The organism is Marinobacter sp. G11 (assembly GCF_021282325.1).
GTDB classification, from domain to species: Bacteria; Pseudomonadota; Gammaproteobacteria; order Pseudomonadales; family Oleiphilaceae; genus Marinobacter; species Marinobacter vinifirmus.
In genome coordinates this window covers 1-57,671 of sequence record NZ_JAJSPB010000002.1, presented here as the reverse complement: position 1 = coordinate 57,671, position 57,671 = coordinate 1, and the positions used below count along the sequence as shown (strand labels likewise).

General features: G+C 58.0%; 48 protein-coding genes and 2 pseudogenes (1 of these 50 running past the window's edge). 24 read left to right on the top strand and 26 right to left on the bottom strand.

Annotation, left to right across the window (positions count from 1 at the left end):
• Positions 1-13 carry the 3' end of an alpha-glucan family phosphorylase gene (glgP, locus tag LWH94_RS01605; RefSeq protein WP_232900976.1) on the top strand. Its footprint begins 2,492 nt before the window's first position, so the window shows 13 of its 2,505 coding nt (coding positions 2,493-2,505); its start codon lies beyond the left edge, outside the window; its stop codon occupies positions 11-13.
• A gap of 2 nt (positions 14-15) precedes the next feature.
• Here the strand turns inward: glgP and LWH94_RS01600 are convergent, their stop codons facing one another.
• Positions 16-1,434 (bottom strand): TrkH family potassium uptake protein, encoded by a 1,419-nt coding sequence (locus tag LWH94_RS01600; RefSeq protein WP_094623981.1) that lies wholly within the window; start codon positions 1,432-1,434, stop codon positions 16-18.
• A gap of 256 nt (positions 1,435-1,690) precedes the next feature.
• Between LWH94_RS01600 and LWH94_RS01595 the strand changes: the two genes are divergently transcribed.
• Complete coding sequence (locus tag LWH94_RS01595) at positions 1,691-2,230, top strand: porin family protein (RefSeq protein WP_094623980.1); 540 nt, start codon at positions 1,691-1,693, stop codon at positions 2,228-2,230.
• 57 nt (positions 2,231-2,287) lie between these two features.
• On the opposite strand, the gene nhaD is transcribed toward LWH94_RS01595, so the two are convergent.
• On the bottom strand, positions 2,288-3,541 hold the full coding sequence (nhaD, locus tag LWH94_RS01590) for a sodium:proton antiporter NhaD (protein ID WP_058340942.1): 1,254 nt from the start codon (positions 3,539-3,541) through the stop codon (positions 2,288-2,290).
• 220 nt (positions 3,542-3,761) lie between these two features.
• Positions 3,762-4,136: a hypothetical protein gene (locus LWH94_RS01585; protein WP_232900975.1), complete on the bottom strand. Its 375-nt coding sequence runs from the start codon at positions 4,134-4,136 to the stop codon at positions 3,762-3,764.
• 200 nt (positions 4,137-4,336) lie between these two features.
• On the opposite strand from LWH94_RS01585, the gene LWH94_RS01580 reads away from it, so the two are divergent.
• On the top strand, positions 4,337-5,605 hold the full coding sequence (locus LWH94_RS01580) for a tyrosine-type recombinase/integrase (RefSeq protein WP_232900973.1): 1,269 nt from the start codon (positions 4,337-4,339) through the stop codon (positions 5,603-5,605).
• A 12-nt stretch (positions 5,606-5,617) separates the two neighbouring features.
• Here the strand turns inward: LWH94_RS01580 and LWH94_RS01575 are convergent, their stop codons facing one another.
• Entirely contained in the window at positions 5,618-7,066 is a 1,449-nt protein-coding gene (locus tag LWH94_RS01575) for a malate:quinone oxidoreductase (RefSeq protein ID WP_232900971.1), read from the bottom strand.
• A 64-nt stretch (positions 7,067-7,130) separates the two neighbouring features.
• Positions 7,131-7,703 (bottom strand): hypothetical protein, encoded by a 573-nt coding sequence (locus LWH94_RS01570; RefSeq protein WP_094625131.1) that lies wholly within the window; start codon positions 7,701-7,703, stop codon positions 7,131-7,133.
• 123 nt (positions 7,704-7,826) lie between these two features.
• On the opposite strand from LWH94_RS01570, the gene LWH94_RS01565 reads away from it, so the two are divergent.
• The 9 genes from LWH94_RS01565 (at position 7,827) to LWH94_RS01525 (ending at position 17,320) form a co-directional block, all read left to right on the top strand.
• On the top strand, positions 7,827-8,882 hold the full coding sequence (locus tag LWH94_RS01565; protein WP_232900969.1) for an NAD(P)-dependent alcohol dehydrogenase: 1,056 nt from the start codon (positions 7,827-7,829) through the stop codon (positions 8,880-8,882).
• Positions 8,883-9,013: 131 nt separating this feature from the next.
• Positions 9,014-9,982, top strand: coding sequence for a beta-ketoacyl-ACP synthase III (locus tag LWH94_RS01560; RefSeq protein WP_094625129.1), 969 nt, complete (start codon positions 9,014-9,016; stop codon positions 9,980-9,982).
• Between the two features lie 109 nt (positions 9,983-10,091).
• Positions 10,092-11,093, top strand: a complete 1,002-nt coding sequence (gene cysP / locus LWH94_RS01555) for a thiosulfate ABC transporter substrate-binding protein CysP (RefSeq protein WP_199457500.1) — start codon at positions 10,092-10,094, stop codon at positions 11,091-11,093.
• A gap of 9 nt (positions 11,094-11,102) precedes the next feature.
• Complete coding sequence (gene cysT / locus LWH94_RS01550) at positions 11,103-11,975, top strand: sulfate ABC transporter permease subunit CysT (protein ID WP_232900967.1); 873 nt, start codon at positions 11,103-11,105, stop codon at positions 11,973-11,975.
• Entirely contained in the window at positions 11,976-12,833 is an 858-nt protein-coding gene (cysW, locus tag LWH94_RS01545) for a sulfate ABC transporter permease subunit CysW (protein WP_232900966.1), read from the top strand. It begins immediately after the preceding gene.
• Position 12,834: 1 nt separating this feature from the next.
• Positions 12,835-13,956, top strand: a complete 1,122-nt coding sequence (locus tag LWH94_RS01540) for a sulfate/molybdate ABC transporter ATP-binding protein (protein ID WP_232900964.1) — start codon at positions 12,835-12,837, stop codon at positions 13,954-13,956.
• A 100-nt stretch (positions 13,957-14,056) separates the two neighbouring features.
• A complete protein-coding gene (locus LWH94_RS01535; protein WP_232900962.1) occupies positions 14,057-15,553 on the top strand; it encodes a flavin-containing monooxygenase in 1,497 nt (498 codons plus the stop codon).
• An 87-nt stretch (positions 15,554-15,640) separates the two neighbouring features.
• The gene (locus LWH94_RS01530) at positions 15,641-16,315 is read left to right on the top strand and encodes a FadR/GntR family transcriptional regulator (RefSeq protein WP_232900961.1); all 675 of its coding nucleotides are present in this window, start codon (positions 15,641-15,643) and stop codon (positions 16,313-16,315) included.
• Positions 16,316-16,318: 3 nt separating this feature from the next.
• Complete coding sequence (locus LWH94_RS01525) at positions 16,319-17,320, top strand: bile acid:sodium symporter family protein (RefSeq protein ID WP_232900959.1); 1,002 nt, start codon at positions 16,319-16,321, stop codon at positions 17,318-17,320.
• Here LWH94_RS01525 and LWH94_RS01520 read toward each other — a convergent pair.
• The gene (locus LWH94_RS01520) at positions 17,294-17,959 is read right to left on the bottom strand and encodes a J domain-containing protein (protein ID WP_232900956.1); all 666 of its coding nucleotides are present in this window, start codon (positions 17,957-17,959) and stop codon (positions 17,294-17,296) included. The genes LWH94_RS01525 and LWH94_RS01520 overlap by 27 nt on opposite strands.
• A gap of 219 nt (positions 17,960-18,178) precedes the next feature.
• Between LWH94_RS01520 and LWH94_RS01515 the strand changes: the two genes are divergently transcribed.
• Genes LWH94_RS01515 through LWH94_RS01505 form a run of 3 tightly spaced genes read left to right on the top strand, consistent with a single transcriptional unit; the run spans position 18,179 to position 22,815 of the window.
• Entirely contained in the window at positions 18,179-20,302 is a 2,124-nt protein-coding gene (locus tag LWH94_RS01515; RefSeq protein ID WP_232900954.1) for a TonB-dependent receptor plug domain-containing protein, read from the top strand.
• Positions 20,303-20,320: 18 nt separating this feature from the next.
• Positions 20,321-21,304, top strand: coding sequence for an ABC transporter substrate-binding protein (locus tag LWH94_RS01510; protein ID WP_232900953.1), 984 nt, complete (start codon positions 20,321-20,323; stop codon positions 21,302-21,304).
• The gene (locus LWH94_RS01505; protein WP_232900951.1) at positions 21,301-22,815 is read left to right on the top strand and encodes a sensor histidine kinase; all 1,515 of its coding nucleotides are present in this window, start codon (positions 21,301-21,303) and stop codon (positions 22,813-22,815) included. The genes LWH94_RS01510 and LWH94_RS01505 overlap by 4 nt, the downstream gene beginning before the upstream one ends.
• Here LWH94_RS01505 and gorA read toward each other — a convergent pair.
• Genes gorA through gspE form a run of 10 tightly spaced genes read right to left on the bottom strand, consistent with a single transcriptional unit; the run spans position 22,812 to position 31,960 of the window.
• Entirely contained in the window at positions 22,812-24,173 is a 1,362-nt protein-coding gene (gorA, locus tag LWH94_RS01500; protein ID WP_199457491.1) for a glutathione-disulfide reductase, read from the bottom strand. The genes LWH94_RS01505 and gorA overlap by 4 nt on opposite strands.
• A 56-nt stretch (positions 24,174-24,229) precedes the next feature.
• Positions 24,230-24,763 carry a type II secretion system protein GspM gene (gspM, locus tag LWH94_RS01495; RefSeq protein ID WP_232900949.1) on the bottom strand — a complete coding sequence of 178 codons (534 nt, stop codon included), beginning with the start codon at positions 24,761-24,763 and terminating at the stop codon, positions 24,230-24,232.
• 4 nt (positions 24,764-24,767) lie between these two features.
• A complete protein-coding gene (gene gspL / locus LWH94_RS01490) occupies positions 24,768-26,075 on the bottom strand; it encodes a type II secretion system protein GspL (RefSeq protein ID WP_232900948.1) in 1,308 nt (435 codons plus the stop codon).
• Positions 26,076-26,077: 2 nt separating this feature from the next.
• The gene (gene gspK / locus LWH94_RS01485) at positions 26,078-27,067 is read right to left on the bottom strand and encodes a type II secretion system minor pseudopilin GspK (RefSeq protein WP_022988993.1); all 990 of its coding nucleotides are present in this window, start codon (positions 27,065-27,067) and stop codon (positions 26,078-26,080) included.
• A complete protein-coding gene (gene gspJ, locus LWH94_RS01480) occupies positions 27,067-27,822 on the bottom strand; it encodes a type II secretion system minor pseudopilin GspJ (RefSeq protein WP_232900946.1) in 756 nt (251 codons plus the stop codon). The genes gspK and gspJ overlap by 1 nt, the downstream gene beginning before the upstream one ends.
• Positions 27,819-28,196: a type II secretion system minor pseudopilin GspI gene (gene gspI, locus LWH94_RS01475; RefSeq protein WP_058340963.1), complete on the bottom strand. Its 378-nt coding sequence runs from the start codon at positions 28,194-28,196 to the stop codon at positions 27,819-27,821. The genes gspJ and gspI overlap by 4 nt, the downstream gene beginning before the upstream one ends.
• Entirely contained in the window at positions 28,190-28,720 is a 531-nt protein-coding gene (gspH, locus tag LWH94_RS01470; protein ID WP_094625113.1) for a type II secretion system minor pseudopilin GspH, read from the bottom strand. The genes gspI and gspH overlap by 7 nt, the downstream gene beginning before the upstream one ends.
• Before the next feature lie 6 nt (positions 28,721-28,726).
• Complete coding sequence (gene gspG / locus LWH94_RS01465) at positions 28,727-29,179, bottom strand: type II secretion system major pseudopilin GspG (RefSeq protein ID WP_058340998.1); 453 nt, start codon at positions 29,177-29,179, stop codon at positions 28,727-28,729.
• A 57-nt stretch (positions 29,180-29,236) separates the two neighbouring features.
• Complete coding sequence (gene gspF / locus LWH94_RS01460) at positions 29,237-30,448, bottom strand: type II secretion system inner membrane protein GspF (RefSeq protein ID WP_022988988.1); 1,212 nt, start codon at positions 30,446-30,448, stop codon at positions 29,237-29,239.
• Positions 30,449-30,451: 3 nt separating this feature from the next.
• Positions 30,452-31,960, bottom strand: coding sequence for a type II secretion system ATPase GspE (gene gspE / locus LWH94_RS01455; RefSeq protein ID WP_269802451.1), 1,509 nt, complete (start codon positions 31,958-31,960; stop codon positions 30,452-30,454).
• Positions 31,961-32,160: 200 nt separating this feature from the next.
• Between gspE and LWH94_RS01450 the strand changes: the two genes are divergently transcribed.
• Both LWH94_RS01450 and LWH94_RS01445 read left to right on the top strand, forming a co-directional pair.
• A complete protein-coding gene (locus LWH94_RS01450) occupies positions 32,161-32,814 on the top strand; it encodes a type II secretion system protein N (RefSeq protein WP_232900945.1) in 654 nt (217 codons plus the stop codon).
• An 8-nt stretch (positions 32,815-32,822) separates the two neighbouring features.
• Positions 32,823-33,494, top strand: a complete 672-nt coding sequence (locus tag LWH94_RS01445; RefSeq protein WP_058340967.1) for a transglutaminase-like cysteine peptidase — start codon at positions 32,823-32,825, stop codon at positions 33,492-33,494.
• On the opposite strand, the gene LWH94_RS01440 is transcribed toward LWH94_RS01445, so the two are convergent.
• From LWH94_RS01440 to LWH94_RS01425, 4 genes are all read right to left on the bottom strand, one after another.
• Positions 33,484-34,875, bottom strand: a complete 1,392-nt coding sequence (locus tag LWH94_RS01440; protein WP_232900943.1) for an efflux transporter outer membrane subunit — start codon at positions 34,873-34,875, stop codon at positions 33,484-33,486. The two genes, LWH94_RS01445 and LWH94_RS01440, sit on opposite strands and share 11 nt — an antisense overlap.
• A gap of 4 nt (positions 34,876-34,879) precedes the next feature.
• Complete coding sequence (locus LWH94_RS01435) at positions 34,880-36,820, bottom strand: MacB family efflux pump subunit (RefSeq protein ID WP_232900941.1); 1,941 nt, start codon at positions 36,818-36,820, stop codon at positions 34,880-34,882.
• Positions 36,817-37,962: an efflux RND transporter periplasmic adaptor subunit gene (locus LWH94_RS01430; RefSeq protein ID WP_232900939.1), complete on the bottom strand. Its 1,146-nt coding sequence runs from the start codon at positions 37,960-37,962 to the stop codon at positions 36,817-36,819. Before LWH94_RS01430 ends, LWH94_RS01435 begins: the two co-directional genes overlap by 4 nt.
• Positions 37,963-38,050: 88 nt before the next feature.
• Positions 38,051-40,402 (bottom strand): sensor domain-containing phosphodiesterase, encoded by a 2,352-nt coding sequence (locus LWH94_RS01425; RefSeq protein ID WP_232900938.1) that lies wholly within the window; start codon positions 40,400-40,402, stop codon positions 38,051-38,053.
• Between the two features lie 325 nt (positions 40,403-40,727).
• Between LWH94_RS01425 and LWH94_RS01420 the strand changes: the two genes are divergently transcribed.
• From LWH94_RS01420 to LWH94_RS01410, 5 genes and pseudogenes are all read left to right on the top strand, one after another.
• A complete protein-coding gene (locus tag LWH94_RS01420; RefSeq protein WP_022988980.1) occupies positions 40,728-40,934 on the top strand; it encodes a cold-shock protein in 207 nt (68 codons plus the stop codon).
• Between the two features lie 126 nt (positions 40,935-41,060).
• Positions 41,061-43,376: pseudogene (locus LWH94_RS01415) on the top strand (sensor domain-containing diguanylate cyclase); the annotation flags it as partial.
• 95 nt (positions 43,377-43,471) lie between these two features.
• Positions 43,472-43,717, top strand: a pseudogene (locus tag LWH94_RS19565) (CZB domain-containing protein); the annotation flags it as partial.
• Between the two features lie 51 nt (positions 43,718-43,768).
• The gene (locus LWH94_RS19370) at positions 43,769-43,894 is read left to right on the top strand and encodes a hypothetical protein (protein ID WP_269802450.1); all 126 of its coding nucleotides are present in this window, start codon (positions 43,769-43,771) and stop codon (positions 43,892-43,894) included.
• A gap of 143 nt (positions 43,895-44,037) precedes the next feature.
• Positions 44,038-44,784, top strand: coding sequence for a DUF3581 family protein (locus LWH94_RS01410; protein ID WP_232900934.1), 747 nt, complete (start codon positions 44,038-44,040; stop codon positions 44,782-44,784).
• Here the strand turns inward: LWH94_RS01410 and LWH94_RS01405 are convergent.
• Entirely contained in the window at positions 44,766-45,620 is an 855-nt protein-coding gene (locus tag LWH94_RS01405) for a putative RNA methyltransferase (protein ID WP_232900933.1), read from the bottom strand. The genes LWH94_RS01410 and LWH94_RS01405 overlap by 19 nt on opposite strands.
• A gap of 222 nt (positions 45,621-45,842) precedes the next feature.
• Here LWH94_RS01405 and LWH94_RS01400 point away from each other — a divergent pair, with 222 nt between their 5' ends.
• Complete coding sequence (locus tag LWH94_RS01400; protein WP_232900932.1) at positions 45,843-47,828, top strand: sensor domain-containing diguanylate cyclase; 1,986 nt, start codon at positions 45,843-45,845, stop codon at positions 47,826-47,828.
• Here the strand turns inward: LWH94_RS01400 and fdhF are convergent.
• The 3 genes from fdhF to LWH94_RS01385 form a co-directional block, all read right to left on the bottom strand.
• A complete protein-coding gene (gene fdhF / locus LWH94_RS01395; protein WP_232900930.1) occupies positions 47,770-50,685 on the bottom strand; it encodes a formate dehydrogenase subunit alpha in 2,916 nt (971 codons plus the stop codon). The two genes, LWH94_RS01400 and fdhF, sit on opposite strands and share 59 nt — an antisense overlap.
• 11 nt (positions 50,686-50,696) lie before the next feature.
• Positions 50,697-52,412 (bottom strand): NADH-ubiquinone oxidoreductase-F iron-sulfur binding region domain-containing protein, encoded by a 1,716-nt coding sequence (locus tag LWH94_RS01390; protein WP_232900928.1) that lies wholly within the window; start codon positions 52,410-52,412, stop codon positions 50,697-50,699.
• Positions 52,413-52,660: 248 nt separating this feature from the next.
• Entirely contained in the window at positions 52,661-53,275 is a 615-nt protein-coding gene (locus tag LWH94_RS01385; protein ID WP_058340978.1) for a TetR/AcrR family transcriptional regulator, read from the bottom strand.
• A 263-nt stretch (positions 53,276-53,538) separates the two neighbouring features.
• On the opposite strand from LWH94_RS01385, the gene LWH94_RS01380 reads away from it, so the two are divergent.
• A complete protein-coding gene (locus tag LWH94_RS01380; RefSeq protein ID WP_232900927.1) occupies positions 53,539-54,396 on the top strand; it encodes an alpha/beta hydrolase family protein in 858 nt (285 codons plus the stop codon).
• Positions 54,397-54,550: 154 nt separating this feature from the next.
• Here LWH94_RS01380 and LWH94_RS01375 read toward each other — a convergent pair whose 3' ends face one another.
• The gene (locus tag LWH94_RS01375) at positions 54,551-55,642 is read right to left on the bottom strand and encodes an ADP-ribosylglycohydrolase family protein (protein ID WP_232900925.1); all 1,092 of its coding nucleotides are present in this window, start codon (positions 55,640-55,642) and stop codon (positions 54,551-54,553) included.
• A gap of 314 nt (positions 55,643-55,956) precedes the next feature.
• Positions 55,957-57,225 (bottom strand): C-terminal helicase domain-containing protein, encoded by a 1,269-nt coding sequence (locus tag LWH94_RS01370; protein ID WP_232900923.1) that lies wholly within the window; start codon positions 57,223-57,225, stop codon positions 55,957-55,959.
• Positions 57,226-57,671 lie beyond the last annotated feature (446 nt).

The following is a 57,671-nucleotide window of genomic DNA, read 5'->3' as shown; positions in this document are numbered from 1 at the left end:
TTGGTACCGCTAGAATCAGCCGCGCCAGAATCCCGGTGACAACACAATCACCACACTGAGAATCTCCAGGCGGCCCATCAGCATACCCACCGAAAGAATCCACTTGGCGGCATCCGGCAACGGGCCGAAGTTACCGGCAGGGCCGATAATGTCGCCCAGTCCAGGCCCAACGTTGGTGAGCGATGTCAGCGCGCCCGACAGCGAAGTGACAAAGTCCAGCTGCAGGGATGCCAGCAGCACCGTAATAATCAGCAGGCACAGCAGGAATATAAAGGTATAGGCAATCATCGAGGAGATAATCTCATCGCTGACCGCCCGGCCGTTGTAATTCCGGGTAAACACCGCGCGGGGGTGCAACAGGCGCATCAGCTGCTCCCGTAGGATGATCAGAGACAGCTGGAAGCGGAAAATCTTCATACCGCCGGCGGTGGAACCGGAACAACCGCCGACAAACATCAGGAAGAAAAAGGCGACGAACGCCAGCGGGCCCCAGGCCGAATAGTCTTCCGAGGCGTAACCGGAGGTACTCACCACCGAGGTAACGTTGAACAGCGTGGAAACATAGTTATGGAAGGGGTCGAATGCTACCGGCGATACCCACCACCGGTGCAGCGTGAGCAACAGCGGCACTACCAGCAGAATCGCCAGGAACAGGCGTACCTGCTGATCCTTGAACAGCACAAAGTGCTGGCCGTGCATTTCCCGCACAAACAGGAAGAACGGCAAGCTGCCGAGCATCATAAAGAAGGTTGCTTCCATAAGGATCAAGTCGTTGAACTTGCCCATGGACATGTCGGAGGTGGAGAAGCCACCGGTAGCGATACTGGTCAAACCGTGGTTGAACGCATCAAACAGGCTCATACCGGATAACCAATAGGTCGTTACTGCGATGACCGTGAACACCAAATAAACGAACAGAAGGCCACGGCTGAGGGTTTTCATCCGGGGCAGGGCCTTGTCAGTCCACTCCGAGGATTCGGTCGCAAACAGGCGCATACCGCCCACCCGCAGGAACGGCAGAACGGCAACGAACATACCGATAATCCCGATGCCACCGAGCCATTGCAGAATGGAACGCCAGAGCAGCAGGTCCCGGTCAAAGTTGTCCAGCCCGCTGAACACGGTAGCGCCTGTGGTGGTAATGCCGGAGGTACCTTCAAACACCGCGTCGGCAGCAGAAATACCGTTATCGCTCAGATAAAAAGGCAGGGACGAGAGCAGGGCGATAATAAACCAGCTGGATACGGTCAGAACAAACATGTATCGGGGCTTGAGCTCCCGATTATTGTTGCGGGTAAGCAGGATGCCCAGAATACCCAGCACACAGACGATCGCAGCAGACTCTGCAAACGCCATGGCATTAGGCGCGCCGGAGGGAGTTCCGGCCAGGAGAAACACCGGTAACGTCATGAAAGCACTCAAAAGTACAAACATCACGCTGACAATAAAAATAACAGGATTTAGATTTCTCAAGGTGCGCCCGTACCAGCTGACAGTGAGAGGCCGTCAGGATACCCGCGGTGCCCTGTATCCGCAAGGTAACAGCCCGCGTGGCGCAGGATTACCGGCAAATTAAAACACTGTAAATTCCGGGTAAATGCGGAACCTTACTATGGCCAGTGCCGTTGAGTTGGTGCAAGTTGATAACAGGAGTGCAACACAGCTCCGTTTTTCACCAAGGAGAAACGCTATGACTATCAAAAAGAATGTTCTGATTGCGTCTGTGGCTACGGCCGGCATTGCCATGGCTGGCGCCGCATCGGCCCAGGATATGTACAAATCTGGCGTTGGAGGTTTGTATGCGGGTGCGAATTACACGTTTATGAACGCGGATTTTGACGGAATTGGTGATGCCGACGCGGGCACACTGTCCGGCAAGGTTGGTGTGATGGCCACCGAATACTTTGGCTTGGAAGCACGTGCGGGCTTCGGTGTAGATGACGATACCGTTCGGGGCGTTGACGTTAAACTGGATAACTTCTTCGGCGGCTACGCCACCTTCAACATGGTGAATGAGAGCCCGATTACGCCTTACGGGGTGCTGGGTTTCACCCGTATCGAAGCTGAGGCGGGTAATGCCAAGGATGACGACTCCGACTTTTCTTATGGTGCTGGCGTAAACTTCGCCTTCGCCCCGAACCTGTCCGCGAACCTGGAGTACATGCGTTACTACGATGATAACGACGTAACCGTGGATGGCCTGGGCATCGGCATGCAAGTCAATTTCTAACCCCGCGCCCAACGCACAAAGCCCGCCGGAAGCCTCTTCCCGCGGGCTTTTTCATGCTCAGCCGTTTATAAAGGATCCGAGTAACAACACCCCGCCATAGCCCAGCGTATAGGCAGCCAGCAAGTGCAGGGCGTAGCGCATGTAGGTGCCAAAGGTGAGTCCCTGAATCTTGCTCATGGCCACAATGCCGGCGGCAGAGCCGATCACCAGCAAAGAACCGCCCACGCCCACGGCGTAGGTAAGCCCCATCCATTCCGCAGGGCTCATATCAATCCCGGATTTCAGCAGTGCAGCGGTCAGCGGAACGTTGTCGATAATGGCCGAGAAAATGCCCATCAGATAGTTGGCGTAGACCGGCGGCAGTACGTCATAGATGGCAACCAGCGAATCCAGCGCGTGGATTTCCTTGAGCATACCCACCAGCAACAGAATACCGAGGAAAAACAACAGGGTTTCGAACTCGATCACGCGGATGTATTCGAGGATCGGGTCCAGGTCTTCGTCGCTGCTCATGAACCGGGACACCAGGAACATGATAGAAAGACCGAACAGAAAGGTAAGAACCGGCGGGATGCCAAACAGGGCATTTCCGCTGATGGTGCCGATAATGGTCGCCAGGAACAGAATCGCGATGATCACATCAACCTTTCGCACTTCATTGGAGCTGGCTTGCAGCGTCACCGTTCCGGACAGCCCGCCGGAGAGGAACACCGCCAGGATAAACACCGTGATCGAAGCCGGGATGGCCAGCGTCAGCAATGTCAGAATTTCCACCTTGTCGGCCAGGAAGATCATCAGTGTGGTTACGTCGCCGGTAATCAGCGAGACACCACCGGAGTTCACCGCAAACACAACCAGAACAATAAATTGCAGGCGTTTCTTGAGTTCAAGGTTCAGGGACAGGATCAGTGAGCAGGAAACGAGGGTAGCGGTGATGTTGTCCGCCAGGGACGAGAACACAAAACAGAACAGCCCGGTGAGAAACAGCAACCGGCGTTCCGTCACTTTGCGTGGCATGATCAGGTAGATCATGTTCTCGATCATGCCTTTCTTGTTCAGGTAAGCCACGAAGGTCATCGCCGCCACCAGGAACAACCAGAGCCCGGCAATCTCGGCAATACTTTCAGACAGCCCGGCTGAGACCGCGGCAGTTTCATCCTGGCTGCCACTGAAAAGAAACAGCAACACCCAACTCAGGGTGCCAAAAAACAGGGTCGTCTTTGCCTTATTAACGTGGATGACTTCTTCGAAAATCACGCCAAGAAGCGCAAGTACCGCAACCGCAATCAGAACAGCATCAAGAACAGGCATATTAGGATCCTGAACCGCAGAAAAGGAATAGCTGCCCGTGAATGAGCCGCCGGGAAAGTCGTTGGCGATTCTAAACCTGTATGGCGCTTATCACAAAGTCTCCCAGTCAGATATCGTATTTAACATAATATACATTATGCGCAGTACGGTATGGGGGTATCTGTTCAGACAGGTAAGCCCTTCATGTCGTCAGAATGGCAAACACAGGCCCCGCCGTAGTTCACAGAAATGCCTCTAAAGCCTCAATCAAGCCCTGGTGGGGATTCTGCACACGCAGCCGGCCGCTTTCCAACTCTGTGGTAACGGTAAAGCGCAGGACAACCTGGCCGGCCATCACAATCTGCACGGGCTGGCCCAGGTTTGCCCTGGTCATTTCGTGGAGCTCAGTTCGGCCTTGGTCGTCGAGAACAATCCATAGAAGCCCGTCTTCCGAGATTGACGCTTTCTCTACCCGTTCGACGGGCACAGAAAACTCGACGACCGCAGGTTGTTCATCCCATAGCGTCTCTGCACCTGAAATACCTGGAAACGCAAACAGGCACACCGAGAACGCAGCGGCGGTTACCAATCCCGATAAGCCGTTTTTTGTATCCATAACTTGCTGAAACTCCATTTTCGTCGCATCAACTGAAGCAGAGAGATTGCTGAGGCGCCGAAACGCTTGAGAGTTACTGCATGAAGAGTTGGCGATAACTCACTGAATTGTATAAACTCTCAATATGTCCAATATTTAGGAGTATTGGACATTTCAGGCTTCCCGACCGTACAACACAATTCGCAAACAAGGCTGCCCAGATGAACGCCAGGCCAGGATTTCCCGGTTTTCCGCTGTTTGATACCGCTGATCTTATCCACGAACAGGCTGAGCTTGCGCTGTATCCGGATCTGCTTGCAGCGCTGAATGCGGTGCCCATCAACCCGGACAAAGCCCGTCAGGACTTCTACACCGCCCGCCGTTTCCTCGAAAAATACAGCGATGTTTCCGGCACATACAACCGTTTTCGAAGCGAAATCCAGCGTTTTCTCAACTACACCTGGCTGATTGCCCGCCGTCACCTTGCCCAGGCAGACAGCGACCTGATCACAGGCTACTTTGCCTTTTTGAAAACCCCTCCGGCGCCCTGGATATCCCGGGGGATCTATCCTGCGTTTACTTCACAGGCGGACCTGCGCCGTTCCAATCCGGACTGGCGGCCCATGGCGCTGCGGTCGAAAGCGGTACAGGCGCCCTACTCTGTTACCCAGGCCAGCCTGAACGCCAGCCGCACGGCACTGCAGACCTTCTTCAAATACCTGGTGGCCCACGATTATCTGCCCAAAAATCCGATGATTGATGTCCGCAAGCGCGACCGGAACGCCAAACCCAGCCTCAACCAGGACCGGGACGCCGAAGTGCGGCGTCTGACAGACTGGCAATGGTCGTTCCTGCTGGAAACCCTCACCGAACTGGCGGACAGCAACCCGAAATTCGAGCGTAACCTGTTTGTGATCGTGACCATGAAAAGCCTGTTTCTGCGGGTCAGCGAACTGGCACCGCGGCCGGTGGACCCGAACCAGGTGCGTACCCCCTGCTTTGGTGATTTCCGCCGAACCATTGTCGATGGCGAACCCTACTGGGTGTATTCGGTGTTCGGTAAAGGCGACAAAACCCGGCAAGTTACCCTGCCAGACGCCTACCTGGATTACCTGAAGCGCTGGCGAGGCCATCTGGGGCTTCCCTCTCCGTTGCCGGTGCCGGGAGAATCCACGCCCATTCTGCCGTCAGCCAAGGGCGATGCCATCGGCAAGCGCCAGGTGCAACGGATCTACGAGCAAGCCATGGTCGCCACCGCGGACCGTATGGAACGTGAAGGGTTCATGGACGAAGCCAGGCAAATGCTGGCCATTCGCTCCGAAACCCATTACCTGCGGCACACCGGTGCCAGCCAGGCCATCGAGGCCGGCGCGGATATCCGCCACATCAGTGAAGAGCTCGGCCATGCCAACGCCACCTTCACTGAATCTGTCTACGTAAATTCGGAACAGGCCCGCCGGCGAACGGAAGGCCGTCGCCGGCGGGTATAAATGCTGGATCCGTTAAACGATGCCTAGCGAATGGTTTACCCCGTCACGAATTTCGCGGTAGCGCTCGGCATCGTTGGCGAGGATTTCCAGGTTATCTTCCGGAAAGATTGCTTTTAGCTTGCTCCTGGCTTCCTCTGTGTTTAACCGCGCGGGCATCAGCTGTTCCAGTGCGCGCAACATCACTTCCGGCGAAACCGAGGCTCCGGGCGATGCGCCCAGCAAGGTGCCATAGGTCTTGTCGCTGGACACGATAATCTCCGTGCCCATCTGCAGGTCGCCATCTTTAATGATCTGTACCCGCTGCCCGGCTTCCACGGCTTGCCAGTTGAACTTGTTACCAAGCCCGGGGGCAAACTTCTCCAGCGAATCCAGCATGCTCTGCTCGCCTTTGAAGGTTTCGGAGACCAGGTATTTCACCAGCGGGAAGTTCTCTATGGCCACGCTCAACAGGCCCGGAATGTCGTGCAGGCGCATGGAACGAAGGTAATCAACAAAGCCCCGTCCTTTCTCAAGAACCGGCTTAAACGAGGCAAACGGCCCGAATAACAGGTAATGCTGGCCATTGGCCACCCGCAGATCCAGGTGCGGAACAGACATCGGGGGTGCGCCCACTTCTGCCCGGCCATAGGTTTTGGCGCGGTATTGGTCCGCCTGCTCCGGCGTAACCGGCGCCTGCAGGAAACGGCCACCCACCGGGAAGCCGGCAAAGCGCCTGGCAAACGGAAGATGGCTCCGTTTCAGGAGCGGGAAGGCGCCACCGCCGGCGCCAACAAACAGTACGTCAGCTTTATATTGGGTGGACGTACCGTTGCGCTCGGTTTCCAGCACCCAGCTGCCGGCGGGGCTGCGGTGTGCCCGCTTTACGTGTACACCGTACTCAATGGCCACGCCCAAATCCCGGTCAGCGTACGCAGCCATTTGTTCTGTCAGAGAGCCGAAGTTCACATCCGTGCCGGTTTCAATCACCGTGGCAGCCATCTTTTCATGGCGCGGCCGGCCTTCCATGGTGAAAGGGATCCAGCTTTTTATCTCATCAAAATCATCGGAATACCGCATACTTTCGAAGAAATGATGGCCAGACATTTCCTTGTGCCGAAGCGCCAGCTCTTCAATGAAGGATTCCGAGACCAGGGTGCAGTGCTTGGTCTGGTTGATGAACGTAGAGGGGTCTTTAATGGCACCCTTTTCGACCAGGTAGGCCCAGAATTGCTTGGCCACGTTGAACTGGGCGTGGATTTTCAGGGCTTTCTCAACAGAAATAACCTCGCCATCCACCGGGGTGTAGTTGAGCTCGCAGTTGGCTTCGTGGCCGGTACCAGCGTTGTTGAACACCCAGGAGTTCCCTGCCCCCGGGCCATCCAGCCGTTCCAGTATGGTGATATCCAGCTCGGGTGCCAGTTCCTTTGCCAGTGTGGCAAGGGTGACACCCATAATGCCTGCGCCGATAACAATTACCTTCATAGCCTGTGCCCGCCCGAGTCGGTTGTAGGAGTTTGTTCATCAAAGCCTTTTGGCCAGTGTACTCCTACTGCTGCATGTGCTCTACATCCTCACGGGCATCACGCAAAAAGGACTCCACGGTTTCTCCGGGCAGAAGCAATTGCTGTTCTATCATCGAATCCCGCCAGTCAGACTCTGCAAAGATGCAGCGGTATTCGTTCGGGAACTCTACATAAAGGCGTTTGAAATACTCCCTTGCCCGCACCTTGTTCGGCTCTTTGCGGCGGGATTCCAGTACAGCCATGTTGTACAGCGCCCCGGCCCTGACCTGGTCCGGCTGGCTATCGTCTTTGTAAATCCGTTCAAGGCGGCTGAGCACTTCATTCACACCGGTCAGCCGGTATTCCCTGAGGATCTCTGTGGCGGATTCCATCACCCGGTCTTCGCCGTGCCGGCAGGGTGAGTTGGCATGGTCCTGCACATATTGATCGATGGCCCGCTCTACTTCATGGCGGTGTTTGTGGTCCTGCTTCTGTTCATACACAAAGCCGGTACCCACGCCGGTGGCGATGGTGCCGGGCATACAGCCGGCTACCAGCCCGGCCAAGGCCAGGGACCCGGCAACGCCGAACGCCCTGAGAGATTTCATCTGTGTCATCTGGTCATCCCTGATGGTCTGGAATACGTAGGTTACAATCGACGAATGTCGGGTAACATACGATAACGGTCATATCGTACCGGTACCGTGACCCCTGTATTAAAACCGAAAAGGACTAATCGAATGGCAAATACCAAAGCATACGCCGCCACTGCGCCGGATTCCGGCCTGGCCCCCTACGCCATTGACCGCCGGGAGCTGCGTGCCGACGACGTAGCCATCGAAATCGACTACTGCGGTGTCTGCCACAGCGATCTCCACACCGTCGAGAACGATTGGGGCGGCTCGAAGTACCCGGTTATTCCCGGGCACGAGATTGTGGGCCGGGTAACCGCCGTGGGGCCGGATGTAAAAGCCTATAAAGAGGGTGACCTGGTGGGCGTGGGCTGCATGGTAGACAGCTGCCGTACCTGTTCCGCCTGCGAATCCGGGCTGGAGCAATATTGCGATGAAGGCTCTACCATGACCTATGGCAGCCTGGACCGGCACGATGGCACCGTTACCCACGGCGGCTACTCGGAACGAATCGTGGTCAGCGAACGCTTTGTGGTTCGCGTGCCAGAGAAACTCGACCCGGCTGCCGCGGCACCGATTCTGTGTGCGGGCATCACCACCTACTCGCCCCTGAAGTACTTCAATGTCGGCAAGGGCCACAAGGTCGGTGTTCTGGGCATGGGCGGCCTTGGCCACATGGGTGTGAAATTCGCCAAGGCGCTGGGCGCGGAAGTGACTATCTTCACCCGCTCCGAGGCCAAGGTAGCGGAAGCGAAGAAACAGGGCGCAGACCATGTGATCATCTCTACCGATGAGGCGCAGATGAAGGCAGCGGCCAACTCCTTCGACTTCCTGCTCGACACCATTCCGGTGGCCCACGACCTGAACCCCTACCTGAAATGCCTGAAGCACGATGGCACCCATATTCTGGTGGGCCTGCTGACGCCGGTTGAGCCAGCGCTGCAAGCCGGGCTGCTGGTTACCAAGCGCCGGGTGATTGCCGGTTCCCTGATCGGTGGCATGCCGGAAACCCAGGAGGTGCTGGATTTCTGTGCCGAGCACGACATTACCTGCGACATCGAGATGCTGGACATCCGCAACATCAATGAAGCCTACGAGCGCATGAAAAAAGGCGACGTGAAGTACCGTTTCGTGATTGATATGAAGACGCTCAAACAGAGCTGATCAGCCCGCCGAAAGCGCCCGGGCGGGAAATATTCTGCCCGGGCGGTCTTTGACAATCCGCTAATAACCAATCCGGTTGCAAAGGGTTAGCATGGGTCTATTGTTATCGACTCTGACCCTGGACAAGCCGAATGACCTTTGCACGCATTGCCGGAACCGGCTCCTATCTGCCGGACAACATTGTGACCAACAAGGACCTGGAACAGCGGGTAGATACCTCTGACCAGTGGATCCGTGAACGCACCGGCATCGAACAACGCCACATCGCCCTGCCCGGCCAGACCACCGTAGACCTTGCCGAACAAGCTGCCCTGAGGGCCATTGAAGCCGCGGGCATCGATGCCAAAGACATCGACCTGATTGTGTTTGCCACCACCACGCCCGATAAAGTCTTCCCCAGCTGTGCCTGTATTCTGCAGGCCCGCCTCGGAATCGAGGGCTGCCCCGCGTTCGATATCCAGGCCGTGTGCAGCGGCTTTGTGTACGCCCTGGCCACTGCAGAAAAGTTCATCCGCACCGGCTCCAGCAAGAAGGCGCTGGTGATCGGAGCCGAGGTATTCTCCCGCATTCTCAACTGGGACGACCGGGGCACCTGCGTACTGTTCGGCGATGGCGCCGGCGCGGTTATTCTGGAGGCCAGTGAAGAAACCGGCATTCTGTCTACACACCTGCACGCCGATGGCCGCTATGAAGAGCTGCTGCACGTGCCCTGCGGTGTCGCCAACGACTTCGATGCGGTCAAGGCCGGCAAGGCTTTTGTGGAGATGAAGGGTAACGAAGTGTTCAAGGTGGCGGTAAACACCCTGGGCCGGATCGTCGATGAAACCCTGGAAGCCAACCAGATGGAAAAATCCGACATCGACTGGCTGGTGCCGCACCAGGCCAACCTGAGGATTATTTCCGCCACCGCCCGCAAGCTCGGCATGTCGATGGACCAGGTTGTGGTCACCGTTAACCGCCATGGCAACACCTCGGCCGCCTCTGTGCCCCTGGCGCTGGACGAAGCCGTTCGGGATGGCCGCATTCAACGTGGCCAGGTGGTGTTGCTGGAAGCGTTTGGCGGGGGCTTTACCTGGGGTTCCGCCCTGTTAAGGTACTGATCTATATTCCCTGAAGTGCTTTGATTATTTATTTTTAGTATTTTTAGTTCTTAGCAACCTTTGCTAGATTGCTCCTCAGATTCACTGATTCCAATCTGAGGAGCTTTCCATGAAACACCTGCTAAAAGGATTTGCACTGGGCGCTGCCCTGCTCTCCGCCCAACCAGCCCTTGCCGCTGACCGGGAGCTACTCAATACCTCTTACGATATTGCGCGCGAGCTGTTCGCCGCCTACAACGTGGAATTCAAGAAGCACTGGCAGGAAAAGACCGGTGAAACCCTTGAAGTTAACCAGTCCCACGCCGGTTCTTCCAAGCAGGCCCAGGCCATCATTCAGGGCCTGAAAGCCGATGTAGCTACCTTCAATCAGGTAACAGACATCGACATCCTGCACGAACGCGGCAACCTGATCCCCGAAAACTGGGCCGAGCGCCTGCCCAACAACAGCTCCCCTTACTATTCCACCATGGCGTTCCTGGTTCGCAAGGACAACCCGAAGAACATCCAGAACTGGGATGACCTGGTTCGCGAAGACGTTGCCCTGGTGATGCCGAACCCGAAAACCTCCGGTAACGGCCGTTACACCTACCTGGCCGCGCTGGGTTATGCCCAGGACACCTTCGGCGACGATCAGGACAAGGTTGACCAGTTCCTGGCAGATTTCCTTGGCCAGGTACGGGTATTCGACAGCGGCGGCCGCGGAGCCACCACCACCTTCGTTGAGCGTGGCATTGGCGATGCCCTGCTGACCTTTGAATCCGAAGTACTCAACCTGGCCGACCGTCTGGGCGATGAGTACGAAGTGGTCACCCCCAACGTGAGCTTCCTGGCCGAGTTCCCGGTCACCTGGATTGATGACTACGTAAGGCAGAACGGCACCGAAGAACTGGCGAAGGAATACCTGACCCATCTGTATTCTGAAGAATCCCAGCGCCTGCTGGCCGGCTTTAACTACCGGGTTCACAATGAGGTTGTGAAAGCCGAGAACGCCGACCGCTTCAAGGAGCTCAAGCTCAAGTCCATCGATGAAATCGCCGGTGGCTGGGAAAACGCCATGAAGGTTCACTTCACCAGTGGCGGCAAACTCGACCAGCTGCAGCGTCGGCGGTAAGAGGCGAGCATGTCGGTATCCGCTCAAGCAGGCGCCGCCCCCGTGCGGCGCTTTGCCGGTCGAAGCAAACGGGTGTTACCGGGGTTTGGTCTGAGCCTCGGTATTTCCCTGTTCTTTGTCAGCCTCGTGTTGCTGCTGCCCCTGACCGGGCTGGTCGTGGAAACCTCCGGCATGACCTGGGATCAGTTCGTATTCACCATCACCGATCCCCGGGTGATCGAATCCTACAAGGTGACTCTCTGGACTGCGCTGGCAGCCTCGTTGTTCAACGGCCTGTTCGGGTTGCTCCTGGCCTGGGTGCTGGTGCGCTATGAATTCCCCGGCAAGCGGCTGATCGATGCGGTTGTCGACCTGCCCTTCGCCCTGCCCACGGCGGTTGCCGGCATCACCCTGGCTACCCTGTTCGCCCAGAACGGCTGGTATGGCCAGGTGCTGGCAAAAGCCGGTATTGAGGTTGCCTTTACCCCGCTGGGTATCGTGGTTGCCATGGCCTTCACCAGCATTCCGTTTGTGGTGCGCACCGTTCAACCGGTTCTGGAAGAGCTGTCTCCGGCGGATGAAGAGGCCGCTGTCAGCCTTGGTGCCTCGGATTCCCGGGTTTTCCGGAAAGTGATTTTCCCGTCCCTGTGGCCAGCCCTGGTGACCGGCATTGCCTTGTCCTTCACCCGCAGCCTTGGTGAGTTCGGCGCCATTATCTTTATTGCCGGCAACACCCCCTATGTCAGCGAAGTGACCAGCCTGATGATCTTCGTGCGCCTGCAGGAATACGACTACGCCGCCGCCAGTGCCATTGCCGCTATGGTCTTGTTGGTCTCCCTGGTGCTGCTGTTCGCCATCAATCTGTGGCAAGGCCGGTATCTGCGCCGGCTGGAGGGTCGATAGATGTCGACGGAACAGCACAGAGTCGGTGACCAGCCCTGGGTTCGCCGCAGCCTGATCGGCCTGGCGGTGAGCCTGACCGTGATCCTGCTGGTCATTCCGGAGGTGGTGATCTTTACCGAAGCGCTGAGTGCCGGCTGGAGCACCTTCAGCGATAACATTCTGGACGAATACAGCCTGCACGCCATCGGGCTGACGCTGCTGGTGGCCCTGCTGACGGTGCCGCTGAACCTGGTGTTCGGTACGGCACTGGCCTGGGCCGTTACCCGGTTCCGCTTTCCCGGCCGCAAACTGCTGATCACCCTGATTGATATTCCGTTTGCCGTGTCTCCGGTGGTGGCCGGTTTGCTTTACCTGCTGCTGTATGGACGCAATGGCTGGCTGGGTGGCTGGCTGAGCAGCCACGATGTTCAGCTGATGTTTGCCTGGCCCGGCATTGTCATGGTTACGGTGTTTGTAACCTGCCCCTTCGTGGCCCGGGAACTGATTCCTCTGATGCAGCAACAAGGCAGTGAAGAGGAAGAAGCCGGCGTGGTTCTGGGCGCATCCGGCTGGCGGATTTTCCGCAAGATCACCCTGCCCAACATCAAATGGGCACTGATTTACGGCGTGGTGCTCACCAACGCCCGGGCCGTGGGCGAGTTCGGTGCGGTGTCTGTGGTGTCCGGCAATGTTCGCGGACAAACCAATACCTTACCGCTGCATGTTGAACTGCTTTATCAGGATTACAACGTGGCCGGCGCGTTTGCCGCGGCCTCGCTGCTGGCGGCTATCGCCATACTGACACTGATCGCCAAGGCCATTGTGGAATGGCGACAGTCCCGACTTGAACACCCGGCGCCGAAAACAGGAGGTGCATGATATGAGCATCACAATCGACCGCATCAAGAAATCTTTCGGCAAGTTCCAGGCCCTGAACGATGTCTCTCTGGATATACCGGAAGGCAAGCTGACCGCCCTGCTCGGGCCATCCGGTTCCGGCAAGACCACCTTGCTGCGGATTATTGCCGGGCTGGAATCGTCGGATTCCGGCCGGGTGCTGTTTGGTGGCGACGATGTCAGTAACCTGCACGTTCGGGACAGAAACATCGGTTTCGTTTTCCAGCACTACGCCCTGTTCAAGCACCTTACGGTCGCCCAGAACATCGCCTTCGGCCTGGAATCCCTGCCCCGCAGGAGCCGGCCCTCGAAGCAGGAAATCAACGAACGGGTAGCGAAACTGCTGGAAATGATTCAGCTGCCACAGCTGGCAGACCGCTATCCGGCCCAGTTGTCCGGTGGCCAGAAGCAGCGTGTCGCGCTGGCGCGGGCCCTAGCTACCAAGCCACGCATCCTGCTGCTGGACGAACCGTTCGGCGCACTGGACGCCAAGGTGCGTAAGGATCTACGCCGCTGGCTGCGTGCCTTGCACGATGAATTCCACTTCACCAGTATCTTTGTAACCCACGATCAGGAAGAAGCACTGGAACTGTCTGACCAGGTGGTCGTAATGAGCCAGGGCAAGGTTGAGCAGGTGAATAGCCCGACTGGTCTGTATGCCCGCCCGGAAAGCCGCTTTGTGTTCGACTTCCTGGGCCATGTAAACGTGCTGTCCGGTGTGGTGAAGGGCCAGAGCCTGGTGCAGGGCAACGCGCGGGTAGCCCTGCCCGGTGTGATGAATAACCAGGAAGCCCAGTTGTACCTTCGCCCCCACGAAGTGCAGCTGGCCAAGGCTCCGGCCGCCCACGCCCGCCTGCCGCTGCGGATCGAAGCCATCAGCCTGATTGGTTCGGAGGTGCGCATCGAGCTGGCTCCTGAAGGCTGGGAAAGCAATGAAATCTGGGAAGTGGGTATGAGCCATGGCGAGTTTGCCCGCCATAACCCCACCCGGGGCGAATTATGGTACGCCATCCCTGCGGTGGGTCACCTGTTTGCCGGAGACAGCGCCCAGCCGGAAACCGTAGACTGGCACAGCACGGCCCACGCCAGCGCTGCCAATATGTGAGCGTTCCGGCCATCGGATCTGATTGAAGCAGTCTTTTGGTTCCGGCGTTAGCCGGTTATAGTCGTGTCATATAAAAACAAACGTCCAGGAAGCAGTATCCATGACACGACGCCGGAAACAGCAGCACAAATCCCCTTCGGTTATTATCATTGGCACCGGTTTTGGTGGCATTGGCATGGCCATCCAGCTGCAGAAAGCGGGTATCCGCGACATCACGATGCTGGAAAAAGCGGGGGCCGTGGGCGGAACCTGGCGGGACAACACCTACCCTGGCGCTGCCTGCGACGTGCAATCGCACCTGTATTCCTACTCGTTCGAGCCTAAACACGACTGGACCCGGAAATTCGGCACCCAGCCCGAGATTCTGGATTACATCGAATCCTGCGTTCGCAAACACAACCTCGAGCCCCTGATCCGCTTTAATCAGACGGTGGAATCCGCCGAGTTTGATGAACAGACCAACCAATGGCAGATAACCACCGGCGCCGGCGACACTTTCCGGTCCGATGTACTGATTACCGCAACCGGTCAGCTTAACCGCCCTGCCATGCCGGATATTCCAGGCCTGGAGGATTTCGGCGGTGAGAGTTTCCATTCCGCCCGCTGGAATCACGACATCAACCTGGAGGGCAAACGGGTTGCAGTCATTGGCACCGGCGCCAGTGCCATCCAGTTTGTGCCGGAAATCACCGCGAAGGCGGCCCATCTGGACCTTTACCAGCGCTCTGCCGCGTGGGTGCTGCCCAAACCGGACAAAACCTTCACCCCGCTGGAACAAACACTGTTCGCCAAGTTGCCTCTGTGGGACCGGCTGTATCGCGGGATGATCTACCTGAAGAACGAAGTGCGCGCCCTGGCGTTCACCCGGTTCTCGGGATTACTCGAGTTCTTTGCCAATCGCGCCCGCAACGAAGCGCGCCGCTGGGTAACTGACCCGGATAAACTCGCCGAATTGATTCCGGAATACCGGATTGGCTGCAAGCGCATCCTGATTTCCAACGACTGGTACCGGGCCGTAAACGAGCCCCACGTGAACCTGATCACCGGTGGCATCACCCGGTTTGACGAAACGGGCGTGGTGTCAGAAACCGGTGAACACCGGCCTGCGGATGTGATCATTTTCGGCACCGGCTTCCGGGCCACCGAATTCCTTTCGCCCATCCACATCACCGGTCGCAACGGCGTGTCCCTGAACGAGGCCTGGGCCAATGGCAGCAAGGCATTCAAAGGCATCACCGTAAGCGGATTTCCGAACCTGTTCATGTTGTATGGCCCCAATACTAACCTGGCCCATAACTCTATTCTGTACATGCTGGAATCCCAGTTCCGCTACGTGCTGAGCGCGCTCAGGGCGCTGTCCCGTTATCCGGGGCAGGCAATGGATGTGCGGGAAGACCGCCAGAGCCGTTACAGCCAGGTGGTCCAAAGAGGGCTGGATGGCAGCGTGTGGGAGGCCGGCTGTACCTCCTGGTATCTGGATGAGCACGGTCGCAACACTGTGAACTGGCCAGGCTTTACCTTCAGTTACCGCTTTGCCACGCGGTTTGTCGATACAGCTGACTATCAGTTCCTGAAACCCCGTTCCGAAAACACCTGACTCCCGTTCAAGCCGATGCCCTGCACGGCTTGAACTTATCGTAAATTCATAGGATGATTGGTTCATCATATTGAGGGATGATCCACAATGCTCAAACCGATCCGAAAAGGCTCTCTGGTGGAAACGGCCATTGAAAGCCTTCGTCAGAATATTGAAAGCGGTGAATGGCCAGTAGGTACTCGCTTACCTGTAGAAGCAGAGCTTTCGGAGGCTCTGGGTATCAGCCGTAACACCATCCGGGAAGCGGTCCGGGTACTTGTTCACGTTGGCATGCTGGAAACCCGCCAGGGCGACGGTACCTACGTAAGGGCCAATCGGGATGCCGGAGAGACGCTCCGGCGCATTGCCCGCAGCAAACTGGCGGAGCAGATAGAGGTTCGGATCATGCTGGAAACCGAAGCGGCCAGGCTCGCCGCCGGGCGGAGAACCGAGCAGGACCTGAAGGCCATGACCAGCGCCCTGGACGCACGGGCTGCCGCCGGAGAGCGGGTTCCCGAGCGCATACAGCACGACGAGCACTTTCACCACGCGCTGGTACGGGCGTCCGGCAATTCGGCACTGATCGAGCTCTACGACTACTTTTCCCACGCCGTCAGTCAGACTATTGAGCAGACAGAAACCGACTCGGAGCTTCCGGAACCCACCCAGGAAGACCATGAGCTGCTGCTGGCGGCTATCCGCCGAAAAGATGCAGCCAAGGCCGAGGCGCTGTCCCGCGCCCTGCTCACCCCAAGCCTGAAAGCCCTGACCGGGGAGGATTAAGCCGTGAAGTTCCGGATAGACACCTTCACATTGTTGTTGCTGGGCGCCATTGTCCTGGCGTCTTTCCTGCCGGTAACGGGAAGTGCGGCCGATGCCCTGGCCACCACTGGCACCATTGCGGTTGCGCTGCTGTTCTTTTTTCACGGTGCGGCACTGTCACGGCAACAGATTATTGATGGCGCCACCCACTGGCGGCTGCACATCCTGATCACTTCCCTCACCTTCGTGTTCTTTCCGCTGGCAGTACTTCCGGTCAACGCACTTAGCGGCATAGCACCGGACTGGATGCCGAAAGACCTGGGGCTGGGATTCCTCTATCTGGGGGTACTGCCTTCAGCGGTGTCCTCTTCCATTGCCTACACCGCTATGGCCCGGGGCAATGTGCCGGCAGCCATCTGCAGTGCGGCCGCCTCCAATGTGTTCGGCATGATGCTGACACCGTTTCTGTTGCTGTTGCTGGTTTCCACGTCTGGCACCGGCGAATTTGCGGTGCTTGAAGCACTCAAGGACATTATCCTTCAGTTGCTGTTGCCGTTTGCGGGGGGGCACGCCCTGCGGCCCTGGCTGGGCGGGTTCCTGGGCAGGAACGAGAAGCTGATGGCACGCTACGATCAGTGCGTTATCTGGATTATCGTCTATTCCGCCTTCTCCCACTCTGTGGTCAGCGGGCTCTGGCAGAACCTGCCGGTTCAGGCCATTGTGCTGGCGATTGTCCTCTGCTTCGGGTTGCTGGCGCTGTTTATGCTGATTGCACGACTGATGGTGAGAAAACTGGGCTTCAGCCTGGAAGACGAAGCCGCGGTGGTGTTCTGTGGCTCCAAGAAGAGCCTGGCGTCAGGACTGCCGATGGCCAAGGTGCTGTTCTCCGGCCACCCCGGGTTTGGCATGATCGTGCTGCCCATTATGTGCTACAACCAGATCCAGGTGATTGTAGGGGCCATCCTGGCCCAGAGGTACCGGGTAAAGATCGAGCAGGCCTCAGCCGCCGCCCATACCACCGAATAATGCGGCCAGAATAGCCAGCCCGACAATCCAGCCGATCACCGCCGGCCAGAAATTCATCATCTGCGGCGGCTGTTCGGCCTGGTTGTCAAAACCCTGGTCATCGGCCATTCCGGATTCCGGATAGTTTCTCTCATCCGGTTCCGGATTGGCATCCTGCACGCTGAACCATTCAAACCAGTCCCCCAGAAAGCGGGCAACCGGTGCCGGGAAGCTGCCGTTTTCGGCCATGGGCCGCACCTGGTGCTCCAGCTGGCTGGCAATCTCGCGCCGTAACGGCATCTGATCTGCTGGCGGTTCACACAGTATCGCCTTCCAGATATTGACATCCTGCTGTCGGTAGTTGTCGTTCAGCAGTGCACGAACCTGGATAATCACCTCACGGACGATCTGGGCGTCGTTACCATCCATTGGGGCTGTCGGTTCCCGGGTGTCCGCGGCAGCAACCCGAGGCTCAGGCCGTGGTTCAGGTTCAGACGGTGCCTTTGCCGCCGAGGGGGCATGGCCCGTTGCTTCCTGGTAGGCCTGCCTGAGGGCTTCGGCTTCGTGGTCAGAGGCGAACTTCATCTGTTGTTCGTATGCCTGCCGTATCCGCTCCCAGTTATCGGTTGGCTCGATACCCAGAATGTCCCAACAATTCATAAATTCGCAACTCCGGTCATGGAAGATTTGTAATGTTTCTCGAGACAAATCGCCCGATCTACCCTACGATTAGGCAATAAACGCAACTAATCTGCCTGCTCGGTAAATTATAGAACGACACCCATGCCCATTACGAATTACCTGGCAGCAACCCTGCCCCGAAAACCGGCTCCCGCGGCCCGATTCACGTGTGGATTTTTAGCTGTCACGATTGCGGCTTTGAGCGCACCGTGCGCCCTGGCCCAAATCGAGAACGGCTTTTCAAATGGGTTCTATGCCGGGTTCAATGAAGACATCCCGGAAGTTCTCACCACTACCCGGTTACGCCAGCCCAAAACCCGGGTGCCCGGCAGCACCACCGTGATCGATGGCGACCTGATTCGCAACCTGGGCATTGTTAACCTGTACGAAGTGTTCCGCCTGGTGCCCGGCATGGTGGTCAATTTTGTTGGCAGCCACACACCGGTAACCACCTACCACGGTACCGTTCACTACGAGCAGCGCCGCATGCAGGTTCTGGTGGATGGCCGCACCGCTCACCGGGCTACCCTGTCGGATATGGACTGGGAAACCATGCCGGTGCCGCTGGAGATGATTGAGCGTATCGAAGTGGCCAGGGGTCCAAACTCGGCCGCCTACGGCATTAATGCGTTTCTCGGTACCATCAATATCATTACCCGGGACCCGGCTGACACCGGTGGCGCCGAGTTCAAGGTTACCCGGGGCTCGCGGGGGCACCTGAGAACCTTCGGGTCTGTCGGTCATACGGGGTCTGACTATGACTGGCGCCTGACTTACGAAAAGCGCAAGTTTGACGGCTTCGACTATCAGATCGAAGGGGGCGAAAAGGAACCGTTTGACGACGGCCACGACATCAACTCGTTTACCTACGACTCCCGCCTGCAATTGAACAGCCAGGCAAACCTGGAGCTTCGCGGTGGTGTGGTCGATGGCACCAATTACCAGGATCGCTTCAAAAGCGGCGATCTGGAGCCGCTGGAAAACCCGGATATCGAGGTCAGGGATTTCTACCTGCAAACCCGGTTTAACTATGCCACGTCAGACCGGCACTTTTTCCACATCCAGGCCGCTGTCGAGAACTTTGATCGCCGGCAGGCCTACGCCGTTTCCTTCCCCGACAATACTGCCCAGTGCCTGCGCGACGGAACTCCGCTTTACCAATATACATACTTCGACAATGGAGATGACCGTGAACGACTGTGCTTTACCAGCAGCGGCGGAGAAATGGCCTTTACTACGGTAAACGCCAACTCCGAAGACACCCGCCTGGAATTTGAGCTTCAGGACACCCTGCTGTTCAGCGACAACCTGAAGCTTGTTTCTGGCGCTGGCTTCCGCAAAGACACCTATCGCTCGGAAACCTATTTCAACGGCCGTGGCAACAGCTATCAGTCCCGCTACTTCGGCAACCTGGAATACACGCCAATCTCCTTTATGACCCTGAACGCCGGCGGCAACTGGGAACACACCAGCACCACCGACGAAGGCTATTTCTCACCTCGCGTTGCCGCCAACTTCACGTTGAGCAACCGCCATGCGCTGCGACTGGTCTATTCCGAAGCCGTGCGTACACCGGATGAATTCGAACAGAACCCCGACTGGGGTTACACACTGTCGAATGTGCGGCCGGCGATCTATTCAGACCTCGAGGGTTTTCGGGTGGATACCTATGCAGCTGCGGAAGACCTGGATGTTTTAACTCTTGGCAAAGACTTGCAGGAAGAACGCATAACCTCCCGTGAAATAAGTTATTTTGGCCAGTTCCCGATGGATTCCGCATTGTTTTCACTTGAGGTCCGCGGCTTCAAGGACGAGCTCAGGGATATGATCAGCGGAGTCATTCAGCTCAAAGAATGGACCATCGACAACAACGTGGCGGTCGACCAGAAAGGTTTCGAGGTCGAGGCATCGCTGGACTTCCCGGGCACCACCCTCCGGGCCAGCTACGGCTACCTGGACCAGGACACATGGTACTCGGGCACTCCGATTATCGGGGCGGACGGCAATGTCGACACCGATACCCAGGACAAGGCAGCAGCCCTGCTCACCCGCATGTCTGTGCGCCATTCAGGCAGCCTTGCCGCCATCCAGAATTTGCCACTGGGGTTCCGGTTTGCCTCGGCGTTTTACTGGGCAGACGAGTTCAATACCCAGTTTGAACGCATAGACACCCGGGTCAGCAAGAGCTTTTTCGGCCCGCGATACAGCGCCGAACTGGCTTTCACCGTGCAGCACTACCTGAATAGGGATCCGGAGCTGAGCTCGGACAATAATATCGAAGACCATAACCAGTTCTTTGTCGAAGCCGGCCTCCGGTTCTGATGGAAACAGAACGCACCCATGATGCATGTCGACACCAGCCAGGAAGGTATGACAATAACCGTGCATAAAACTTTACGACATTCGCTTGGCATGGCCTTATGGCTGTTGCTCTGTTCCTTGTGGACGGCTTCGGTTGTCCAGGCGGCCACCGTTACCCAACCGGTGGCCTATATTGAAGGCTCAGGCAATGCCGCGCTGGACCGGCACATGACCAACCTGGTCAGCAAGGAACTGGATGGCCGGGTTGACCTGGTGCCCCTTGAAGCAAAGCATTTGCCCGTAGCCTCGGGCAGACCGGTTATAGCCATAGGGCCCGCAGCCTTTTCGGGGCTCCTGGATAAGGAAATCACGGCACCGATTATCGCCTTACTGGTGGAAAAGCGGGCGATATCGAATTACCTGGACAAGACCGGGGAGCAGCTGACCGCGGTGTTCTACGACGTCCCGCTACTGCGCCAGGCGCTGACAGGCAAGGCTATCCTCCCCCAGGCTACCCGCGTCAGCGTGCTGGCCACGCTTGATTCAGCAGACATGTATGAGCCTTTGATCGAACAGTTGCCGGCATACGGGCTGGAAGGCCGAATGTTTATCGTCAGCAGCGACGACCAGCTGATTCCAAGCCTTAACCGCGCCCTGACCTACGGTGACTTTGTACTGGCGGGGCTGGATGACAAGATCTACAACCCCCGGAACATCAAACATATCCTGCTGACCGCCTACCGCCGTAACCGAATCCTGATCGGCCCCAGCCAGGCCTACGTCAAGGCCGGCGCCCTGGCCTCCAGCTACGCACCTTTTACAACCATGGCAAAACAGACCGCGGATTATTTGCTGGCATTCTTTGAAACCGGAAAGCTGCCGGCACCCGCCTATCCGGATGAATATCGCGTAGAGGTCAACCAGCAGGTCGCACGCTCTCTGAACATTCCCCTGCCCGACCGGGAATGGATTGCACAGGCGGTTGACCGCTTCATCCAGGAACAGCAGGAGGCCGGAGAATGAGTCGCCCGGAGCATAAGTCCGGCATGTCGCTGTCCCGCCGGTTATTGATCGGAGTGTTGCCCGCTGCCGTGATGTTTGTGGTGCTGATGGCGTTCTTTACCTCCGCCCGGCTGGAAGATTCGCGCCGTGACCTGGCTGAAAGCAGCCAGCTGTTCGCGGACAGCCTGGCACCGGCCCTGGAATACGCCGTGGTTTCCGGTAACCGCGGGGCCCTGGAACAGGTTCTGCGGCAGTCGCTCAGGCGCAGCAAGGCGGAATGGCTCCGGGTAACGGATGTGGTTGGCGAAGAAATCGGATTTGTTGGCAATAGCACCGAATCTGGTGATCGCACCGCGGGCTCACCAATGATCTATTCCGCAGAGATACTGCAGGAACCGGTCGAGCTTTCCTCAGGCGCGGACTGGCTGGCGGGCCAGTGGAACTTCAGCACCGGCTCACTGCGTGTGGGCACCCTTGAGGTGGCTGTCAGCCCCCGGATCCTGGAAGAAAGACAGCAGGAAGTGCTGTGGTCGTCGTTGTCGGTGGGCATTGCCATGCTGTTATTCACCATGCTGTTGGTGAATCATTTCCTCAGCGCTATTTTCCGTGCCATCAGCCAGTTATCCGGCCGGGTAAACCTGTTGATGCAGGGGGATTACGAAGAACAGCCCATTGAAACTCACGGCGGAGGCCGCGAAATTGCCAGTATCCAGCAGCAGCTGAACCAACTGGCCCTGCATCTGGGACAGGCCCGGGAATCCCGGGAAAAGACCCTCGCCCTCTCGGAAACGGCCAGGGAAAAGGCTGAATATGCCAGCCAGGCCAAGTCCGAGTTCCTGGCCGGCATGAGCCAGGAACTGCGAACACCCCTGAAAGGTGTGCTGGGTATGATTGACCTGGTGCACGAGGAACCGTTGAGCAAACAGCAGATGGATTATCTGGAAACTGCCCGCAAGTCTACCCAGGATTTGATGACGGTTATTTCCGACATGCTGGACTTCGCGCAGATGGAAAACGGTCACTTTGAACTGGCGCACCAGGAGTTCGACCTGCGCAACCTGATCAGTAACTGTGCGGCTTCGTACCGCCTTGCGGCCGAGCAACAAGGGCTGATGCTGGAGCTGCACTTTCAGGGAAGCTGGCCGGAAAAGGCCCTGGTTCTTGGGGATTCTGCCCGGGTTCGGCAGGTTCTGGCGGGCTTGCTGGGGAACTCACTCAAATACACCACAGACGGCTATATCAGCGTCAGGGCGAGCTGGTCATCCGCTGATGGCAAGCAAGCGGTGCTCAACTGCACAGTCAGTGATTCCGGCTCGAATAATGCGGGCCAGAGGCTCGACAACCTGTTGCCGCACTATGAACAGTCGCTGGCAGGAACCGCAACCCGCATGCAGGTCAGCAGCGGGCTGGGTTTATCCATGGTGCAGCGGCTGGTAGAGCTGATGGGAGGCCACGTCCAGGTCGATACCGACCTTGGACAGGGAGCCTATTTCCGCTTTGACCTGCCCTTCCAGCTATCCGGTGAGGATTAAGCCACCGGCTCCCGCATGGTGACAAACTCCTCCGCCGAGGTGGGGTGAATGCCGATGGTGGAATCGAACTGGGCCTTGGTGGCTCCGGCCTTGATGGCCACCGCCAGGCCCTGGGTGATTTCACCGGCATCCGGGCCGACCATGTGGGCGCCCAGCACCTTATCAGTCTCTTTATCGACCACGAGCTTCATCAGGCAGCGCTCTTCACGGCCACTCAGGGTGTATTTCATAGGCCGGAATTCTGACCGGAAAACACTCACCTGATGGCCGGCTTCCCTCGCCTCTTCTTCAGTCAGGCCCACGGTACCGATATTCGGCTGGCAGAACACTGCCGTCGGGATAGCGCTGTAATCCATGTCGCCCTGACCATCGCCAAACAAACGGCGTGACAGCACCATGGCCTGCGCCAGGGCGACCGGGGTCAGCTGCGGCGTTCCGATCACATCACCCAGTGCATACACGGACGGTACAGCAGTCTGGAAGTGGTCATCGACCTTCACATGGCCCGACGCCGTCAGCTCCACACCGAGATCGGTCAGACCCAGCCCGTCCACCAGCGCACGACGGCCCGTTGCCGCCATAACCAATCCGGTTTCAAGGGTGTCGCCATTACTGAGGTTGACCTGGTAGTGGTCGTCTCTGGATTCCACCGAGTTGATGGTTACGCCAAAGCGCAGATCCACGCCTTTCTTGCGCATTTCCGTTTCGGTAAAGCGGCGAACGTCGCCATCGAAACCGCGCAGGAACAGGTCACCCCGGTACAGCAAGGTGGTTTCCACACCCAGCCCCGCCAGAATGCCGGCGAATTCAACGGCAATATAGCCGCCACCCCAGATCACCGCGTGACGTGGCAACTGAGGCAGGTAGAACATGTCATTGGAGGTGAGCAGGCATTCCTTGCCGGGGATATCCGGCACTACCGGCCAGCTACCGGTGGCTACGGTAATGTGTTTTGCGCTGTAGGTCTTGTCACCGACGGCAACGGTGTTGGGGCCCTGAAGGCTGGCCGTGCCGTTGATAATTTCAACACCGGCGTTTTCCAGCAGCCGGCCATAGATGCCGTTCAGGCGCTCGATTTCGGCATTCTTGTTGGCCACCAGCGTGGGCCAGTCGAAGCTTACGTCGTCTGTGGGGATGTTCCAGCCATAGCCGGCGGCGTCTTCCAGCTCTTCCCTGACGTGCGCCCCGTAAACAAACAGTTTTTTCGGAACACAACCAATATTCACACAGGTACCGCCCAGGTGGCGGGATTCCACAACCGCTACCCGCGCGCCCCGTTGGGCAGACATTCTTGCCAGCCGCACTCCACCAGAGCCGGCGCCAATTACTATCAGGTCAAAATCGTGGCTGTCAGACACTGCATCTCCCGTTCTACATGATGAATCTGTATCGGATACTATCAGTTACCAGCCAATCATATCGCAAGAGTCAGTCGTACGGACACCGTTCCCGGTTCATTACCACGGTCCATGGAAGCCTGGTCAATAATCACACCATGATTTCCGTTCATTCTCTCGAGCCAGGCAGCGACTTCGGCAAACGGTACGCCTTCCAGCCACACTCGGATTGCACTATCGCCACTGGGCTCAAAGCGCTGAAGCGCCAGCCCCGCTTCACCGGCAGACCGGGTAACCAGGGCCATCAGCTCACGGCCGCTTTCAGGCTTGTCTGCGTTAGCCGAGCCACTCGCCGGTGCCCCGCTGGAGCCCAGCCGTTTGATTGTGGCTTCATTCGCCTGCATCCAGGCCAACAATTCGCCGGCATTCTCACGGCTGGCCTGGGCTTTTTCGTTGAACGCAGACGCCGGCGCCCAAACTGCGAAATACAGCACGGCCAGCAGCAAAGCCACCACTAGCACGACCAGTGCCTGGCGGTCCCGGGAAGGCAGCTGGTCGTACTTTGCAATCAGTTTACCGACCGCCGGCTGATCCTTGATTCTTGCCCACATGCTCTTAACCTCCGGAAACAGTCAGCCGGCCACGGGCGCCTGTTGCTTCATTCACCACCGAGCCAATCTGGGCCTGCAACCCCTGATTGGCCAGGCCGTTACGTAAACGGCTCAGGCGGTCGTAGTTGTCGGCCCGCACATCCACCACCAACTCGCCACGGGTTCGGCTGTAGTTGATGGAGTTAAAGGTGATGGCGCTGGCATTCGGTACACGGCTGTACTGGTCACCGGTAAATTTCATCAGCGTGATGAAATCAACATCCTGGCTACCCGACCCCGCAACCCGCAACTGGCCTTCAATCACCCGGCGCACATTGCCGGCATGGGTTCGACGGTCGCCAGGAAAGGCTTCCCGGTAGACCGCCATGGCCTGACCCTGCAGTTCCTCAGCCTTTTGCTGGTGATAGAAGCCCATCCCCACCTCGAGTGCGACCTGAACCACAAACCAGACGGCGGCAACCGCAATGAGCGGCTTCCAGGGCTTGAGCGGGCTGGCACCGGAGGTTTTTACAGAAAACGCTCCCTGGCAAAGGTTGACCGGCTGGGACAGGTGTTGATGGTGAGCCCAGGCCAGCAGTTCCAGCACCGAGAATTCCAATGGCCTGGTTTGTACCTGCAACCGGCCACTGCTGCCGGAGAATTCACTGATTGCGCCCTGCCAGCTGTCCAGGTCTGTTTCAGTACCAAACACCTGTACCGGAATTTCCGCCACTACCTCGTCTTCCGACGGCGTCGCCATGGTCATGGCGAACAGTGGCAGGTTGTCGGCCTGCATGCGCAGCCATTCGCCACGCTGGCTCAGCAGCATCACAGACTCGCCATCCAGGCACAGGCTCCAGCCTCCGTCGGTGGCTGGCAGCAGTGCCGCATCCGGATAGATGGCATCGAGGCGGACGTGTTGCCAACCGCTGAACAGTTGCTGCCAGCGCGCCATTTGCAGGTTGTCGATAGCCGCTACCTGATAGCCGTCCGGCGTGTGGCGGCCAAGGGCCAGGTGCACCGTTTCGATGTCCTGCGCCACCTGTTCTTCTACCGCAAACGGCAAGGCCTGCTGGATAAAACGGCTCTGCCTGGCGGGGATATCGGCCACACAGAAGGTGGTTTCATCACCGGGAATTAGCCCGATGAGAATGACTTTTTCCAGCGCGTTCTGCGCCAGGGTCTGCTCGATGTGTTCGCGGGTGCTGGCCTCGCCATGGGCCTGGGTATCACCACTGGCATCCTGCAGAACCCAGTCAAACAGCTGGGCGTCCGGATTCTGCTCCGGATCCGCAAACGGCGGCAACGGCCGTGCATACAGGCGGTAAGACATGGTTATCCTTCTGAGAACGTAAAGGGTTCTTTTGTGATCCGGTTTTTCTGTCCAGTATCCCTGTGAACTGTCCGGACTTCACCCTCGGGATTGCGAAACACCGTACTGACCATATTAACGACACGATTATCGTAGGTAATCCGTGATACAACTTCAAAAAACCGCGTTTGCAGCGTAAGGCCGGCGGGCTTCAGGCCGAGGCCGGAAAACTCGGACAGTGCGAGAAAATCCTGGAGATCCTCGAATCGCTCCTCTTCGCGCTGGGCCACGATAGACTGCGCCTGGGCCTCGTTCAGCTCATTATGCAGCGACATCAGCACCGGCACCGTAGCCGAGTTTACATTGATACCAATTCCACTGACCGGAACCGCTGTCACATGGGGCCTTAATGCCACATAGATTTCTTCGGTCATGCCCTCGATCAGCCGCAATTCGGTGATAGAGACAAAGGGCTGGTTCGCGGTTCGGAACGGTTGATCGGCCATCAGGTACTGGCCATCTTCGGCACCGTAGGCGCTCACGGTCTGGTCGTCCGAATCGATCCAGTCAATCAGCGCATCCACGTTCAGCCCGGTAATCCCCAGGGCTACGAACAGCCGGGTCAGGCGGTCTTTGGTGAGTGTATCCACCTGCCCGTTGGTGGTCACCAGGTCGTTCAGGTTTATCCGCCCACCCAGGTCGTCAATCTGTACTTCGGCCACACCGTTTTCATCCAGCGGCAGTATGGCAGCGTTCATGGCCCAGAACTCGTCGGGGCTGTCGACCATCAGGCTGTTTTCCCGGTCTTCCTCGAAATCCCTCACCAGGATCCGGCGGGCGAATTCCTCGGCGCCAAGGGCAATGTTGTAACCTTGCTGCTGGGCCAGGTAGTGGCCGGCCTTGAAGACCCGAAGGCTCTGCTGACGGGTCATACCGGAGGCCAGCATGACCACCAGGGCCATGGCCAGCAGCACCATGATCAGCGCCACGCCTTTCTGGTTCCGGAAAAGCATCAGCTACTTCCTCCGGGTTGGGTGGCGGCCTGCTCTTCCGCTTCCTCTTCTTCCGTGTCGGACTCTGCGGCTTCAAGTTGCTGGTTGATCACGCCCTGGGCTTGCCGGGGGTCAAAATCCGGCAGGGTAAAAGTTCTCACCAGTTCACCAAAGCGCTCGTGCTCCAGGGTAACTTCCATGCCCCGGGGCAAGGCGATATCGGGCCGGGCACCCGGAGACAAACCCGCCAGGGCTTCGTCATCGGGCCATTGTTCATGGCGGTTACCATCGGCATCGATAAAACGGATTTCGAATTCGGTCACGTTCTCAAGCAGCAGCAGGTCCCGGCTGGAATCCTCCTGGCCTTCATCCACCACCGGCCAGTAACGCCGGCGCAGTTCGCTACCGGTAAACTCCCAGGCCGACCGCTGCAGACCACTGCGCCGCAGCCCCAGGGGATTGCGCCAGCCCTGCCGGGTAATCATCAGGGCAAAGGCATCGTCCCGGGTGGTCAGCGCGGGTGAAAAGTCGCCGTACACATCCCGTACCGGCCGGTTAACAACCTGGGTGATATCCCGTTCCAGCAGTAACATGGCCTTCTGCAAACCATCGAACTGCTCGGCAAGCTCGTTCACCCGGTCCCGGGAATTGACTACGCCGTTAACCACCTGCCACACGCCCAGGCCGATGACCGCCGTAATGGTCACGGCAATCAGCACTTCCATCAGGGTGAAGCCCTGCTGGTGCGGCAGAACCGGTTCTTTAAGCGGCGTCATTTCTCCCCCAGAAAGGCAGAGAGTGTATGCACAGAAAACGGCTCGCTCTGGCCATCCGGGTACTTGGCCACGGTCACTTCCACCCGGCGCATGGTCGGCTCGGCGGTACCCAGCACCACGGTAGTTACCCGCCAGCGGTAGTTGCCGTAGTCGGTATCCTCAGAGTTATCCGAGATATCCGGTAGCTGTTCCTGCAGGCGCAGTTCATTCACGCGGTTCTCGGCCAGCCAGCCGGCCAGGGTTTTGTCCCGCACCCGCTCGAAACTGGAAATATAATTGCTGCCCACCTCCGCTGCCGCCGTGGCAATCAGGCCAAACACCAGCAGTGCCACAAGAACTTCCAGCAAGGTAAAGCCACGATTCCGGTTTACCATTCGTCTTCCCCGGCACCCGGCTGTCGCCATTCCATAGGCGAAATGCCGTCTGAGGCAAGCACGTGCATGCTGTCGGTCTCACGGCCCATGGTAAATTCGATTTCGAACGGCGTGGTTTCGCCACTGGAGAAGAACACAAGGTCTGGCCGGAGTTCATCTTCGGCACTGGTCAGGCGCGGGGCGTCGTTCTCGACGTATTGGGTAACCGTCAGCCATTCCGGCAGGGTTCGTTTGCGGTACATGCGCTCGGCAGGTGGTTTCCATTCCCCGGATTCGTCCTGGAAGGCGACAAAGCGGTAGCCGTCTTCCTCAAACAACAAACCCAGCTCCAGGTTGTTCAGAACCGCCTGCTCCGAGGCGGTCTGCATCAACAGGTAAAGGTCCCTTACCTGGCTTTCCAGTTCGCGCTGCTGGGAGCTGCCGGCCATATTGAACACGGCAAGGGCTGCCAGCAGCCCGACAATAATCAGGACAACCAGTATTTCGATCAGCGTAAAGCCGGCTTGGTTCGCCCTGTTGCGCACAATCGCTTACTTCCCGGTGTTCCAGGCGCTGATATCGGCTGCATCGCCTTCACCGCCTTCGTTGCCGTCAGAACCGTAGGAGTACAGATCATAGGGGCCTTCCCGGCCCGGGCTCACGTACTGGTACTGGTTGCCCCAGGGATCTTCCGGCACGCCCTTCAGGTAACCGTCGGCATTCCAGTTTTTCGGTTCCGGGCTACCACTGGGCTTGCTCACCAGCGCTTCCAGGCCCTGCTGGGTAGACGGGTAATGGCTGTTATCCAGGCGGTACAGGTCGAGTGCGTTGGCAATGTTGCTCAACTGGGTTTCGGCAACGGTTACCTTGGCCTGGTCACTGCGGCCCATGATGTTCGGCGCCACGATGGCCACCAGCAAGCCCAGGATGACCATAACCACCATGATTTCAATCAGGGTGAAGCCCCGGCTGCGCGCAATGTTGGCGTTGTCGATGTTTTTCATAGTTTCACTCATGTCAGACCTGTGTTTTCCCTGTTTTACTTCTGTGCGGTGGGGCTGTCAGCCCACCAGGTTACTCATGTTAAGAATCGGCAGCATGATGGCCAGTACGATAATCAGTACCACCACGCCCATCACCAGCAGCATCAGTGGCTCGAATAACCCGACAATCGCGGCAATCTTGGACTGCAGCGTGTTCTCCTGCATGCGCGCGGTGCGCTCGAGCATGCTGTCGAGCTCACCACTGGCCTCGCCACTGGCAATCATGTGCAACATCATGGGCGGGAAATAGCCGGTCTGGTCCAGCGAGCGGTGTAACGAGCCACCTTCACTGACCTTTCGCGCGGCTTCCCGCAGTTCCCGGCGCAGGTAATCGTTGGATAACACCTCGCCGGCGATTTTCATGGCTTCGACCAGGGGCACGCCACTGGTCGTCAGAATGCTGAGTGTGCTGGCATAGCGCGCCGTGTTAACGCCCCGAACCATGCCGGCAAACAGCGGCAAGTGCAGCAGCTGCTTGTGGAATTTCATCCGGAATGCCGGTTTGGTGAGCGCCACCCGGAAGCCGATGATGGCAATCACCAGCAGTATCAGAAGATAGACACCGTAAGAGCCGAGAAATTCCGAAACCGACAGCATCGCTACCGTCAGCCCCGGCAGGTCCTGGCCCTGCTTGAGGAATACTTCGATGATATCCGGCACCACGTAGGTGAGCAGAAATACCACAATGGCGATGGCCACCACACTAAGAATGATCGGATAGATGGCTGCCAGCTGGATTTTCTGTCGCGCTTCCTGGCGGCTTTCGGTGTAGTCCGCAAGCCGGTTCAGAACCAGGTCCAGGTGCCCGGCGTGCTCACCGGCAGCTACTGTTGATCGGTACAAACGGGGAAAGGCTTTGGGAAACTCCCCGAAACTGTCCGCCAGTGTGTAGCCTTCCATGACCTTGGCCCGGATGGCGATGAGCATACTGCGAATGCGAGGCTTGTTGGACTGCTGGGCGGCAGCACTCAAGGCCTGTTCGATGGGGATACCCGACTGGATCAGCGTTGCCAGCTGCCGGGTTACCAGGGCAAGGTCTGCCGCGCTCAGGGAACCACGACTGCTCAGCGGGTTGTTGCGGGCCTGCTTTTCGACCGCCGGCGTTACCGCCAGTGGCGTAAAGCCCTTTTCCCGAAGTTGCTGACGTACCGCCCTGGGCGCGTCCGCTTCCAATACCCCTTGCTTCTGCTTGCCCCTGGGGTCCAGTGCCTTGTATTCGTACGCTGGCATGGATTACTGGCTCCGGTGGGTTACGCGCAGAACTTCTTCCACGGTGGTTACGCCATTCAGGATTTTCTGAACGCCGTCGGCATGAATGCTGGGGCTGTGCAGCCGTGCTTCCCGCTCCAGGTCGAGCTCCCCTGCCCGTTTATGGATCAGGCTGCTGATCTCTTCCGTTATTTCCACCACCTCATAGATACCGATACGCCCGCGGTAGCCCAGTTGGTTGCAATGCTCGCAACCCTTGGCGCGGAAAATCGTTGGCGGATTGGCCGGGTCCTGCTGCAGGAACTGGCAATGCTCTTCGGTGGGGATATAGGGCTCCCGGCAGTGGGTACACAGCACCCGCACCAGCCGCTGGGCGACAATACCCACCAGGCTGGAGGAAATCAGGAACGGCTCGATGCCCATGTCCATCAAACGGGTAATGGCGCCTACAGCGGTGTTGGTGTGCAGGGTGGACAGCACCAGGTGGCCGGTCAAACTCGCCTGCACTGCGATCTCGGCGGTTTCCAGGTCCCGGATTTCACCAATCATCACCACATCCGGATCTTGCCGGAGAATGGCACGCAGGCCACGGGCAAAGGTCATATCAACCTTGGGGTTTACCTGGGTCTGGCCAATGCCCGGCAAATTGTATTCGATGGGGTCTTCAACCGTCAGAATATTGCGGGTGCGGTCGTTAATTTCCTGCAGCGAGGCGTACAGCGTAGTGGATTTACCGGAACCCGTCGGGCCGGTGACCAGCATGATGCCGTAGGGCCGGTGAATCAGCTTGCGCAGAACCTTGAGATCCTGCCCGGCCATGCCGAGGGATTCCAGGCGAATGGTGCCTGCCTGCTTGTCGAGCAGACGCAGCACAACCCGCTCGCCACTGGACGACGGCATGGTAGATACCCGGATATCCACTTCCCGGCCCGCTACCCGAAGGGCAATACGGCCATCCTGGGGCACCCGCTTTTCGGCAATATCCAGCTTCGCCATAACCTTGATACGAGACACCAGCAACGGCGCCAGGGCCCGCTTGGGCTGCACCACTTCCCGTAACACGCCATCGATACGGAACCGCACAACCAGCTGCTTTTCGTAGGTTTCGATGTGCACGTCCGAGGCATTGGTTTTCACCGCCTCGGTAAGGATGGCGTTGATCAGCCGGATAATCGGCGCGTCGTCTTCCTGCTCCAGCAGGTCTTCGGTTTCCGGCACGGAATCGGCCAGCGAGGCCAGGTCCATATCATCGCCGATACCTTCGACCATCTGCATGGCTTCGGCGGAATCGTTCTGGTAGGCAGCGTTCAGCGCCTGGTCAAAGCGGTCGGCTTCAATGGTGGTAAAACGGGCCCGGCCACCACTGATCCGGTTGGCCTCGGCCAGCGCAGTGTGGGATGCCCCCGGTTTTACCAGAATGACCGCCTCGCCATCGTCGTTGCGGGTAAGGATCACCCCGTTGCGCTTGGCAAAGGTAAAGGGAAGTCGGCCCAGCGGAGCATCCTGCGGCTGAATTTCGGTCTCGGTGGTCAAGCTCTTCCTCGTTTAAATCCGTCAGGTCACGATTGTTGTTATAGGCCAGGTTCCTGGCGCTGGCAGCAATGCCCGAAAAGGTACCACAGGAATGGGAACCACTGAACAACTCTGTACACTATACTGCCACTAATTCATTGCAGTCTGATAACCTGTGGGCTTTTTAGGATTTTCGACTTTTATCGCAATCAGGAACGCCGATGTTTGCACTTGACCGAAGGATTCCACTGTTACTTGCGCTGGCAGCCGCACTGGCCATGGTCGCCCTCACCGGCTGGCAAGGCTACCGGTTCTGGCAGTCTGAAACCAGCCAGGCTGCGCCGGTAGCAACGGCTGCAAATGGCCCGGAAAGCAGTGGTCCGGAAGTGCCAGCCGTTGACCTGGCAAACCTTTCGCTGTTTGGCACCCGCACCAGCGGCGATGGCCCGGCGGTAACCGATACTGAAAACCTGCCGGAAACCAACCTGCGGCTGTCTCTGCGCGGTGTGCTGGCCGCAGATGGCGATTTCCCGGGCAGCGCCCTGATTGAAGACGACAAAAACGACACCGAAGCCTACCTGGTGGGTGACGAATTACCCGGCAACGCCAGGCTCCGTACCGTATTCGCTAACCGGGTTGTTATCGAACGGGCCGGCAAGCTGGAAAACCTCTACTTCCCGGAAAACGAAGACCGCACCCGCTTTGAAGTCGCCAGTTCCAACCAACCGGGGCCCGCCATGGAGACCCAGCCGGTTCGCCAGGCAGCTCCCCGCCCCGCCGCCAATAACAGCAGCTCCGCCAGTGACCAGCAGCGCCGTGAGGAAATCCGCCAGCGGCTGGAGCAATTACGACAACGCCTGCAGAACAACAACTGAGGCCGGCCATGGCAGCGGTCATCGTTCACCGTGTTCGCCGCTCCCTTCTGGTCCCGTTGCTGTTGCCGGTGATTCTCGGCATTTCCCTCGCAAGCGCCATTAATCTGAGCGATCGCCTGATGGACTACGTGCTTCAGGAGTTTGGCCTGGAAGCGCAGCAACGGTTACAAAACTGGCAACGGCTGCATGGCCTGGCTATCAACGCCCCCATCGATCGCAAGCTGCATCTGGTTAATTCCTTCTTCAACCGGGCGGAGTTTGTCAGTGACCAAAGCCACTGGGGCGAGGAAGACTACTGGGCGACCCCGGTGGAACTGCTGACCACTAACGGCGGCGACTGCGAGGATTTCTCCATCGCCAAGTACCTGACCCTGCGTGCCATGGGGGTGCCCGACGAACAGCTGCGCATTGTCTATGTTAAAGCCCTGGAACTTAACCAGGCCCACATGGTGCTGGCCTGGTACAAGACGCCGGATGCCGAGCCGCTGGTTCTCGACAACCTGATAAATCACATTAAGCCTGCGTCGCAACGCCCTGACCTGGAACCGGTTTACAGTTTTAACGGTGAGGGCTTATGGCTGAACCAGCAGTCCGGGGTGCGCAAGCGTGTCGGTGATGCGGAAAAGCTTGAACACTGGCGCAAACTGAACGAAAGGCTCGAACAGCAACTCAGGCCTTAGGGCCGGATGCCTCAGGCTCCCAACCGCCACCCAGCGCCTTGTACAGATCCACTGCGGCAATCAGCCGGTTCAGCCGAACCTGGCTCAGTTGCTGGCGGGCATCGAATACGCTGCGCTGGCTCTCGAGCAGGGTGAGTAAGTCATCCGCCCCTTCCCGGTAGCGGATTTCCGTTAACCGCAACGTTTCTTCCGCCTGCTCCAGAATGCTTTGCAGCCGTGTTTCCTGCCCTTTGTACAGTGCCTCCCGATCCAGGGCATCGCCCACTTCCTGGAAAGCCGTCAATAAGCTGGCCCGGTAGGTTTCCAGCAAGGCAACCCGGCGGGATTCGGAAATCTCCACGGTATTGCGGCGCTGTCCGCCATCAAACAGGGTCTGGCTCAACCCCAGCACGGCGCTTGCCGTTCGCAGCGGGTCCGACAGGCTGAAAAAGCCGTCGGTCGACGCACGCACTGCACCACTCAGGGATAGTGAGGGTAGCAGTGCGGCCCTGGCCTGCTCGATGTTGGCACTGGCGGCGGCTAAACGCGCTTCCCCGGCAGCCAGGTCCGGCCGGCGGGTAACGATGCTGGCGGGGGTTTGAGGGTCGATCGCCGGCACAGACACATCCAGAAGTGCAGCTCTGGGCTCAGCTTCGGTAAACGGATAGTCACCGGTCAATAAGCGAAGCGCCGCCAGGCGCTGCCGGGCCTGGTATTCCAGCGGAGGCACGGCATTTTTGAGGTTCAGCACGGCCGTTTGCTGCCGTGACAGCTCGGAACGGTCCGCCACACCGTTTCGGTAGCGGGCCTCAACCAGTTTCAGGGTCTGCTCACCCAGTTCCAGGTTCTTTCGGGCTACCTCAACCCGCTGCTGTAACTCCTGCCATTCGAACCAGGTGCTGGCCACAGACGCGGCAAGGGTTATCCTGGCAGCATCGTAGTCGTAACGGGTAGCCTCAAAATCGGCCAGGGCGGCGGATTCTGCAGCCGACAAGCGGCCCCAAAGGTCCACCTCATAATCTACAGACACACCCAGGCTGGTTGAGCCACCGGTTGCCCTGTCCTGCCCCGATGCCTGGCTGGCCTGCTTACCGGCGCTGCCGGATGCGCCGACTGTTGGCAACAGTGCTGCCCCGGCATTACGCAGCTGAAGGTCCGCCTGGATAACGGCCTGTGCCGTTGCCGCAAGGCCTGGATTGTTGGCATAGGCACGGTTGACCAACCGGTTCAGCTGTTCGTCACCAAAGGCCTGCCACCAGTCAGCATCCACCGTTTCGCCGGCATTTGTTTCCTGGTGCCATTGAGCGGGTGGCGTTAGCGGCTGCTCAACCGGCTGGGGCTGGAAACCGGCGCAGCCTGCCAGCAATAAAACGGACCACAAAGGGCTAGTGCGAAAGATCATGGCATTACTCCGAAGCCAGCGCATGAACAGGATCGAGCCGCGCAGCCTTTCTGGCCGGCAGAAAACCGAAAATCAGGCCGGTGGCGAAGGCACAACTGAAAGCCAGCACCATGGGCAGAACCGTCATATGCATCGGCGTACCGAATGAGCCGATCAGCTGGGTAGCGGCAATGCCCAGCCCCACGCCGATCAGCCCGCCAATCGCCGACACCAGCCAGGCTTCCGTCAAAAACTGTTGCAGAATGTTCCAGGCCCGGGCACCGGTGGCCATGCGGATGCCGATTTCCCGGGTGCGTTCGGTCACGCTTACCAGCATGATGTTCATCACGCCAATGCCGCCCACCAGCAACGAGATAGCGGCAATGGAGCCCAGCAGCCAGGTCAGCGTATTCTGGGTTTCGGAAATGGTGTCAATCAGCGACGCCATGTTGCGGATGGTGAAGTCTTCAACACCGCCATGGCGGGCCAGCAAGGTATCGTGGATGATGGCCTCAATCTCCGCCATGCGGTCGATATCCGCCACCGCTACGGTAATATTCCGGAGATGGGTTTGCCCGAAAATCCGCAAGCTGCCGGTGGTATAGGGCACAAACACCACTTCGTCCTGGTCCTGGCCCATGGGGGATGCTCCTTTCTCCTCCATCACGCCAATCACCTGGAACAACACGTTGTTCACCATCAGGTGCTTGCCCAACGGACTTTCATCCGGAAACAACACCTGTGCGGTGGATGTCCCCAGCACCGCAACGGCGGCATAGTTGGCTTCATCCTGTGCGCTGAAGAAGGTGCCTTCCGCCACCGGCCACTGCCGTGCCACCGGGAACTGGAACGAGGTGGCGTTGATTTCCGCCTGGTGATCCCGGTTTGAGTAGCGTAAGGTCTGGCCGCCCGTCAGTTCAGGTATTGCGGCAAGAACACCTTCTATCTCGTTGATTGCACGATAGTCATCTGCCACCAGCGTGGTAACAGACCAGCGCCCTCCCCGCTGGTCCGGGCCGCCGGGGCGAACCAGCAACAGATCGCTGCCCATGGTACTGATTCGATCGACCACATCTTTCTTGGCACCTTCACCGATGGCCAGCATGGTGATGACCGACGCCACGCCGATGACAATACCAAGCAAGGTGAGCGCAGTACGGAACAGGTTGCTGCGAAGCGACCGCAGGGCGCTTTTCAGGGCTTCCTGCCAATCGCTCAGCACGGCGCCATTACGAATATCGGCTGCCTTAACCGGCGCCGTTCTGGCCGTGGTTTCCACGCCGGTATCCCGCACCACCTCGCCGTCGGCAATGTGGATCTGGCGCCGGGCCACATCCGCTACGTCCTGGTCATGGGTAATCAGGATAACCGTGTGGCCCTGGGCGGACAGGTCAGTCAGCAACCGGATCACTTCCTGGCTGCTTTTGCTGTCCAGGGCGCCGGTGGGCTCATCGGCAAAGATAATCTGGCCGCCGTTCATCAACGCCCGGGCAATAGATACCCGCTGTTGCTGGCCCCCGGACAACTCAGACGGCCGATGGGTCAGCCGTCCACCCAGCCCCAACCCGGTCAGCAGCTCATCCGCCCGCTGGTGGCGCCTTGCCGGGGCCATGCCCGCGTAGATTGCCGGGATTTCCACGTTTTCCCGGGCCGTCATACCCGGCAACAGGTTGTAACTCTGGAACACAAAGCCGAAGGCTTCCCGTCGTAGCAAGGCCAGTTCATCCCTGCTGAGGGCCGAGACATCCCGGCCGTCAAACCAGTATTCACCGGAACTCGGCTGGTCCAGGCATCCGAGAATGTTCATCAGGGTCGACTTGCCGGAACCGGACGGGCCCATGATGGCCACGAATTCGCCCGGATAGATCTTCAGGTCGATCCCCTTCAGCACAGGTACCGCCAGGTCCCCTTGCCCGAACGAGCGGGTGATGCCTTTCAGTTCAATCAGCGGGGTATTGCCGGTCATCTCAGCATGCCCCGGAAAGACGGGTTACCACTGGCACCGCTGCGGGGATCGCGGGATACCATGACCACTTCCTGCCCCTCTTCCAGTCCGCTCAGAATTTCCGTCTGCACCCGGTTAGATATGCCGGTGGTGACTGTCTGTGTTTGCGGATTGCCGGCAGCATCAAGAACCTGCACCGTATTGCCCTGTACCGCACTGGCAGGCACCCGCAATACATTCAGGGCCTCTTTCTGGATAAAGAACACCTGCGCAGTCATGTTGGGCAATAACTTGCCCTGCGGGTTCTCTGCCTCAAACAGGGCGTTGTAAAGCACCACGTTATTGGTCACTTCCGGTGTCGGTTCGATGTAGTCGAGTTCGCCGTATAACCTGGAATCCGGATCCCCCAGGGTGGTGAAGTACACCCGCATGCCCGGCTCAAGTTTGCTGATATCCGCTTCCGAAACCTGGGCCCGCACACGCATGGTGGCCAGGTTGGCGATGCGCATGAGCACGGGTGCGGTCTGGCTGGCATTGAGGGTCTGGCCCTGGCGGGCTTCGATGGATACCACGGTGCCGTCCATGGGGGCATAGATTCGGGCGTAGCCAAGATTGGCTTCTTCGGCACGCAGGGTTGAGGAGATCTGTTCAATCTGGGCTTCCAGCATCGCCAGCTGGGCCTTTGCGGAGGCCAGTGTTGCCTCGGCGGTTTGCAGGGATTCCCGGGTGGTTGCCTCCTCCCGGTAGAGGTTCTGCTGGCGCTGGAACTGGATTTCGGCGAGCCGTAACTGGGCCTTGCGGTCGGCAATCTGGGCCTGCTGATTCTTCAGCTGAGCCCGCGTGGCGTCTACCTTGGCGGTGTAGACGGTAGGATCAATCTCCGCCAGCAAGTCCCCTTCCTTGACGTTCTGGCCGACACGAACATGGATGGTCTCCAGCTGGCCCGACACCTGGGCACCCACATCCACATAGTTACTGGGCTCCAGCACCCCGGTGGCGCTGACCAGCAGCTGGATGTCCCCGCGGGTGACTTCAACCGTATTCAGCGGCTCCGGGGCTTTTCGGGCATCGCCGGAAAACCACCAGGCAGCAAACCCGGCAGCGGCAACCACCACCAATACTGCAAACCATTTGACTCCGCGCTTAGGGGAACCAGACGCCATTGACCTTCTCCGTGGATGAACAACCAGAGGCAACCATAGAGAAGCCGCGCATCGAAAAAAAGAGCGAAGTCAGGCTTTTGCCAAACCTTTACATTGCCGGCCAGCTGAAATTCCGGGCCCATTCCAACGCTTTGTCAAAAGGCATAGGCTCGGCATAGAAATAGCCCTGCCCGAGATCGCAGCCAAGCCGCACCAGCCGTTCGTGAACTTCGCGGGATTCAACCCCTTCAGCAATCACCCGGCGGCCAAAGCTTTTCGACAGGCCAAGAATGGCTTTAACCACCATTTCGTCATCCCGGTCGCTCACCATATCGCCAACGAACGTGCGGTCGATCTTGATTTCCTGCACCGGCAACCGGCGGAAATAATCGAGCGACGAATACCCGGTGCCGAAATCATCCATGGAAACCTCAACGCCCATGGCCTGGCAGACTTTCAGGATATCGATCACTTTGCGGGTATCATCCAGCGCCGTGGTTTCCAGGACCTCCAGTATCAACCGGTGCCTGATACCGTCCGGCAGCCGCTCCAGCCCTGCTTTCAGGTCAGGCAGGAAAGCCTGCCCCAGAAAATAGGACGGACTCAGGTTGACGCTGATCGAATACGGCAAACCCTGCTCGTCAAAATACAATAACCGCTTGATGGCCTCGCCGAGCACAAACCGACCAACCTGGCTGGCATACTCTGTGTACTCGATGTGGTCCAGAAAGCGACATGGCAACAGCAGGCCGTCGTCCGGATGGTTCCAGCGGATCAATGCCTCGAATCCCTCAACCGTGCAGCGGTTGAAGTCCACCTTGGGCTGGAAATAGAGCTCCAGCTCATCCCGGGCCAGCGCCGGCCCGATCTGTTCGAGCACCCTCACCCGCTCCTTGCGGGTAAAGTGTGACTCAAGGTCAAACATCTTGAAGGCATTCTTACCGGCCTCCTTGGCAGCATACATAGCCTGGTCTGCGTGCCGGAGCAGCATGTCCGGTTCCACATCGTCATCCGGGTATACGGTAATGCCCATACTGCAGGACAACTGCAGCACGTAATGGCGGTAATTCACCGGCTGGCGGATGGCTTCCAGAATCCGGGAATAGACGCGGCTGTCATTCACATCCCGCAAAATGGCCACAAACTCGTCGCCACCGAGCCGGGCAATCACATCGTGGCTGCGAACAATGGTTTTCAGGCGTTCGGCTACCGCCCGCAGCACGGCATCGCCCACAGAGTGGCCGTGCTCGTCGTTGATTTCCTTGAACCCGTCCAGGTCCAGGAAACAAACCGACACCGTGCCTTTACGCTGGTCCGCCTCGTACAGTTCCTGGGTAAACAGCTCTGTCAGCCTGCGGCGGTTCGGCAGCCCGGTCAGTGCGTCGTAGTTGGCGGCTTTCTCAAGGCTGGTCTGATGTTCCTGGCGCTCGCGGTACAGGCGCTTGCGCTCCAGCAAGGTGCCCACGGTCTGCAACAAGGGTGCAAGCCGGTCAGACATTTCTTCGGTATAACCGGCATCGCGGTTGGCCAGGCCCACCAGGCCAATCATCTCACTCTTGGAATACACCGGCATGCCAATGTAGCAACGGATCGGGGGGTGCCCCGGAGGCAGGCCGCCTTTGCGGGGATCGCTGCTGTAATCGTGAGCCACCACCACGGCACCGGACACCATGGGCGCACCCAACAGGTTGTCGAGCCGCTCAAACAACATGCCTCTGCGCTCCACCTGCTGGAATAGCCCCTGGGTTTCCGGGCTCCAGGCAATATTGGTGATGGCTTCAACCTTCAGGTAGGGCGTGTCGTCTTCCTTTCGCAACACCTCACCAATAAAGCCGAACTGGCTGCCGGTGATGGCCAGCAAATCCGACAACATCAATTCAAAGGCAGCCCGGTCGCTGTCATTGGTCAGGAAGGCATTCTGCGCCCGCTGGATAGCCCGGGTAATGTGGGTAAAACGCACCTCGTCGTCACCACTAACTGCCGCATAGGCCCGTTCCAGTTCATCTTCAATCAGGCTGGCCAGTGTTCGAAGCACATCCAGGTCAACTTCCCGGATGTCCCTGGGTTTGTCGTCAATAATGCAGACAGTGCCAAGCTTGTAGCCCCCGGGCTCCCTGACCGGAATACCGGCATAGAAGCGGATTTGCGGCCCTCCTGTTACCAGCGGGTTATTGCGAAAACGCGGATCTTTGCTGGCATCTTCAACAATAAAGGGCTTTTCCTGCCTGATGGCGTGGTCACAAAAGGCAAAAGAACGGTGGGTTTCCCGGGGTTCCAGCCCGTCTTTCGCCTTAAACCACTGGCGCTCCTCGTCCACAATCGAGAACAGGGCAATTTTTACGTTGTATACCTTCCGGGCAATACGCACCAGGCGGTCAAACCGCTCCTCGGGTGGCGTATCCAGGATGCCCAGCCTGGTCAGGGCGGCAAGGCGGCGTTCTTCGTTTGGGTCCATCGGCATCAGCGTTGGGCTCCGGTTATAAAGGCTTACAGTATTGTACTGTGTTCCTTGCAATGGCGATGAGTACAATTCCCGAAACCGTTACTTTTTCTAATGAGTGCTATTGCTTATAAAAAATAGCTTTGCATTCCGGGCTGGCAAGAGTAAAGTGGCGGTCGTTGGAAAGATTTAGCAAAGCATTCATCAATAAGACGTACCGCTGTTGTAGCAAGTAGTTCTCGTCCTGTTTTTGATCACGCCAGTTTTTTGTTTCCGCACACCGCTGATCCCGCCTCACAACGATGTTGGACAGCACATAAAATGATTGAATTCAGGATAGTTAAATATGTCTACTGTTACCGGTACTGTTAAGTTCTTCAACGAAGCTAAAGGTTTTGGTTTTATCACTCGTGAAGGCGGCCCGGACGTTTTTGTTCACTACAGCTCCATTCAGGGCGGCGGCTTCAAGACTCTGGCAGAAGGCCAGCAGGTTGAATTTACCGTATCTCAGGGCCAGAAAGGTCCTCAGGCGGAAAACGTAGTTGGTCTGTAAATAACAGCCCAATACGATATGAAAAAGGCAGCTTCGGCTGCCTTTTTTGCGTTCTGGCCCCTACTCACAAAGCATTCGGGCAGGCTATGATACCGGTTGCATCGACAACCAATGGCAGGAACCTGAATGCCCTCACCGCGCCTTCTATCCAAGATACCGGTCACTGGTTGGGTTATTCTGGTTATCACGCTCGCCGCAACGACACTCAGCGGGCTCTGGATGCGGGACTTCCTGATCCAGCGCGACCAGCAACAGCTGGAATTTGCCGCCTCCCAGCTCACCGAAAAAATCAATGAACGACTGAAAGCCTATGCCCTGGTGCTGCGTGCCGGTGCAGGCCTGTTCGCCGGTACAAACCGAGTTAACCGGGAAGACTGGTACAGCTTTGTCGACAAACTGGGTGTTGCGGAGTCAATAACCGGTGTACGCGGATTTGGCTTCGCTATTGTTGTTTCACCAGAGTCACGCCTACAGCATGAACAACGCCTTAGAGAAGAAGGCTTTCCTGATTACCGGATCTATCCTTCCGGCCCCCGCGACCTCTATACCGGCATTGTTTTCCTTGAGCCCATGGATCCACAGAACCGATTGGTACTGGGCTACGATATGTTTTCCGAACCGACCAGGCAGGCCGCTATGGTACAGGCCAGGGATAGCGGACAGGCCGCGCTCACCGGAAAACTGATCCTGGTTCAGGAAACCGGAAATCAGGGCGTCCCCGGCATTATTGTCTATGTGCCGGTATACAAGAATGATATGCACATTGATTCCGTGGAGCAGCGACGCGAGGCGATTGCAGGCTGGGTTTACGGAGCATTCCGGGTAACCGAGCTGCTTGAAGGCATCCTGGAAGACTGGGCAACGCCGGCCGGCGTACGGCGAGCCATCGGCGTGAGCATCTACGACGAACAGAGCAGCCCGGACAACCTGCTGTTCAGCAACCTCCCAGCCGCGATTGAAACCAACAAATCCTTACAACACGAGATCAGATTCAACGACAGAACCTGGGTTTTGCAGTTTGCGCCGATCGATTACCTGGCTGCACCCTACCTTCTGACCGTCATACTCGTAGCTTTGGGCGTACTTGCCCTGGGCCTTCTGGTGTTCTTCCTGTATCTCAGCCTGGTTCGTACCCAGCATAAAGCCAACACTATTGCCGAACGGCTGACCAAAGACCTCCGGGAGCTGGCAAACCAGTTCGATACCATTGCCGGCCGGGTGCCGGGGATGGTGTACACCTATCAGCTGTTTCCGGATGGCCGCTCCTGCTTCCCCTACGCCAGCCGCGCCATGCAGGACGTTTACGGGCTGGATCCGGCAACAGTCAAGCACGATGGTGAGCCGGTTTTAAGAACCCTGCACCCGGACGATGCAGAAAGAGTGCGTGACAGCATCATGGAGTCGGCAACCAATCTGACCGTATGGCAAGACGAATACCGGGTTATCCACCCCGATGGATCCGTGCATTGGGTACTGGGTAACGCCCTGCCTCATAAAGCCGAGGATGGCTCGGTGATCTGGTACGGAAGCCTGACCCGCATTACTGAAAGAAAGGAAGCCGAGCTGAGGCTCAGGCAGGCGCTCACTGAAGCCAGCCGCTTCCGGGATGCGCTGGACCGGATGGACACCCTTGTATTCATGAAGGATATGGACCTTCGCTACACCTACGCCAACAGCGCAACTTTAACGCGCTTCGGGTTGTCCCGTAACGAGCTTTTGGGCACCCACGGCGAGCCAGTGTTCGACAACATGAGCATCGAACGCATCAGGGCACTCGATGAAAGGGTGTTAAGAGGCGCCAAGGTTACCGAAGAAGTTGAAATCAACATCCGGGGAGAGCGCGCTGTACTCCTGCAGATCAAAACCCCGATCTACGAAGACGGCGGCAGCGAACACATTGTCGGCCTGATTGGCATCAGCACCGATATCACCAAGGCCAAGCAGCAGGCGCAGGAAATCGAACGCCTTGCCCATTACGATGCGCTGACCGGGTTGCCCAACCGCACCCTGCTGGCCGACCGGCTAAACCAGGCTATGGCCATGGTGGATAGACGGCAAAGCTCCCTGGCAGTGGTGTACCTCGACCTGGACGGCTTCAAGGCCGTGAATGACAGCCATGGCCACTCCGCCGGCGACCAGGTGCTGATCACCGTGGCCAGCCGGATGCGTCACGAACTCCGGGAGGAAGACACTCTGTCACGGCTTGGTGGCGACGAGTTCGTGGCCGTGTTGATGGACATGTCTGCGGATTCAGACTTCGAAACCCACCTGGAACGACTCCTGAAAGCCGTTTCCAGGCCAATCCTGCTTAAAGACAAGGCGGTTACGGTCGGCGCCAGCCTGGGGGTCACGTTCTATCCCCAACCCGATATCTCCGGTGGCGACCAGCTGATCCGCCAGGCTGACCAGGCCATGTACCAGGCCAAGTTGTCCGGCAAAAGCCGGTTCCACCTGTTCGATACCGAGCAGGACAGAAGCCTGCGCAGCCAGCACGAAACCATCGAGCGCATGCACCAGGCCCTCAAAAACAATGAGCTATGCCTGTATTACCAGCCCAAGGAGATGACTTCCTGCCCTGGCGCGCGCAATGGCGTGCACCAGCCAACTGGCGTAACCTGCGCACGGTTTCACGCCGGGCCTTGCCGAGCCTGTATGCCGGGGTCGACCATCGGGCCTGGGTCGAGCGTTTCCGCAGCTATCTTGAAGGCAACGACAAAAGTGTGGAGCTCGATCATAATCATTGCGGCTTTGCTGGCTGGCTGGACAAGCAGTCCGCCGAACTTCCCGGGCTGGAGGGCATCCGGAAACTGCATAAGGAAATTCACGAGATTGCCGTGGAAATCGACAAACTGCACCGGACCAACCAGCGCGAGCAGATCCCTACCCTGATGAACGCACTGGATGTACTGAGCGACCAGCTGTCCCATGAAATGGAAACACTGATGGAGCACATTGCCTGACGCCGATTCCCGGGGTTCGTGCCCTCGGTTCCTGCGTAGTACCATGGTCGGGCTACCGGTCTGGCCATGCGAGGCATAGAATGGCCGCGGATTGTACTATCGGCCAGATTCCCCCGGCTGCTGCAAATCAGAAAAGGCAAAGCATGTTTTCAGAACAGTTCTTTTCCGTCCAGGACGGACGCATCGTTATTACCGCACCCCAGGCCAGTTTCTTTGCGAAGGAAGTGGCCGGCGACTTCAACCCCATCCACGATCCGGATGCCCGGCGTTTCTGTGTGCCCGGAGACCTCCTGTTCGCGCTTGTGGTGTCCCGCTTCGGGCTGTCTGAAAACATGACCTTCCGGTTTCGCAACCTCCTGGGCGCCGAGGTTCCACTGGAATTCCGCGAGAGCGACAACGGCGGCACCATCGAAGTGGTCGATGAGGGTGGCAAGGTGTACCTGGAGGTAACCCGCAGCGGCGACATTACCCGCGATGAACGGGTCATCGCGGAATTTACCCGCTGCTACGTGGCGGCTTCCGGCAAAAACTTTCCTCACACCCTCAAGCCGTTGATGGAATCCCACGGGGTGATGTTTAACCCGGATCGCCCGATGGTGATGTACGAAAGCATGAGCCTGGCCCTGAACCAGCTGGAACTCCAGCAACCGGACCTGGAATTAAGCAAGGCCGACCTGGAAGTGGCGGGCAAACGGGGCAACGTAACCCTGGACTATCAGCTGATATCATCCGGCAAAACCGCCGGCGAAGTATCCAAGCGCCTGATGCTGGGCGGCTTGCGGGAATACTGCCCGGAAGCCATGGCCGGCATTGTTGAAGAGTTTTACCGGCTGAAAGCCCGTGGCACCCGTGTGGGAATGGACGGCGCCAATCAGCCTGCCGGGGCGTAACGCTCGAAGGTTTGCAGGCACACATCGACCGTCAGGGAGATGCTGTCCAGTTGTGCCGCCCGCGCCCTGCCCTCGGCACTGGCGCGGTACAGGTGGGGAGTCATGGCCAGCAGGTCAGCAATCGGCTCCGCACCTTCCAGATGAAGGGTGAAGCGCAAATCCTGCGTTTCCACTCGACGGAAACCTTCCGGCACCTCATCCACCTTTTTCGACTCTGCACGCACCTGCGGATAAATTATCTCCCGCAGCTCCCGCAAATGATCCTGCCCGGCATCCACCTGAATCAGCTTGCCTCCCGGTTTCAGGCCCCGGGCAAACTCGGCATATACCGGAAAGCCGAACATACAAAGCACCCGGTCCAGAGACGCAGGCTGCACCGGCAGATTGGCATTGCTGCCAACCACCCAACTCGGAGCGCGATCCTTCCTGGCTGCAGCGAGAACCGCCCACTTGGAAATATCCAGCCCAAGCACCGCCAGTGACACCCTACCACCCGCTGCAGACGCCAGCTGGCGCAGGTAATAACCTTCACCGCAGCCAGCATCCAGGCAATCAAGGTGACTGCCTTCCGATACATCCTTCAAAACCGCTGCTGAAACCGCCTCGGCTATCGGCTGGTAATAACCGGCCCCAAGAAAACGCTGGCGGGCCGCAACCATCTCCTTGCTGTCGCCGGGGTCTTTCGAGCGCTTTTTCTGTACCGGTAATAAGTGCACATACCCCTGCCGGGCGACATCAAAGTTATGGCCATTGGCGCAACGCCAGGAAGAAGATTCTCGATATAGCGGCTCGCCGTCTAACGGGCAGGCCAGGGCTTCGAAGGCTTTGGTTGTCATGGGGTTACACTCTGATGATGCGGTTCCGGTGGCGCCAATACTAACAGTTAGAGGCCTGGATTGCCCTGTTGCGAGCTGCCCCCCTGAACCCCGACGACGAAAATCGATATGTGCCATTTACAAGTTTTCACATGAACTACGCACTGTGGCTATTGATGATGCTCAAGATCAGATACAGAATGTGACCCATTTCACATTTTGTTTGTCGGCCGATTCCAACGAATGATAAAACTCAGCCTTGTCACCCGCCGCCTTATCATTGCGGGCGTTATAGCCGTTGCCTTGGTTACTCTGGTGCTCATCCCGATTACCTGGTCGAACACGACTACCCGGTTCGAGAACGCACGCCTGACGGCGGAGACACTCCTTGAAGCCGAATACGATGCCTTGCTTCAGAGCATGAATGAGAGCCTCAACCATGCCCTTGCGATTGGCGAGTTCCCCAGTATCCGTCGGCATCTCCAGCGCATACGGCAGCCACAGAACCCATATCAGGAAGCCTGGACTGAGAAAAACGAAGATCAGATACGCGGCATGCTCAGTACCCTGCTGACTCACTTCGGGCGCTACACCCGACTGGTGGTGATGGATACCGAAGGGCAGGAACGCCTGTCTACCGAAGACACTCCGGAGGCTGAGATCCTGCACCAGAATCAGCTTTATTTTAGAGAAGCCATGACAATGAACCCACGCAGCCTCTATCTCTCGGCGCCCTATCCGGATCCTTCCCGGAGTGGGCAGGAGGTTTACGTTATAGATATTTCGACGCCGATTGTAAGCTCAGAGGGCGAGCAGCTGGGTGTCTTGTTGCTGACCCTGAACTGGAACTACCTGCTGAGCACCCTTCCCCATGCAATGGGCGCACATACAAACGCGTCTGCCCTTCTTGTTGATAGAAAAGGGCATTCCCTGCTACCCGGCAACCATGGCCCAATCGCCTTTGGAGACTCTCTGAAGGACCATACGCCCGGAATCTGGCGCGAAATGGAGCCCCGTAACCGGGGTGAATTACTACTGGATGACCAACTTGTGGTTTTCCAGACCCATGACCTTCGTATCCATCATTTCCGTACTGCGGCCATGCAGGTTCTCAGTGTGCCGGGCAGCCAGCCCTGGCGCATCGCGATAAGCGTACCCCGCCCGGACGTGGCGTTCCTGATAGCAGAAAGTCCATGGAAAACGAGCCTGGTGGTTCTGACCTACGGATTAGCCATCGGGTTCAGTGTGTTCTGGGTACTGAGCAACCACCACCAGCGCTCTTTGAAAGAAAAGGCGCAGAACCTGTCTCAAAACGCGAGATCCTACGCCCGTGAACTGACCGACCTCTACGAGAACGCCCCCTGTGGCTACCACTCCCTGGATGAACAGGGCGTCATACAGAAGATCAACCGCAAGGAACTTCAGTGGCTGGGTTATTCCCGGGACGAGTTGGTTGGAAAGCGCTACTACCGGGACCTGGTCAGCCCGGAAACCCGGGACGCTTTCGACGAGGCCTTCAAGGCGGTGCTGGCTGACGGCCATGAAGGCTCCGCCGAGATTGAACTGATGTGCAAAAACGGCGAGAAACTCCCCGTCGCCATCGAAGCCACGGCCCAAACAAACGCCAACGGTTTCCAGTACAGCCGGGCCATGGTGTTCGATCTTACCGATCGTAAACAACTGGAAGACCTGCTGACCACGCAGGCCATGACAGATCCCCTGACAGGTCTGGGCAACCGGCGATTCCTGGAAACCCAGGCCGAACTGGAAATACCCCGGGCCCGCAGAAATGGCGAGCCTCTTACCCTGATTGCCGTAGACCTGGACCGGTTCAAGCGAATCAACGATGACTATGGCCACGATGTGGGTGACCGGGTACTCCAGGAGTTCGCAAAGACGGCTCAAACCGAATTACGTGATGGCGATATCCTTTGCCGTATGGGCGGTGAGGAATTCACCGTTCTACTGCCCAACACCAGTAAAGAACAAGCCTTGATGGTGGCAGAGCGGCTTCGGGCAGCCGTCGAGACTAACCCGGCAGAGGTTGGCATTGATACATCGGAGGATGGCAGTTTGGCTTACACAACTTCTTTGGGGGTGACTCTGGTGCGTTCGGATGAAAGCTCATTGAAGCCGGCCATCAAGCGCGCGGATAAAGCGCTTTATGCCGCTAAAGAGGCTGGCCGGAATCGGGTGCAATGGCGCTCAGCCGACATGCAGCATACTTGAACTCCGGAATCTTCCCGTCCGGGTCCAGGGCCGGGTTGGTGAGCAGGTTGGCGGCCGCTTCAACAAACGCGAAGGGCACAAACACCATGCCCTCGGGCATAGCCTGATCGGCCCGTGCCGTCAGGGTGATGCTGCCACGCCGGGTGGCAATCTTGATTGCATCACCCGGTGTTACGCCCAGGCGATCCAATTCCTCTGATGCCAGAAAAGCGGCCGCTTCGGGCTCCCGCTCATCCAGTACCCGGCTGCGACGGGTCATGGCGCCGGTATGCCAGTGTTCAAGCAATCGCCCTGTGGTCAACACGATGGGATAGGCTTCATCCACCGGCTCGTCCGGCGGCAGTGGCCAGGCCGGCGAAAATCTGCCCCGGCCCCCGGCCCGCGGGAAGGCATCCGAGAAGACAACGTCCTGCCCTGGCGCATCATCGGCGGAGCAGGGATAGGTCACAGAACCTTCGCGTTCCAGTCGGGACCAGGAGATGTGATCCAATGAATGCATGCCCTGCTTCATCTCAGCGAACACTTGCTCCGGGCCGTGATAGTCCCAACCCAGTCCGAAACGCCGGGCCATTTCCTGAATAATCCACCAGTCAGGTCTTGCCTCCCCTGGCGGCGACAGCGCAGCACGGCCCATTTGCACCTGCCGGTTGGTGTTGGTGACGGTACCTGATTTTTCCGACCAGGCGGCCGCAGGCAGAATAACGTCGGCGAACTGGGCGGTCTCGGTGACGAACAGATCCTGTACCACCAGATGCTCAAGCGCAGCCAGCGCGGCCCTGGCGTGGGTCAGATCCGGATCTGACATGGCGGGGTTCTCGCCGAGGATGTACATGCCCTTTATGGTGCCTGCCGTGATGGCATCCATGATCTCTACCACCGTGAGCCCGGGCTCCGGGTCAAGTTCAGTGCCCCAGAGTTCTTCGAAAGCGGCCCGTAGCTGGGCATCTCCTACCGGTTGGTAGTCGGGCAATACCATGGGGATCAGCCCGGCATCGGAGGCACCCTGCACGTTGTTCTGGCCACGCAACGGATGCAGGCCCGTACCCGGCCGGCCCGTATGGCCGCAAGCCAGGGCCATTGAGATCAGGCAGCGAGCGTTATCGGTGCCGTGCACGTGTTGGGAAATGCCCATGCCCCAGAAGATCATCGCTCTGTCGGCCCCCGCGTAGGCGCGGGCCACTTCGCGAATAACCTCTGGTTCAACACCGCAGAGCGGGCTCATCACCTCAGGTGTCATATCGGCAACACTTGACGCCAGTGCCCCGAAGCCCTCGGTGTGGGCATCAATGTAGGCCTGGTCAAAGAGTGCCTCGTGGATGATCACGTGGAGCATGGCGTTGAACAACGCCACGTCGCCTCCGGGTGAAAACCGCACGCTGCGCCAGGCATAGGCATCCAGGGCCTGCCCTCGGGGGTCTATGATGATCAGCTTAGTGCCATTGCGTGCTGCCTGCTTGAAGTAGGTGGCCGCCACCGGGTGGTTCACCGCCGGGTTGCAGCCGGTGAGGATCACCACATCGGCCTGAAGCGCCTGCATGAAAGAGGCAGTGACTGCACCAGAACCCAAGCACTCCATCAAAGCCGCCACGGAACTGGCGTGGCAGAGCCGCGTGCAGTGATCAACGTGGTTGGAGCCAAAACCGGTGCGCACCAGTTTCTGGAACAACCAGGCTTCTTCGTTGGAGCACTTGGCGCTGCCGAAGCCTGCCAGCGCATCCGGCCCGTGTTGTGCTTTAAGTTGGGTTAATCCGCTTGCCGCCAGATCCAGTGCCTCTTCCCAGCTCGCCTCACGAAAGTGGGTTAACGGACTGGCGGGATCAAAGTCAGGGTCGAGCCCTTTGGCCACACCTGCCCGACGGATCAGCGGCCGGGTGAGCCGCGCCGGGTGCGACGGATAATCAAAGCCGAAACGCCCCTTAACGCAGAGCCGGCCCTGGTTTGACGGCCCATCTTTGCCTTCAACAAAAAGGATGCGGCCCCGATGCTCGCCTGTTTCTGCTTCGGCAGGCGCAGGTTCGTCCTTCACGTGATAGGTCAGTTGGCAGCCCACACCGCAATAGGGGCAAACGGAATCCACAGTGCGGTCAGCGGTGGCAGAGTCTCCGCGGCCCTGGGCATCAATCAGGGTGGCGGGCATCAGGGCCCCGGTCGGGCAAGCCTGCACACATTCGCCGCAGGCAACGCAGGTGCTGTCGCCCATGGGGTCATCAAAATCAAACACCACTTTGGACGCAGCACCACGGTGCGCCAGACCTATGACATCGTTGCCCTGCACTTCGCGGCAGGCACGCTCGCACAAGCCACAGGTGATACAGGCGTCCAGATTGACATTCATGGCAGAGTGAGTGGTGTCATGGCCCCGGGCGTGGGCCAGAGATTCCGATCGCGGGGCCACATGGTGAACCGTGGGCTCGTTGCGCTCTGAACGGGCCGGGAGACGTTGACGCACAGCACCGGCATCAATGGCCAGCTGATCTGCCATTTCCCATAGATGGCTTGAACGATCGGGGCTGCTATCTCGCTCAGGTTGATCGGCCAGCACCAATTCCAGCACCGCTTTCCTGGCATCCTGGGCACGGACGGAGGCCGCACTTCGCACCACCATGCCGGGCGCGGCCTCGCGGATGCAGCTTGCGGCAAGTACCCGTTCGCCTTCCACTTCCACCATGCAGGCGCGGCAATTGCCATCCGCGCGGTAACCCGGGACGTCTTTGAAGCACAGATGCGGGATGGTCTCGCCGGCGCGCCGGGCCACCTGCCACAGGGTTTCGCCGGGGTAGGCCTGAACATCCACGCCGTCCAGTGTCAGGGTAAAGCTTGTCGTTGCATTGCTCATGGCTGTTTTCAATTCGCTCATGGCTGCCTCCCCTAACCTTTGGCTATCAGGTTGCGGCTGGCCAGTTCGCTGCGGAAGTCCCGCAGCAGGCTCAGCACCGGATTAGGGGCCGCCTGGCCCAGACCGCAGATAGAAGCATCCGCCATCACCCTGGCCACCTGCTGGAGCGTATCCTCATCCCAGGTATCGCGTTCAAGCAGCGTGAGCATTTTCTCTGTGCCCACCCGGCAGGGCGTACACTGCCCGCAGGACTCATCGGCGAAAAAGCCCAGAAGGTTGGAAGCCGTGTCGGCCAAATTGTCCTGATCCGACAGCACGATCACAGCTGCAGAGCCGATAAAACAGCCATGCTCCTGCAGCGTGTCGAAATCCAGGGGTATGTCGGCTTTGCTGGCCGGCAGTATGCCGCCGGAAGCCCCGCCAGGCAGATAGGCCCGGAGCCGGTGCCCTTCCGCCATGCCGCCGCAGTATTCCTCGATCAACTCGTTGAGGGTGATGCCCGCAGGGGCAAGATGAACCCCGGGCCTCGCGACCCGTCCGGAGACCGAAAAGCTCCGAAGGCCGCGACGACCATGCCGCCCCTGGCTGGCAAACCAGTCGGCGCCCTGGGCATGGATGCGAGGAATCCAGTAAACCGTCTCGACGTTATTCACCAGCGTGGGCTGACCAAACAGCCCTTTCTGGGCAACAAACGGCGGGCGATGGCGGGGCTTGCCGGGCTTGCCCTCCAGGGACTCGATCAGGGCGGATTCCTCGCCGCAGATGTAGGCGCCCGCACCACGGCGCAGGATTATGAAGCCCTGCTCGACGATGGCGGCTGCTTCCAGCTCGGCAATGGCATCTTTCAGCACACGGTGCAGTCCGGGATACTCGTCCCGCAGATATATGTACAGGGCCTTCGCCTCAACCCCCCAGGCGCTAACCAGCGCACCCTCGAGGAATCCGTGGGGTTCACGTTCCAGGTAATAGCGATCTTTGAACGTGCCCGGTTCACCTTCGTCGGCGTTGATCACCGCATAGCGTGGCCCCGGTTCCGCCCGCACGGCCTGCCATTTGCGGAACGTAGGAAATCCGGCGCCGCCGAGGCCGCGAAGGCCCGCATGCTCAAGTTCCTTCTCCAGCGATTCGATGCTCACCCGGCCTTCGCGGCACTCGGTGAGCAACTGATAACCACCGGCTGAACGGTAATCCGACAGACGTTGCCAGGAGACCTCCTCTGGCTGCACCCGCCCCTGCGCTAACGTAGCCTGAACGGTCTGGATGTTGGCATTCAGCACATGATAATGCCCTACAGCTACAACCGGCGCGGTGTCGCAGCGCCCCATGCAGGGCGCTCGCTGTACCCTCACCGTGGCGGGATCAGCTCCATCAGATAGCGCTCGATGCAAAGCTTCCGCTCCTGCCAAACGACAGGAAAGCGAGTCACACACCCGCAGAGTTATCCCGGGCGGTGGCGTTTGTTCGCCGTGAATGACATCAAAATGGGCATAGAAAGTGGCCGTCTCATAAATGGCGGCCATGGGCAGATTCATGAAGGTCGCAAGGGCCCGGAGACGGGGCATGGTCAGGTAACCGTAGGTGTCCTGCAGTGCATGAAGGTGCTCGATCAGGCGATCGCGGTGTCGCAATGACGGATCGACACCTTCGTCACCGAGCAGGCCCCGCAACTCCGACATTACAGCCGGTTCCAGTTGACGGCCACGAAGGGCTGAGCGCCGGCGTTTGAGCTTTAGTTCGTTTGAACTCATTGTTGTTTTACCAGGCCCGGGGTACAAAGAGGAGCTTGTTAGATCTGCGGTTTCGCCTTTAAGTAGATTACTCCTATCCAGGCAAACTGCTCAAGGACCCAGCCATCGCTGCGGAAGGGTTCTGACTTCCGGTGAGTCGGTTTCGTTGTAACGTTCGCACTTCAGAACCCGGAGCGTTTAACCATATCGCTTGAGTATCAGAATAAAACGATACCGCACTAACGCTTGGTTAGATATGACCAGGCCGATCACCTCTTTAGCGAGCGCCATGCAGATTCCGCAAATTCTTTTCGGTACTCCTGCGGTGATGTCTTTACCCGACCAGATAGCCAAGCTCTGCAATAGTTTTCCGACGGACCTATGATGAGAGAGAAGAGCATCTCGAAGGGCTGGACAATTTTGATATCGCCCTTGCCCAAACCAATTAACTGCTCTTTCAGCTTCTGGTAATTCTGGATATTTCGATCCTTCAGTTCCTGCTGAAATGGTCCCTTAGCCAATGGGGAACGTGCCTGATAAAGGAATCTGGCCCATTCGCGGTTGGCCGCCACCCAGTCCAGATAGCTCTCGATAATGCAAAACACCGCCTCGCGCAGATTGTTTGCCCCGGCCAACTCTCGCTCCAGTTGCTGTCGCTGATCATCCATGGCCGCAAAAAAGAGCGCACTCAGGATGCCCTCTTTGTTCCCGAAGTGATGGTAAATCGCCCCCACACTGGTGTCGCATCGGGCTTTGATGGCATCGATAGTTGTCGCTTCCACCCCCAGATCGTTAAAGCAATGCAGCGCCTGTTCCAGAATCTCTCTTTTCAGCGCAGCTCTGCGGCCCGGAAACCGATTCTCTAAAATATTGGATTGGTTCATTAAATGGATATTCGCCTGATTGAACTCGCCATGGCCTGCATTCTACCGTTTGACAGCTTTGGCCGAAACAGAATATCCTTCTTTTAAAGAATATTGTTCTGTTTTTTGTGCCACACCTTCACGAAAAGAAATCACCATGAACGTGAAACTGAACAGATACCTCAGGATTCCGGGCTGAGGGTTACCGGCATCTTGACCAATACAGCCTGTTTGCCGCAATTACTGCGCTATCTATTTTTAGCTGATGATTAAATGGATCGACAATGGAAAAAACCCTAATAACCTGTGAAGACGGCTATAGGCTCACCGGGCACTTTTTCAGGCCAGCCACAGAGTCACCTCGCGGTGCCGTCCTGCTCTCCCCGGCCACTGGGTTTCGGCACCAGGTCTATTTCAATTTTGCCACCAGTTTGAGCGAACAGGGCTTTGCCGTGCTGGCGTTTTCCAACAGGGGCATCGGGGACTCCCGCAACAATACCCCCCTCGCGGAACTCTCTGCCGACCTGGTGGACTGGGGGACCCTGGATTTGCCGGCAGCGCTGGACCAGCTGATCGCCCTGGCTCCGAACCTGCCGGTGACCCTGGTGGGCCACAGTGCCGGTGCGCAGTTGATCGGATTGATGCCCAATTTCGCCCAAATTGACCGCTATGTTCTGATTGCCGCATCGTCGGGGCATTTCGACAACCTGAAACCCAAAACCAGGCTGGCAGCCAAGCTGCTGTTCCATGGCTGGCAACCCGTTTCCGTTGCGGTGAAAGGATACTGGCCCACCAAACTCATCGGTTTTGGCGAAGACTTGCCCGCCGGCGTCGCCAGGCAATGGCGACGGTGGTGCAGCTCACCTGGCTATGTAGAAAACAGTTTTGGAAGGGAAATACGGCGGCATCACTATTCGGATATAAAAGCGCCCGTGCTGTCACTAACCGCGACAGATGACCACATCGCCGTGCCTGCAAACGTGGAAGATTTTCTGCGCCTTCTGCCCAACGCCAGGATAGAAAAACAGTTTCTGGAACCATCCAGTTTTGGACTGAAAGAAATTGGCCACAGTGACCTACTGCGCAGCCGCTGCAAGGCTTGTTGGCCGCAGGTTCTAAAAGGCCTAGCGTCTACAGACTGAACCTGAATGTCATCCTGATATCTAAGTTAAGCTGTTCTCGGATATAAGGAGCTTGCGCTTCGGCGGCGATATTGGTGCTGCGATGAGACTGATGACTCCACTTGACAGCTTCATCTTTGAATTCACACGAAAGCTCAAAGGCTAAGTGACCGCCTCAGTACCCCGGATACCGCTCCCAAAGCCCATCGTCATCCATAAAAGAATGCCACTCCTGGCACGTCCACAAATCCGACGCAACGGCCTCAATAACCTCCCGAAGCTCCAACGGCTCCAGCCACCGCTGCGGAATCACCCCGGTGCCAAGCATGGCGCCAAGAATATTCCCGGTGATGGCCCCTGTGGAGTCTGAATCCCCATCGTGATTCACTGCCACCAAAATACCCTGCTCGAAACTTTCAGCCACCAGGGCGCAATAAACAGAAATCGCCAGCGCTTCCTCTGCGACCCAGCCTTCGCCGAGTTCCTGGATAGCGATATGGTGTGGCGTACCGGACTGGCTCAGTTCTACCGCCTTATCCAGGGCCGCCAACGTCTCCTCGTGACCGCGCTCTGCAACCAGTAATATCTTGGCGGCACCCAGGGCATTTAGCAGTGTTTGATCATTCAATAACTCAAAGATCAAAACGGCCAACACGCCACCGGTCAGATAACCGCTGGGATGGCCGTGGGTGAGGCCGGCGCACATACACCCATCTTCAAATACCCTTTCCAAGCCGGAGTTGCCGTTGAAGGTGCGCCAGTAAAGCCCTACCGGAGCCACCCGCATTACCCCGCCACACCCCTTACTGTTATTGTCGGCGGTCTCTGGAACACCCGGGTAATCCCGCAGCGCACTCAAACACGTCATGCCCGGTGCTCGCTGGCTGTGCAACTCTGGCTGCTGAAACAACCAGCCGTCTTTCTCTGCGGTTACCGCACGACACTCGTGGCCCTGTGTTGCCAACCATCGTAGATAAGCATTGGCAACTGTGTGGTTGAAACCTGCAATGCCTTTACTGACTCCCCGCATTCGCCCCCGCAACAGGCCTTCTGCGGTGAACAGGGTCATTTGGGTGTCATCGGTTATCTTGCCTTTGCCACCGTAGGCCGGGGCGTAGTCGGTTATGCCGGCAGGGCCAAAGCGGCTCAGGATTTCAGCGCGGGACATGAACTCAACGGCGGCACCGAGGGCATCGCCTATGGCGCCACCGAGGAGGCAGGCGGTGTATTTATCTTTCAGCTTGGCTTCGCTACCAGGACCCGGCATGCTCTGCACAGTCGAGGTTACTGTTTCTGGCGCATGTTTCATTTTCCAGTCATCCGTGAGTTCCATGAACAATGCAGTTCGCTCTGTTCCTACAACCAAGGCCAATAAAAAATGCTCAGTTCGCTCGATCGTCTGCAACGTATATAACTTGTCTCGCACCCCGGCAGGATAGGCTGCATGGTAAAACGAAAGCTCTAACCGGCGCTTGCCACCACCAGCCGGAGTGACGGAGTACACCTGAATTGGTGAAAATCGCCGGATGTTGGGGCCAAACTCGGAGCTGATCAGCTCCATGGCATACCATTTACGAGGTTCTAAGCTGAAGCGGCGCATGAAGGAACTCTATTTTTGTTTAAAGGAGCAAGATTAATTACTAACGCATTTCGAATCTTTCCCCATTCATCCTCGGAAAAGTTTCGTTTTACCAAGTTACCCAACAACTCCTCTTGTCTGGGTTGCCCAAAGGCCAAACGATAGAGCGAAAGTATTTTTAGCGCCTCGTCCAGCCGCGCCTCCTCGCGACTCATAGGCATCATAGGAACCAGTCGTTCAATTTGCGCGGTCCCTGAAGGAATATGCCAATACGGCATCAAATCGCTTGTCCGATTTTGAGAGACGTGGTCGATTGCTGAAAACAGCTGTTCCCAATAATCGCCGCGGTCACTTAGCTGGTCCAAGCATAAGCCGTGAGATTTTGCGTACTCAGTCGCCCGGCGACGAACCACCAATGACTTATATCGATTAACCCGCCCCTCCCTTTGCTCAATATCGATCGGATTGGACGGCAAATTCCAATGAACCACTCGGTTGCAATACCAGTGAAAGTCCAAGCCCTCCTGACCGATGGATGTGGAATTCAGCATGAACGGCTTAAACGGTGAATTAAAACCGTCTCGAATGTGCTCAACGCGAACTTGCTGCTTGTCATCAGTCGAGCTCTGTATGCCCAGTGGCACCGCGAAATGACAACGTAGAGAGGCGTTCAGGGGGGTTAAATGACGCTGGCCATCTGCATGGCCCAAGTACTGAAAGGTCACGGATGACGTTTGAAAACCCATCACATCCGCAAACCTCTCTGCGGCCTCCGTAGCTGACAGACCGGCGCCCTTCAATAGATGGCCGTATTCCTCGATCATGGCCTGGAAGTCACCTTCGGCGCAGTAGTTCAGGATTTGTTGTGACTTCCAGATACTGCTTAGATGTGAGGCGTTCCTTAGCCGCGTTCCTGATTGCTTTTCGAGGACGGCAATCGACTCGGGCTTATTGAATAGGGTAAGTACCCCAAAAGCGACTCGAACCGCCGCTTTTAATTCGATCGATGGCCCTATATCGTAAAGCCCCGAGAACATACGAAGCGCGCATACCCCAGGCCCTGCGACGGAAAGCAGAGCCAGATAATTAGCGAGGTCGTTTGGCATCTTGCCCAGCGTTTTTCGCCCGCTAAGAAGCTGCTCCAGGCTGTCCTCGATTTCATCCAGATGCTTCCGCCGCCCTACATCCTTTGAGTTTGCCTGCTCGGTCTGCAGCCAATTCTGCCAGTCTTCCAGTGCATCGCTGTAACCACTGACATGATCCAGCAACATACCGGCATACGCATACCAATTATGATCCTCAGGGCCCTCAGACTCATATGGGCGGAGGCTTTTCAGCCTATCCCCAAATTGCGCACTCCTCTGGGCCAGAAGCTCTTCCAGCGTCGTATCACCACGGACTAATGTCTCTGCAGCCAACACCCGCGAGGGATAAATCAGTGACCAACCCGTTAGTGCGTTCTTACCCTCTAGCCCGGATTTCTCATAGTTACCCAGCAAGTCTCGCAGACTGAGCGGGTTACCGCCATGGCCGCTCAGATGCGGTCATGAACGCCTAATAATTGATCAGTTTCTATTGCTTGGACGCACTGCCCCCTTTCCCCCATTGCGTCGGGCCGGGGGAGCCCGGGCATCTAACCCGGAGCAAGCCGGCGTACCAGATCCGTGAGTTCGTCTTTGTAGGGATAGCTGTCACTCATCAACACTCGGATTCGGCG

Coding starts and splice junctions, on each gene's coding strand:
- LWH94_RS01600 (WP_094623981.1), bottom strand. CDS start 1,434: ATGTTTGTACTTTTGAGTGCTTTCATGACGTTACCGGTGTTTCTCCTG.
- LWH94_RS01595 (WP_094623980.1), top strand. CDS start 1,691: ATGACTATCAAAAAGAATGTTCTGATTGCGTCTGTGGCTACGGCCGGC.
- nhaD (WP_058340942.1), bottom strand. CDS start 3,541: ATGCCTGTTCTTGATGCTGTTCTGATTGCGGTTGCGGTACTTGCGCTT.
- LWH94_RS01585 (WP_232900975.1), bottom strand. CDS start 4,136: ATGGATACAAAAAACGGCTTATCGGGATTGGTAACCGCCGCTGCGTTC.
- LWH94_RS01580 (WP_232900973.1), top strand. CDS start 4,337: ATGAACGCCAGGCCAGGATTTCCCGGTTTTCCGCTGTTTGATACCGCT.
- LWH94_RS01575 (WP_232900971.1), bottom strand. CDS start 7,066: ATGAAGGTAATTGTTATCGGCGCAGGCATTATGGGTGTCACCCTTGCC.
- LWH94_RS01570 (WP_094625131.1), bottom strand. CDS start 7,703: ATGACACAGATGAAATCTCTCAGGGCGTTCGGCGTTGCCGGGTCCCTG.
- LWH94_RS01565 (WP_232900969.1), top strand. CDS start 7,827: ATGGCAAATACCAAAGCATACGCCGCCACTGCGCCGGATTCCGGCCTG.
- LWH94_RS01560 (WP_094625129.1), top strand. CDS start 9,014: ATGACCTTTGCACGCATTGCCGGAACCGGCTCCTATCTGCCGGACAAC.
- cysP (WP_199457500.1), top strand. CDS start 10,092: ATGAAACACCTGCTAAAAGGATTTGCACTGGGCGCTGCCCTGCTCTCC.
- cysT (WP_232900967.1), top strand. CDS start 11,103: ATGTCGGTATCCGCTCAAGCAGGCGCCGCCCCCGTGCGGCGCTTTGCC.
- cysW (WP_232900966.1), top strand. CDS start 11,976: ATGTCGACGGAACAGCACAGAGTCGGTGACCAGCCCTGGGTTCGCCGC.
- LWH94_RS01540 (WP_232900964.1), top strand. CDS start 12,835: ATGAGCATCACAATCGACCGCATCAAGAAATCTTTCGGCAAGTTCCAG.
- LWH94_RS01535 (WP_232900962.1), top strand. CDS start 14,057: ATGACACGACGCCGGAAACAGCAGCACAAATCCCCTTCGGTTATTATC.
- LWH94_RS01530 (WP_232900961.1), top strand. CDS start 15,641: ATGCTCAAACCGATCCGAAAAGGCTCTCTGGTGGAAACGGCCATTGAA.
- LWH94_RS01520 (WP_232900956.1), bottom strand. CDS start 17,959: ATGAATTGTTGGGACATTCTGGGTATCGAGCCAACCGATAACTGGGAG.
- LWH94_RS01510 (WP_232900953.1), top strand. CDS start 20,321: ATGATGCATGTCGACACCAGCCAGGAAGGTATGACAATAACCGTGCAT.
- LWH94_RS01505 (WP_232900951.1), top strand. CDS start 21,301: ATGAGTCGCCCGGAGCATAAGTCCGGCATGTCGCTGTCCCGCCGGTTA.
- gspM (WP_232900949.1), bottom strand. CDS start 24,763: ATGTGGGCAAGAATCAAGGATCAGCCGGCGGTCGGTAAACTGATTGCA.
- gspL (WP_232900948.1), bottom strand. CDS start 26,075: ATGTCTTACCGCCTGTATGCACGGCCGTTGCCGCCGTTTGCGGATCCG.
- gspK (WP_022988993.1), bottom strand. CDS start 27,067: ATGCTTTTCCGGAACCAGAAAGGCGTGGCGCTGATCATGGTGCTGCTG.
- gspJ (WP_232900946.1), bottom strand. CDS start 27,822: ATGACGCCGCTTAAAGAACCGGTTCTGCCGCACCAGCAGGGCTTCACC.
- gspI (WP_058340963.1), bottom strand. CDS start 28,196: ATGGTAAACCGGAATCGTGGCTTTACCTTGCTGGAAGTTCTTGTGGCA.
- gspG (WP_058340998.1), bottom strand. CDS start 29,179: ATGAAAAACATCGACAACGCCAACATTGCGCGCAGCCGGGGCTTCACC.
- gspF (WP_022988988.1), bottom strand. CDS start 30,448: ATGCCAGCGTACGAATACAAGGCACTGGACCCCAGGGGCAAGCAGAAG.
- LWH94_RS01450 (WP_232900945.1), top strand. CDS start 32,161: ATGTTTGCACTTGACCGAAGGATTCCACTGTTACTTGCGCTGGCAGCC.
- LWH94_RS01445 (WP_058340967.1), top strand. CDS start 32,823: ATGGCAGCGGTCATCGTTCACCGTGTTCGCCGCTCCCTTCTGGTCCCG.
- LWH94_RS01440 (WP_232900943.1), bottom strand. CDS start 34,875: ATGATCTTTCGCACTAGCCCTTTGTGGTCCGTTTTATTGCTGGCAGGC.
- LWH94_RS01435 (WP_232900941.1), bottom strand. CDS start 36,820: ATGACCGGCAATACCCCGCTGATTGAACTGAAAGGCATCACCCGCTCG.
- LWH94_RS01430 (WP_232900939.1), bottom strand. CDS start 37,962: ATGGCGTCTGGTTCCCCTAAGCGCGGAGTCAAATGGTTTGCAGTATTG.
- LWH94_RS01425 (WP_232900938.1), bottom strand. CDS start 40,402: ATGCCGATGGACCCAAACGAAGAACGCCGCCTTGCCGCCCTGACCAGG.
- LWH94_RS01420 (WP_022988980.1), top strand. CDS start 40,728: ATGTCTACTGTTACCGGTACTGTTAAGTTCTTCAACGAAGCTAAAGGT.
- LWH94_RS01410 (WP_232900934.1), top strand. CDS start 44,038: ATGTTTTCAGAACAGTTCTTTTCCGTCCAGGACGGACGCATCGTTATT.
- LWH94_RS01405 (WP_232900933.1), bottom strand. CDS start 45,620: ATGACAACCAAAGCCTTCGAAGCCCTGGCCTGCCCGTTAGACGGCGAG.
- LWH94_RS01400 (WP_232900932.1), top strand. CDS start 45,843: ATGATAAAACTCAGCCTTGTCACCCGCCGCCTTATCATTGCGGGCGTT.
- fdhF (WP_232900930.1), bottom strand. CDS start 50,685: ATGAGCGAATTGAAAACAGCCATGAGCAATGCAACGACAAGCTTTACC.
- LWH94_RS01390 (WP_232900928.1), bottom strand. CDS start 52,412: ATGAGTTCAAACGAACTAAAGCTCAAACGCCGGCGCTCAGCCCTTCGT.
- LWH94_RS01385 (WP_058340978.1), bottom strand. CDS start 53,275: ATGAACCAATCCAATATTTTAGAGAATCGGTTTCCGGGCCGCAGAGCT.
- LWH94_RS01380 (WP_232900927.1), top strand. CDS start 53,539: ATGGAAAAAACCCTAATAACCTGTGAAGACGGCTATAGGCTCACCGGG.
- LWH94_RS01375 (WP_232900925.1), bottom strand. CDS start 55,642: ATGCCGGGTCCTGGTAGCGAAGCCAAGCTGAAAGATAAATACACCGCC.
- LWH94_RS01370 (WP_232900923.1), bottom strand. CDS start 57,225: ATGTTGCTGGATCATGTCAGTGGTTACAGCGATGCACTGGAAGACTGG.